Genomic DNA, 57,187 nt, shown 5'->3' on the forward strand with positions numbered 1-57,187 from the left:
CCACAGATGAAATCGTCGTGTACATGAACCAGTGCCTGCATCGCGGTGTGGAAGTCGCGAGCGGCTGCGGGAATCTGGAAGAATTCAGCTGCCCGTACCACGCATGGCTGTATGGCATCGATGGAAAGCTCATTTCTGCGCCTGGCATGAAGGCGTGCGATGTCGATCTTTCGCAAGCATCGTTGCGGCGCGTGACGAGCCATGTCTGGCGTGGATGGGTGTTTGTCAATTTCGCCGAGGAGCCGGTGCCGTTCGAAGAATTTATCGAGCCGTATGAGCGCAGCCTATGGTGGTTCCGGACCGACGAGTGCAAGCTTGCCGATCGCGTGGTCATCGACGTCAAGTGCAACTGGAAGTTTTTGACCGAGAACCTGATCGACATCTACCACGTGGGCGTTATCCACCGGAATACGTTCGGCGGTTTCGTCAAGGGCGAACAACTCAAGTTTCATCTCGAGAAAGATGGCGGCTGGCACACCAGCTATGAAGCACGGCCACATTCGAAGAGCGGCGAGCAGGTATTCCCGACGCTACCGTGGGCTACGGACAAGCCTTCCGGCATTGCCTGCAAGGCTGGCATTTACCCGAACCTCAATCTGTCGATGCGCTCAGATAGTATCCGCGCGTGGCATGTGTGGCCGGTTACGCCCGACACCACACGGATCATCTGCTATCTGATGTTCCCGCCGGAAGCGTTCGATATTCCGAATTATGAGCAGGAGCTCGCAAAATATCGCGAGTTCGTCAGGCAGATCATTGCGGAAGACGCAGTCATGGTCGAGTCGTTGCAGAATTCGGCCGGCTCAAAATTCTTCACGCCCGGCCCGATGTCGCCTCTCGAAGAAGCCCTGTATCACATGGAAAATCACTACCTCGAGTTGATGTCGGCCTGAGACAGTACGGATGCCCGCCCTTCATGATGGCGGGCGTTGGAGACTTGTATGACTGAACAGTGGAAACAGGTTGCAACTGTCGACGAGATCACTGAGGGCGACACACTGCGTGTCGAAGTCGGGGACCAGGCGTTGTGTCTCTATCGTCTCGACGGCACCGTCTATGCCACCCAGGACCTCTGCACACACGGCCAGGCGAGTCTGGCTGATGGACTGATTGTCGACGGTGGCCTGATTGAATGTCCGCTTCACGAGGGCACGTTCGATATCCGCACGGGTGCTCCGGTAGGCGCACCGTGCAAGGTTGCACTGTCGTGCTTCAAGGTTCGCGTGGAAGGCCAGGACGTGCTGGTGGCACTGTGAGCGGTGGGTGCAGCGCAATGGCGCTTCATGCCGGCGGGCAAGCCAACGGTGAGACTGTCGAAAGCGGTGCCGGATGGGAGAGAGAGGGCGCATGAGCACGAACATTGTGGTTGTGGGAGCCGGTCAGGCTGGCGCGTGGGTGGCGCGGTCTGCACGCGAAGCCGGATTCGCCGGGACGATAACGCTGCTTGGCGACGAGTCGCATCTGCCCTACGAGCGTCCGCCGTTGTCAAAGGCCGGTCTGCTCGGTACCGGTGAGGCTTATTCGCCGGTCTTCGAGCGCGAAGACTATGAGAAGCTGGATATCCGCGTCGAGTTGGGAAAGCGAGTGAACGCCATCGACCGCGCCGCAAGGCAGGTCGTTTGCGCTGACGGTAGCCGTTATCCGTACGACCGGCTTGCCCTAGCAACGGGGGGGCAGGCGCGCCGACCGGTGTTTCCGGGCAACGATCTTCCCGGCGTGCTGACGTTGCGTAGGCTGGCGGACGCCGCAGCGATTGCGGCAAGAATGCGTGAAGGCGGCCACGCGCTGGTCGTGGGCGGTGGCTGGATCGGGCTCGAGGTGGCTGCGGCGGCACGCACGCGCGGGATGTCCGTCACGTTGCTGGAGTACGCCGAACGGGTTTGTGCGCGATCGCTGCCACCGTTTATGTCGGACTACCTGTTGCGCACCCACGTCGGGCATGGCGTACAGGTGCGGACGCAGACTTCGCTGGCTGGCGTTCACACTACGGATGATGGCCGGCTGATTGCGACGCTGGCAGCCAGTGATGAACGCATCGAGCCCGCCGACCTGATTGTGCTGGGTGTCGGGTTAGCTCCCGACATCGAACTCGCCGCGGCCGCGGGGCTTCATGTCGAGAATGGCATCGTCGTCGATGAAACCGGGGCGACGTCTGACCCGACTATCTTTGCCGCGGGGGATGTGGCTTGCATGCCGCTTTCGTGGCGGCAGGGCAGACTTCGGCTCGAGTCGTGGGCGAACGCGCAGAACCAGGCAATCGCGGTGGGTCGAACAATGGCGGGCGATCCCGTCAGTTACGACGATCTGCCTTGGTTCTGGTCGGATCAGTACGATCTGAACATCCAGATGGTGGGGTTGTTCTCGCCGGGGAGGGAACAGGTAGTTCGAGGCGACCCATCCGCGCACAGTTTTTCGCTGTTTCAGCTGGAAGGTGGGCGCATTGTGGCTGCTGCGTCCGTGAATGCCCCGCGCGATCTCAAGCACGCAAAGCAACTGATCAAGAAGGCAAAGCCGGTCGACGCCGTTTCACTTGCCGACGTGGCAATTCCATTGGATCGACTGCCTGCCGTAGCTGCGTGAGGTTTGCCTGGCCACTTCAGGATTGCCTCGAACGCAAAACATGCGTTCGAGGCAATTCGTATTGTTCTGGCCAATTACTGGGTTAGCAGGAAACGACTACGCTCACTCCGCATCTGGTTGGCTGCCCGGCGACGCGCGCATGAACGCTTCCAGCTTCAGCGCAGCATCGTAGATGCGCTGGATGGTTGGATACTGGCGGGTATCGATCTCGAAGCGCTGCGCATTGAATACCTGCGGGATCAGGAACAGGTCGGCCACGGTTGGATTGTCGCGATAACAGAACCGGCCGGTGCGGGTATCGCCTGCCAGTCGTTCTTCCAGTGTCGAGGACCCAGCTTCCACCCAGTGCCGGTACCAAGCGGTCTTCGCCTCATCACTCACGCCCATTTCGTTTTTCAGGTACTTCAGCACGCGCGGGTTGTCGAGCGGGTGGATTTCGCACGCGATCTGCAGCGCGATTGAGCGGACATAAGCACGCGCTAGCGGATCGCGCGGCGGCAGCGGTGGCTCGGGATGCGTTTCCTCAAGATACTCGATGATGGCGAGCGACTGCAGGAGCACATCGCTCCCGTCGACAAGTGCCGGCACCAGCGCATCCTGATTGATTTTGCGGTAGGCGGGCATTAGTTGCTCGCCGCCGTTGCGCACCAGATGCACAGGTACATACTGGTAGGAAAGCCCCTTGAAGTGCAGGGCGATCCGCACGCGATAGGATGCCGAGCTGCGGAAATAGCTGTACAGCTTCATGCCTCGCTCCGTGCTGGTAGCACCGTGGCGCGGCACTCTCCGAAACCGATTCTCGCCGCGCCCGGCTTCTCCGCCCATGCACGGATCACGACTGCGTCGCCGTCCTCGATGAACGTGCGCGTCTCCCCATTGCCAAGCGCGAGCGGCTTCTTGCCGCCACTGGTCGTCTCGAGGAGCGCGCCTGCCTGATCGGGAGTCGGCCCGGACAGCGTCCCCATCCCAAGCAAATCCCCTGGTTGCAGGTTGCAGCCGTTGACGGTGTGATGTGCGATCATCTGCGCGACTGTCCAGTAGGCGTGCCGGTAGTTCGTGCGGGTCACCTGCGCTGCTGGCAGGCCAGCTTCGCGCATGCGGGCGCTTTCGATTTCGAGGTCTAGCACGATGTCGAGCGAGCCTTCTGCACGTTGTCGCGCCGAGTCGAGGTAGGGAAGCGGTTGCGGGTCGTCGGTCGGTCGCCCGAACGGCACGCGATACGGCGCCAGCGCCTCCAGCGTGATGATCCATGGTGAAACGGTCTAAAATCGCGTGGGTTCGCAAGACCGTTGGAGCCGATCGGTCCGAGGTCGGGTAGCCTGAACAATGCGCCGTAATTCTCGCAGATATAGCCACGCGCACGTCCGTCCGGCAGTTCGACCGCAAAGCGCACGCCACGCGGAATCACAACAATCTCATGAGGCTCGACATCGAGTGCCCCGAATTCGGTCCTGATGAAGAGTCGCCCCTCCTGCGGCACGATCAGCAGTTCGCCATCGACGTTGTAGAAGAATCGGTCATGCATTGAACGATTCGCCGTGTACAGATGGATGCCGGCGCCCGTGCCCACTGCTGGACCGCCGTTACCCGCAATCGTGACGATGCCGTCGATGAAGTCGGTTGGCGCATCAGGGTATGGCTGCGGGCTCCAGCGAAGCTGGTTGGGCGGGGTCGGCACTTCGTCGAAGCGGCTCAGCCACCGTGTGTTCGCGAACGGCTCGAACGGCGGGTGAACGGCAGTGGGCCGGATGCGGTACAACCACGAGCGGCGGTTGCTGTGGCGCGGTGCGGTGAATGCCGTGCCGGAGATCTGTTCGGCGTAAAGACCGTAGGCAACACGCTGCGGCGAGTTGCGTCCTGCCGGCAGCGCGCCAGGCAGTGCTTCGGTCGCGCATTCATTTGCAAAGCCGGTCAGATATTGAAGCGCTGATGTTTGATGATCCACTGGATGTCTCCTCTTGATTGGCTGGCGGACATGGCACGGCTGCGGCCATGCCATCCGCGCCGATGTCGCCGGGATATTCGACGTGGAAACATTGTCGGCTTAGCTGGATATCATCGCAACGACATAGCGCAAATGGTGTTCATTCACGATGTGAATGACAGATGAATGCGTCGAAGCTGCGCAAAATCGGTCTGAGCTGGCCGGTCCTCTCCAGTCGACCAGACAGAACGCGTTCGAAGCCGGCCGTGGCATGCTCAACCGCTAGCTGCGTGAGGCAAAAAGACACGTTCACTCCCCGACATCGCTTCTCATCGACTCACGATCGCTGTCATGTACGCCGGTGAGCCCCGTTTTCTACCGACACTATGCGGATGTTGTGCGGAGCATGCGCCTCATGGTATCGCCGAGACGCGATATAGAAACGCCCGCGTGTTGGGACGTTGTGCAGGGAAGATGACTCGAGCTGGTGCGTGGTCCACACGGCGACCCTGCGGGACGTGTACTGCCTGTTCGATTGTTCGAACAGTATTGCGTGAGGCTGTTTTGCGGTTTGCCGTTTCACGCGTCAAAACCGCCTGTCTTTCTCGATGACTACGTGAGGCGCGCCATGAACAGGTAAGTCCTGCGGCAATACGGCGCCGAGATAGGATTGACGCTTGTGCTCATTTGCGCTTCAGAGTAATCGAGGAGGTTTCCAGGCAGAATTTCACGCGTAATCAAATCGATCGTCTAAACACGACAGGCTTACCACCCACGATCTGCTTCGTCATCCATGCCGCCAGAGCTGAGTCGAGGTAGTCCACGTGACCGGGAAACCACTCAAAAAGCCACGGGGCCAAGATCTCGCACCTGTTCCGCGCCGGCCCGGCCTTCTCCGAGCGCAGCCTCACGTCACCTGGCGAGCTGTTTCAGAGTGCCGCCCCACTTTGAGCGAAGCGTAAGTGTTTGCTCCGCGATACTTAAAGGTCGAGAACCAGCTCTGCGGACTTCGCACGCGACACGCAGACCATGATCTGTGTTCCTTTCTCGTCGTCGCGCAGCACCAGGTCTCGATGATCCGCCTCCCCTGAGCACAACGCTGTCTTGCACGAGCCGCAGGTACCGCTCTCGCACGAACTCGGTACGCGCACATCCGCGTCGCGCAGCACCTCGAGGATCGAGCGATTGGCGGGAATTTCGAACGACGTGCCGCTGCGCGAGAGCCGCACTGTGAACGGCGTGTTTTCGCGCGCATTCGTATTGGTTGCACCGAAGCTTTCGAAGTGGACCGTGCCCGACGGCCAATGGCCGGTCATGTCCCGAACCGTATCCATCAGCGCCTGCGGACCGCAGCAGTACACATGTTGCGCCGGCTTCGACTTCTCGAATACGGACCAGAAGTCGAACGCTTTCGACGGGTCGCCGTGATCGTGATGAATCTTCACGTCCGAACGCCATTCGTCGCTTGTCAGTTCATCGAAGAACGCTGTGCCTTCCGGATCGCGGGTGAGGTAGTACAGCCTGAACGAACGCAGGCCTTCCGCTCGCAACTGCCGCGCCATCGACAGCATCGGCGTGATACCGATGCCGCCCGCGACGAGGATGAATGACTTTGCGCGCTCATCGAGGGGAAACTCGTTGCGGGGCAAAGAGACTTCCACGGCGTCACCCTCGGACGTATCGTCGATGAAGCTTATCGAGCCGCCGCGTCCGTTGCTGTCACGCTTCACCGCGATGACGTAGCGATTGCGCTCCTGCGAGTCATTGCAAAGTGAATACGTGCGTCGTGAACCGTTGGGCACCGCCACGGTCAAGTTGGCGCCTGCCTCGAATGGCGGCAGCGGCGCGCCCTGCGGATCAGTCAGCTCAAAGCTCCAGATGTCACGGGCGATCTTCTCCTTACTTGCAATCTTCAGACGAAGAAAACCGTCTTCTTGTGGGGTAGTCATGCCTGTCTCCTTCTAACTGACCTGGTTTTGTGTTGCGTCAACATGGCTGGTATCATATTACTAGATATCTAATTATGCAAGTCAAAAAAATCGATTCTTTGCAATCCCGCTCTCGGTATAAACCCTCGCTTGCCAGCGACATGAAGTCACCGTAACCTGAATATTAGATCTCTAGTTATGCGGTGAGAGGAAAGTGATTCCTGCCGGTATCCAGAGCGAAATTCGGAGACATTCAGTCATGGCGCATTCAACGTTGCACTCCGGGGACATATCCCTGTCTGCCGTAGCCGACACGGCGGCGGAGGAGGCGACATACCGCAAGATCACGTTAAGGCTCATGAGCTTTCTGTTCCTGTGCTGGGTCCTCAACTACCTCGATCGCGTCAATGTCAGCTTTGCGCAGTTGCAGCTGAAACACGATCTCGGGTTGAGCGACGCAGCGTACGGGCTCGGCGTGAGTCTGTTTTTTATCGGCTACATCCTGCTCGAAGTGCCAAGCACGCTGTTGTTGCGGCGCATTGGCGCCCGCAAGACCGTCACGCGGATCATGCTGCTGTGGGGCGCCATCTCCACTGCCATGGCGTTCATGACGGCTCCATGGCAGTTCTATCTCGCCCGGACGCTCCTTGGCGCGGCCGAAGCGGGCTTCTGGCCCGGCATCATCCTCTATCTCTCGTACTGGTACCCGTCGAAGCGTCGCGCTCGTATCACGTCGCGGTTCCTGCTGGCGATCGCGGTTGCGGGGATTGTCGGCGGTCCGCTTTCCGGGTTCATCCTGCAAAACTTCATGGACGTCTGGGGTTTTCGCAACTGGCAGTGGCTGTTCTTCCTTGAAGGCGTGCCTGCCGTGATTGCGGGTGTCGTTGCTTACTTCTACCTGATCGACCGGCCGCAAGATGCGAGGTGGCTGACCGAGGATCAAAAGCGAATCGTGATTGGCGCGCTCGACGAGGAAGGTCGCAGCAAGCCGCATAACTCGCCAAGCACGCTCCTCGCCGCACTGCGCGACCCGCGCGTGTACGTGATCGCTGCGGGCTGGGCTACGGTGCCCATCTGCGGAACCATCCTCAACTACTGGACGCCTACGATCATCAAACAGTCGGGCGTTTCCAACCTGTTGCAGATCGGCTTCCTGTCGACGCTGCCTTACATCGTCGGCGCGGTTGCCATGCTGCTGATCGCACGCAGTTCCGACCTGCGGCTCGAGCGCCGCTGGCACTTCGTGCTGTCGACGACGGCAGGCGCCACCGGCGCGGTGCTGCTGACGATTTTGACGCACAACTCGGTTGCCGCCATCGTGTGCCTGAGTCTCGTTGCGGTGAGCTATTTCGCGGCGGCGGCCATTATCTGGACCATCCCGCCGAACTACCTGACGGGCGAGGCAGCCGCCGGCGGGATCGGCGTGATCAGCAGTCTCGGTCAAGTGGGCGCTTTCTTCGCACCAATCGTCCTCGGCTGGGTGAAGAGCGTGACCGGCAGCTTCTCGGCCGGCATCCTGCTGGTTGCGGCGCTCGTTTTCATCGGCGGCATTGCCGTCTTCTTCGGCGTGCCGCGCGAGCGGCAGGCACAGCGATCCGGCGCGTGACATTGCACGCGACGGACCGCATTTTGACAGTCAGACAGGAGCAGGAATGAGCAAGCTTCAACTTTCCATCGCCGTAGGCAACTACGACCGCATGCGGCCGCTGATCGATGGCGACGTCCAGATCGACGGTGTCGATCCCGTGTTCATGCTTCAGGACCCGGAGGAAATTTTCTTTCGTGCGTTCCGGCACGCGGACTACGACATTTGCGAACTTTCGCTCAGCAGCTATTCGGTCAAGACGGCCGCGGGGACATCGCCCTATATCGCGGTGCCGGTCTTTCCGTCGCGCGCGTTCCGGCACAGCTCGATCTACGTGCGTTCCGACCGCGGGATCGACCGCCCCGAGGACCTGAAGGGCAAGCGCATCGGCGTGCCGGAATACCAGCTCACCGCCAACGTATGGGTGCGGCTCTTTCTCGAAGAGGAATATGGCGTGAAGGCGTCGGATATCCACTGGGTGCGCGGCGGCTACGAGGATCCGACGCGCGTAGAGAAGATTGCGCTCAAGCTGCCTGAAGGGGTCGTGCTCGAAAGCGCCCCCGAGGGGCAGACGATCTCGAATCTGCTGGCCGACGGTGAGATTGACGGCGTGATTGGACCGCGCGCGCCGTCGTGCTTCGACCGTGGGCACCCGAAGGTCAAGTACCTTTTCGATGATCCGCAGAAAAGCGCCGCCGAATGGTACGAGCGCAGAAAGCTCTTCCCGATCATGCACACGCTGGGCATTCGAAAGACGCTCGCGGATCAGCACCCGTGGCTGCCCGGCGCGATTGCGAAGGCGTTCGAGCAATCGAAGGAAGTAGCGCTGGCCCGTTTGAGTGACACCTCGGCGACCAAGGTGACGCTGCCGTTTATCGAGGATCAGTTGCGCAATGCGCGGCGGCTGATGGGACACGATTTCTGGTCGTACGGATTCGCGAACAACGAACACGTGATCGACCGGTTCCTCGCGCAGCACCACGCCGAGGGACTGTCGAGCCGTCGCCTGCAGCCTGCCGAACTGTTCCACCCGGCCAGCCTCGAGCGATTCAAGATCTGATTCTCTCGCTGCGGTTGCTCGTACCGTCGCGCATCCGGCAGGCACCGGGTGCGCGACTTCGCGGCACGGTGCGGACATTGCACCAGGCGCACCTTCTGAGCGGTCCGAGCGCTGCGGTCCAGTGCCTCTCGCGCGGGCTAAAGCGCTATGATTGTCACCGGTCTGGTCACAATAACAGCGAGGAAGGCATGACAGCAGGACGTACTGCAGGCAAGGGCAAGGGCGGGGTCATGAGCGAGGACCCTATTCTGCGGCACTGGCGCGAGGCGGTTCCGGATGATCGTCTCGCTCACCTGGTGAAGGATGCGGGCCGCGCGATGATTCGCGGTCTGCAAATGCGCCTGGCGCAGCATGAAGTCTCGTTTGGCCACTGGGCGTACCTGCGCGTGCTATGGGTCACCGACGGGCTTACGCAGAAGGAGCTGAGCGACGAAACCGGGACCACCACACCCACCACGTTCAGTGCGGTGTCGGCAATGGAAAAACTGGGCTATGTCGAGCGCCGCTACGAGCCCGGCAATCGCAAGAACACGCACGTCTATCTCACGTCACGTGGCCGGAGTCTGAAAAAGAAGCTCGTCCCGCTCGCTGAAGAGGTCAACGAAATTAGCGTCAGGGGCCTGAAGACCACCGAGATCAACGTGGCGCGGAAGGTCTTGCTGACGATCATCGAGAATATGGCGCGCGACGAAGCCGAGTCGGATGACCCGGCGCTGCGCATTCCGTCGACTCGGGAAGTAGGCAATCTGATCGCAGTGCGCGGGGAAGAAATCGGTCAGGATTGAAGTGCGGCCCAGCGCTAGAGGTCATTCCCAAGTAGCAAATTTATTAAAGATCTAATAATATTGGCAGGCGTGCCAGGTCGCCGACAGGCACGACGGCAGGCCACGGCATGCTGCTCCCTCGCTAAAAAAATACGGATCTGGAATGGATGGAATGACCCGCGCGGCGATGACGCGCAACGTCCGCGATGCGCTCGCGGAAGATATCGGCGAGGCCGACCGGACGTCGCTACTGATCAACCCTGACACGTCAGCCGAAGCTGTCTTGACCGTGCGCGAACCCGCCCTGTTGTGCGGCAGACCGTGGTTTGACGAGACGCTCCAACAGGTCGACCCGCGCATCACGATTGAATGGTTGAGCGGCGAGGGCGAACAGATGCACGAAGGGCAGGCCGTCTGTCGGATCGCTGGTCCGGCGCGCGGCATGCTCACCGCCGAGCGCACTGCGCTCAACTTCATTCAGTTGCTTTCTGGGGTGGCCACCGAGACTAGCTTGATGGCGCGGATCGTCGAAGGCACGTCTGCGCGGATTCTCGACACGCGAAAAACGCTTCCCGGATTGCGCCTGGCGCAAAAATACGCGGTTCGTGTGGGCGGCGGCGAAAACCATCGCCGGGGGCTGTACGACGGCATTTTAATCAAGGAAAACCACATCGCGGCGGGCGGCGGCATTGCTTCGACGCTGCGCGCCGCTGAAGCATTGGGTGCAGGTGTGCCGGTGCAGGTCGAGGTGGAGACGCTCGATGAGTTAAAGGAAGCGTTGGCTGGAGGCGCTGCGGCGATTCTACTCGACAATTTCTCGATTGAGGCGATGCGCGAGGCTGTGCGTGTCACCGCAGGGCGCGCCGAGCTTGAAGTCTCGGGCGGTGTGACCGAGCAGACGCTGCGAACCATTGCCGAGACCGGCGTGGACCGTATTTCGCTAGGTAAGTTGACGAAGAACGTCAGGGCGATTGATTTTTCACTTCGCTTCGCGGAGTTTGCCGGGTGACGGGGTGGCCGCGCACGTGTGCCCCCTAAAGTGGGGGTCGGCGCCGATTGCCGGATTTCCGCCGGTCCAGAGGGCCGGAAGCGCAGACAAAAAAGTCCCTCGTTTTAACTGTAGACGGCTCAGTTCAAAACGAGGGCTTGTGCGCTTACCCAGGACTATCAAAGCGTTACATCTGTGCCTGTATCACTCGACTTCAGAATCGCTATACAGATTTCCAGCGTGCCCTTCGCCCACTCGCCATTGTGTAGTGGCCCACGTCCGTCGACGACCGCGCCATATAACTCGTCGATGACCTCGGCGCGCGGCACGGCGGGTGCAGCCAGCGGAAGCGTTTCCCGACGCTCATCGCCGTAGACGACGATCGAGTCGGGCAGCGGTCGCAGGTCCGCGCGTTCGCACGAGACGATGACCGGACCGAAATGCTGATGAAATCGCTGCGGCTCGTCAGCGGCGGCTGTCGGCGGTTTGTATGCCGATCCGCCGTAGGTGCCGGCGGCCTTGAGCCTGGCCTCGTCGCCAGAGGATGCGAGCGTTTCCAAGCGGCGGCGCGCGCTTCCGTACGTGTCAGGGCTCGTACGATCGCCCATTTCGCCGATCCAGCCGCTCCACTCGTCGGTGTTGAAGCGTCCATAGCCGTTGTACGAGAGCGACGCATAAGCACCATTTTCGAACCAGATCAGCGCCGAATAAGCACCTTCGGTCGGGCGTGACGGATCCCACCGTCCCACACTGGCCCGAAGCCGCGTCGCGCGCGAGCCGGCGAGCATTCGCACGATGTCGACCTGGTGAGCTGCCTGGCTGAAGACGGCGCCCCCGCCTTCGGCTGTCGCCAGCTCTTCGGGCCGGCGGGGACGGTAAAGGTAGTCAGTATAGTTGACGGCCTGGATCATTTTCACTGCCCCGAAATCGCCGAGACTGATCAATTCCCGCGTACGCAGGTACGGCGTGTCGAAACTGTGGCAATGGCCGACAATCAGATGCACGTTCGCTGCGTGGCATGCAGCAATCATCCGGTCGCAGTCCGCGGCGGCGAGCGCCATCGGCTTTTCGACCAGCACGTGTTTGCCTTTTGCCGCGGCAATTTCAGTGTGCTGCGCGTGGAACTGGTGCGGACTTGCAACGTAGATGATCTCGACGTTGGGATCATTCGCCAGCTCCGCCACGTCCGCGTAGGTGGGCGCAGCGAAGTCGGCGGCGAACTGCCGCCGCGCTTCGTCACGCGGATCGCACGCAGCGACGAGCTGGACTCTGGAGTCGCGCAGGAAGGTCGGCAGCATCAGCGAGAATGCCCGTCCCAGTCCCGCGACCCCGATGCGCAAACGGCGCTGCTTCATGGCCGTGTGCCTCCCGTTATTGCTTGACCTGATAGTCCGTTGCGAGCGCCGACGGCTGGTCGGCCGGTTCCGGATTCTTCTTGCTGACGTAACGCGCGGCGTACGTGCGCCAATCAATTTCCTTCGGCACGACAGCCTGGTACGAGCAGACCTCCTTGGGAATTGCCTTCGCACCCGTGCCGATGGCGCCGTCGCCCTGCTGGAACTCGGTGATTGCATCGAGCATGCGGCGACGGAATTCGACGATGGCAAGATCGCTTCCGCCGAGGCGCTCGTCCGAGCGGTTCGCAATCGGACCCATCGTGACCCACATCGCGATGTCCTGGTTCGGGAAGCCCGAAATACCCGTGAAATTGCCAGCCTTCATCGCCTGGCGGTCCTGCCAGAAGCGGTTGTCGTGATTGCGCAACGGGCGATAGTACTGATCGAGGTCAATACCGACCTGCTGACGCAGGAACTTGCGCCACGTTTCGTTTTCCGGCGTCGTCTCCGGATCGCCCCAGGCGATGAAATAGAACGCGGTGTTCGTGTCGTCCATCGGCACGTTGATGTTCGCAACGTTGTACAGATTGTTCGGCGGAATCAGCACCGTCCCCGGCGCCACGAACACCGTGGAGCGCACGTAGTCGTGTGTGTTGGCGTTGAAGATCGGGCGGCGCAGCGCGGCGTAACGGAAGCCGTAGTCGGTGCGCTCGACCTGCAGACGTGGGGCCTTGTCGGTGGAGGGGCGCAGCCAGTTCTTGTCGGTCGCTTCTGCGCCGCCGACGCGTGCCGGCACGAAGTCGGACGAATGCAGGCTCGAGCTGTGCGCGGAATCGATCGCGCCTTCGAGGATTTGCGCCCAGTTACACGGCAGGAGTGCTTTCGCGATGCTCACGCGGGTGTCGGCAGTCGGCGCCCAGGCCGGCGGCACGAATTCAGGGATGGCGTCTTGCAGGCCCATGTACGCCCAGACCATGCCTCCCCATTCCTGCACGGGGTAGGCCTTGTGCTTGACCTTGTCGGTCATGCAGCTGGCTGCAGGCTCGGACACCATTTCAAGCACGTTGCCCGCGACGTCGAACTTCCAGCCGTGATACAGGCAGCGCAAGCCGGAGTCTTCGTTGCGACCGTAGACGAGCGATGCACGGCGGTGCGGACAATACTCGTCCAGCACACCAACGTTGCCTTCCGAGTCGCGGAACACGACGAGGTCTTCGCCAAATACGCGCGCTTTCACCGGCGCGCCGTCCGGCTCGCTAACCTCTTCGATGAGGCAAACCGGCGTCCAGTGTCGGCGCATCAGTTGGCCCATCGGGGCATCGCCCTCGACGCGGCACAGCAATTCGTTTTCTTGGTGGGTCAGCATGTAATGTCTCCCGGCGAGAGATCGCCTTATCAACAGGTGTTGCTCAACTATATTAGAGATCTAGTTAAATTAGCAAGAACCTTTTTGTGGCATCCGGGAAAGTACGTAGGTCGGAAGTTTGGCTGAATGACGACTATCGATCCCTAATATAAATAAACATGCTGAGTTCCTCTTCGATGCGTTCTCTGTGGTGCTCCCCAGGCAGGCGATGACGGTCGTACGCCCAACGGCAAGCGGCGACTGGTCCACAGGATCGCGGTGACGGGCTATGATATAGCCGTTGATAAAGCCGGATTGATCGAACATGACAGACTCTGTATTGAAAGACGTCGAAGCCCCTGTGCGGGAGAGTGACAACAGCCTTGTGTGGTCAGACGCACGGCTACTCGGTTTCACGCCGATGGATGACGTGCACAAGGAATTCTACGAAGTCGCGCTACGGCTCGTGACCTGCACCGATGCGAGCGCCCTTGCCGCGATCGAGGAATTCGAAAAACACGCCGTCAGCCATTTCGAACAGGAAGACGAATGGATGCGCACGACAAACTTTCCCCCGCGCGATTGTCACATCGACGAGCACGAAGCCGTGCTGAAGTCGGTCCGGGACGTTAAAGCAGCGGTCGAAGCAGGGCAGGCCGGTTGTGGGCTGGTGCATGACATTGGCATGCATCTGTACAACTGGTTTCCGGGACACGCTGACTACCTGGATTCGGCGCTTGCCGCGTGGATGACGAAACAGACGATGGGGGGAAAGCCGGTTGTCTTAAGGCGGGCGATTTGAGCTTTAAAACTGTGATGTCGTCAGCTTTTGAGTTGTTGTTCAAAGGCCGGCGACAGCTTACGTTTAACAACGTGTACCAGATAGTCGACACGGCACTCCGCGGCATCGGTCTCGCGTATGTGCCCAAGGACCTCGTCGAGGGTCAGGTCTGTGCGGAGCAGTTGTGCTGGGTGCTTGAAGACTGGTATCCGACGTTCGTCGGACACCACGTTTATTACCCGAGTCGCCGTAAATCGTCGCGGGCGGTCGAACTTGTAGTCGAAGCGCTGAAGACGGGTTATCAACGCAAAGCCTAGGCTCGGCAATCATGGAGAAGTTGGGGTTGCCCCGTTGGACGGCAACGGCGCGGGACGCACGCCTGGCTATTGAGAGGTTTGGGGCGGCGGCCATCTCCGATGGATGGCCGTTATAGTCCACGATGCGACGTAAGGATAAGCGCAGCGCTGGACAACCAAGTTGGATCAAGTTAAGACGCTCACCCCCGGCCTACGCGGATTCTACGGTGCAGCATTCGTGGACACACCAACCCAGCAAATGGCGAAGAACGTTCCCCCATCTTCCGGGAAGCGCATCTCGCGTGGAACACACGCGCGCGATCTTCTTTTGCTAACGCGTTCACGGCGCGTCCGATGTGCCGGAGCGACTGCTCGGCTAGCCAAAGTCTGACGAGTCCGGATGTGTCGGAGCTGGGCCGAGCGACGGACGTTGCCGCGCGAAGCAGGTTATCTCGGGGGGCGCAGTGTTGTATCGATAGTGCGTCCCTCGCGTCCTTGCCGATGGTCTCGAATTGCGTCGTAAAGCCAGGATACCTGTCGGCATCGTCTGAGGCTGCAGTGGTGTTATGAATTATCGCCGCAGAGCGCGGACTCGGACGCCGGGCCATCCGGGCTTCCCTCGAACGGTACGGAGAAGGCTAGTGACCTGTTTGGGTGTGGTTGCGAAGGAGTTGCTCGGCCATGCTTACGCGAGCCGTCGCTTTCGTGTTGCGATTTGCTGTCTTTCACGATGGTTTTCGGAAATTTCGAGTTAGAGGCCGGTCTGCGCCGGCTAGGCATTGGCGCCCCAGAACCTGGATGCAGCATCGGAAATCTGTGCCTCGAATGAGTCCTACGCGAATCCCGCGTTGCGGACGATGAGGCCTATAAGCTCAATGATTCTCTGCATTCGGGCTATGGTGGATCTCAGATCGCCCCACTTGATCCCCAAGGTCGCGATATCCACGAGTTGGTACTTGTCGGCGACGTACCGAACCTCCGTGTGCGCTGAAATCTTGTCCCGAACTGTGCGAAAGCCGTGCATGGCCTGACAGGCCGAGAGCTCAAGCCACAAGCGTTGAAGCTCCCGATAGTGCTCCAGGAACTGATCTCGCCGTTCGAGCCGCTCGTGTTCTTCTAGCCGTCTCAATGCGTGAACGATCTACGGGTCCGCTTCGTCCTCGATCGGAGGAAGCACCCAGCGCGCGTACCGGTCCTCAAGTTCGCGTCGCAGTGATTCGTCTTCCAGAGCGTTAATGATCTTGAGGATGCTCGGCGTACGTTCGTCCGCATCGAGGCTCAGCTTGGCAATGTCCTGTGCACACGACAAAAACAGTGAACGGCGCAGGATTCCAAATCCTCGGGACTGCTCCCCTGAGCCACGGGCGCCGATTGTCCCTTGGTCGAAGAGCATTGGGTGGAGCAGTGCATACCTCTCGCGCAATCCGATGAATACGTCGAGTAAATGACCGGCATGCGCTTCCATTTTCTCTATCTGTGTTGGCATTGGAATACGCTCATGCGCGATGGCATATGTTTCGGTGGAGTGGAGCGCCTGGACGCGCGAAACACTTTTTCGCGTCCCCATGGTGTGGTATCTAACCCGCCCAACAGAAGGCTGCCATGGTGGTGATGCCACCAAAGTTTTGGCGGTCCGGGAAAAATTTGATCCGATTGTGTGGCGCCAGCCACCTCGGCGCTACGCGACGTTGACGGACGCGGAGACGGGCTGCGTCCCCGGTCGTTGTGACCATGCCACGATCCTCACTGATGCTGCGAAGATAAATCTGCCTCTCTCTCATCGAGCGTGTCGGTGGAAATCAGCATCAGTCACCGCCGATGCGGATACAAGGGTCCTTCGATTCGCTCTACAAGCGACCGTGCTCCGCTCTTGAGAATTTCTACGTGGTATTCACGATCATCGACTGAGACCATGCTGGTTGGGAACGCGTTACCGATCGCTGCTGCCACCTGGCCCGAGTGGGTAATGACAGGAACGGCAAGTGCGCCCATACCCGGTACCCGTTCGCCGTCCGACGATGCATAACCGCGTCTGAACACCTCTTCGACTTCATGCCGAAGCTGTTCCCGATTAGTGATGGTCCGGCTCGTTATCCGCTCGAGTGTCGTTTCCTGCAACATTCGCTCACGTACGTCAGGGGGTGCGAATGCGGCAAGTACTTTCCCAGCAGCCGTTGCGTGAAACGGAAAATACGAACCGAACGCTGAAGACAGGTCAACGGGGACCGGGCCCGCAATGCCGAGCAGATATAGAGGCTTCAGATGATCGAGAATCGAAAGGGTGGTATTGAAACCGCTTCGATCGACGATACCGCGCAAAAGCGGAATGGCATGCTTCGTGAGCGGATGAGACTGAACAAATCTGGACCCGACCACATAGGCGGGCAGTCCCACGGAGTACCGCCGGGTCTTGGGATCCTGGTCCAGCCATCCTGCCCGTCCAAACGTGCTCAGGATGCGGGACACCTGGCTTCGTGGAAGCTGGCAATGGTCCGCAATTTCGCTTACCGATCGCTGTCCCGCGCCGTCGGCGAACAGATCCAGGATGCGTAATGCTGTGGCTACCGTTTTCATGTCGAGTTGCAAATAGTGCAATGATTGTCCGTGTACAGTCAATAATCTCGCAGAAAGTCATGTTACCTGGGCGTCATATACGGGAAAACACCGACAAAATCCCGCCACACTGATTGCAAATACAGCAACTTTTGGAAATTTCTCGCGCCGATTGCGGTTGCGATGCCAGAATCAACGCACCTCGTTTGACCTGAATCAAACATAGGATGGCTCGAACCGCATGGATTCGGCAGGCAATAGTCCAGCCCTGAAAATTAGATAGCTAGTAATAAATATTCACTTAATGATATGCGGCACCATCGAGCCGGTAGCCAATCATATAAGTTCTGCTAACAGGAGACGATTGTGCAGATCACTACATCTTCAGCTGCGGCACTTCCACCGCCCGAAACGCTGCGATCCATTGGTCGTCGCCATCAGCATGTTGCCCTTGGGTTGACGGTTCTGATGCTCACTGCCTACTTCCTTTTTATCCTTTCAATCGCTTTTTTCAAGGAAGCACTGTCCGTACAGATTGTGCCTGGACTTTCGCTTGCCATTCTCGCTGGTGTAGCCGCGGTCACGTTCGCTCTCGTTCTCACATTCGGATATGTCACATGGGTTAACCGTGTACACGACGCGGCGGTGCGCCGGTTGGCAAAAGGAGGCCGTTGAGATGGAAGCGAACTTTGCAGGCGGTCGCGCTAACGCTGTATCGGTTGTTTTCTTCGTTCTCTTTCTTTCCTCTACTCTCGTCATCACCTGGTGGGCATCGAGGCGAACCAGGACCGCGGAACAGTTCTTTACCGCAGGTCGAAGTATTGGAGCGTTTCAGAATGGAATCGCATTAGCTGGCGACTTCGTCGCTGCGGCAGGCTTCCTTGGTATATCCGGTCTTGTCTCCTTGGCCGGCTTTGATGGCCTCATTTATGCGATCGGTGGTGTCATGGGTTGGCCTGTCATGCTGTTCCTGTTTGGCGAGCCACTGCGCAATCTCGGTAAGTATTCGTTCGGAGACGTTCTCGCGTACCGCCTCGACTCGCCCAGGATCCGCATCATTACGGGCATTACCACACTGGGAATTACCATTTGCTATCTGGTGATGCAGATGGTCGGCGCTGGAGATCTGATCCATCTCCTTTTTGGAATGGACTATGACATCGCGATCTGGATCATTGGTGGATTCATGCTTGTCTACGTCATCTTTGGTGGCATGCTTGCGACTACCTGGGTCCAGATTATCAAGGCAGTATTGATGTCGTTGGCTGCGGTCGGGATGACCGTCATAGCCCTTTCGTATTTTGGCTTCAATCCAGTGAACCTTCTCGCCGCCGCTGGCGCACAGCACGGTGCTGCGGTCCTTTCGCCGGGGCGGTTGATTTCGAACCCACTGGATGCAGTATCGGTTGCCCTGGCACTTGCCTTGGGCGTGGCAAGTTTGCCACATGTGCTCATGCGGTTCTTCACGGTCCCGGATGGACGCGCCGCGCGCAAGTCTCTCGTCTACGCGACGACGATCATCAGTGTGTTTCTCATGTTGACGTTTATTCTCGGCTTTGCAGCAATGCAACTGGTGGGCGCAACTGCAATACGGGCCATGGATAAGGGGGGCAATATGGCGATACCGTTACTCGCCGAGAAGCTCGGTGGCGTGTCGTTCCTCGGGTTTGTCTCGGCGGTGTCGTTTGCAACGATTCTGGCGGTCGTATCGGGTTTGCTGATTACTGGAGCGACAGCAGTCGCGCATGACCTCTACGGTACGGTTATCAGGAAGGGCCGTAGCTCCCAACGGGAAACCCTGCTGGTGGCACGTCTTTCTACCGTTTTACTTGCGCTTGTCGCCATTGTGCTTGGGCTCGTACTGAGAGGCCAGAACGTGGCGTTCCTTGTCGGGCTTGCAACTGCGGTAGCAGCCGCTGCGAATTTCCCTGCGATCTTTCTGGCGATCTACTGGAAGCGCTACACGGCCGCGGGTGCAGTGTGCGGCATGCTGGCCGGCCTTTTGGCAAGCCTGTTATTTATCTATTTCTCGCCCACCATCCAGGTTGACGTACTGAAGCACGCCACCGCACCTCTGGCCATGCGCAATCCCGCACTCGTCTGCGTGCCGCTAAGTTTCCTGGTCAGTATCGTTGTTTCGCTCATGACGCAGCATCAGAACGATCACGAGCGGTACGAAGAAATCGAGGAGCGCATCCTTCTCGGTATGCGGGGGGCGTGAATGACGATTGACTCGATCGCATACGGAAAACGTGCCCGGGTGGGTGTGCTGTTGCCCTCGGGCAATATCGCGGCTGAAGCAGAACTCCGGGCAATCCTGCCGTACGACGTAGGTATCCACGTAACGCGGCTACCGCTCAAAGGTAGCAGCCGCGAAGAGTTGCTCGGGATGACTGAGGGTGTCGAACACGCAGCGGCTTTGCTGGCCGACACGGAGCCGTCACTGATTGTATTCCATTGCACAGCTGTTTCCACGTGGGATCCAGCCATGGATAGCAGCCTGTGTCAGCGTATTAGCGTTAGTACAGCAACGCAGGCGACGACTACCGCGCAGGCGATCATTAATGCGTTGCGTGCTCTGAATGCGAAAAAGGTGGTGGTGATTACGCCCTACGTGGATGAAATCAACGAGCGGGAAGTGCGGTTTCTCTCCCATTTCGGCGTCGAGACTTTATCCGTTCGGGCATTGGGTCTTTCCCATCCGCAGGAAATGTATGCCGTCGAGCCTGGCACGTGGTTGGACTTGGCGATCCACGCGAAGCACGAGGATGCGGACGCATATTTCATCAGCTGCACAGCGATTCGTACGCTACCCGTTATCGCGGAAATTGAGCGGGTGCTCGAGCGACCTGTGATCACCAGCAACCAGGTAATGGCCTGGCACGCGCTACGTCTATGTGGCATAGGCGACGGCCATGATCGCGCGGGCCAGTTGTTTTCCATATGACCGCACTCCTGCGCGATCTTTCATCGGCAGACTCAGGATATTCACCAAGCTTTTCGAGGAGGAAACATCATGTCAGCAGTAATTTCAGATGTCGAGTTTGCACCTATCGCCAATAGCGCCAAGGAATGGCGGGAGGCAATGGCAGAAATGGCGAAACGCAAGACGCCAAGCTTTTTCCATATCCGCGCAAAGCTTCCGCGACAAGGACGGACAAATCAAGTGCTGGGCGCTTCCACATACATGAACGTGGTTCTCAAGACCTATGCGAGCGGTGGCGAGAACGAAATTCACGCTCACACAAACGAGGATCACGTTTTTGTTGTGCTACAGGGCGGCGCGACGTTTTTTGGCCCCCGCGGAGAAACGAAGCGTGTTGGGCGCAACGACTGCGTGCTCGTTCCGGCGGGTGCACTCTATTCGTTTCACGCAGATGAGGAGGAGCCGCTCGTGATGCTACGTGTCGGCGCAGCTATCGATCCGGAGTCAGATGTTCTCGCGCGAATCGATGAACACGGTCAGCCGTTTGACGGCTATTCGGAAAAAAACAAAGAGGTATCCGTCGTTCTCGACGAGTCGCGAATTTTCGAGTAGCACCGAAGGACACAACCTTGTCCCTGTTGCATTCCTGTCACCCGCGGTCCGCCTGCGGGTGCATTCCATGGAGACACCGCCAATGATTGAGCTTTGCCAGCCGCCGGATCCTTCGCCGCGCACGCCGGTACTGAAATGCCCTCCGGGGGCCACGGACTGCCATGTGCATGTCTACGGTCCCGTTGCCAGCTATCCGGTGGCGAGTACACGCGCATTTGACGTACCGGATGCATTCCCGTCGACACTTGCGGGGCTTCTCGACACGCTGGGAGTTGACCGGGTGGTCCTGGTTCAGCCGAGCGGGTACGGCACGGATAACCAGCGGCATCTTGATGCCTTGGCTGAGGTCGGGCGACCGGCGCGGATGATCGCCTCGCTCAGAGCCGACGTCAGTGATACAGAGCTCGAGCGACTGAATAACGCAGGCGTCAGGGGGATACGTTACACCATCGGTCATAGGGGAGCCGCTCCGCTTGAGGAAATGCCCGAAATGGCCAGGCGGATCGCGGAGCTGGGGTGGCATGTTCAGTTGCATGTCATGAGTGATGGCGGACGCGCGCCCCTGGTGGAGATGCAGAACGTGCTCAGCTCCCTGCCAGTAGACGTGGTACTCGACCATGTCGGATCGGTTCGACCTTCCGGGGGAGTCAATCAGCCGTCTTTCAAGACGCTGCTTGGATTGCTTGAGACCGGCCGCTGCTGGGTAAAGCTCTCCGCAGCATATCGGGTAGTGGAGGCGCCTCCGTACGCGGAAATGAAGCCGTTTGTCGATGCCATGCTCGCGGTCAATCCGGAACGTCTGCTTTGGGGAAGTGACTGGCCTCACGTGTCGTTCAAGGGCACGATGCCCAATACCACCGACCTTCTTGATCAGATGTTGACGTGGGTGCCAGATGAATCAGCGCGTACGCGGATTCTTGTCGATAACCCGGCGCGCCTCTACGGGTTCGAAGAGACTGCACGATAATCCGCTTAGTCCGACATCTGCGGACGCATACCGCCACGCGATTTGCAGACGCCAGCGGAACTCGTGACGGTGCTTACGCCGCGGCCTTGATTCGGTCGGGAGGTCGGTCCCGATAACATGAGATCGGGAGTGGCTTCGGAATCGTCGCCCCTGTAATTGGCCCAGTAGGTCCGGATAGGCCGGGCAAGGAGGCCGTTTCGAGTTGGGGCAGTGGGTACCGTCATTGCGTAGGTCTTCCTTGAGGACGGTCTCTCAAGTCGCACGCATGGGGCGTAAAGGTGAGTTCAACGACGGGAGTATCGCACCGGTATGGGACAGGGAGGACTCTGCGCGCCCGTAACGCGCCATCGGAGGTCAGCCGTTTCCGCATTCGCCACGCGAAGCGACCAGGTTGCCGAATTTTCGTGGCGACGGAATACGAAGATCTGCGTCTTCTGATTCCGCTTCGTCTTTTGTGACGCTTTCAATGGTCTAGTACCCAAAAATGAACAATTCGACACTCCGTGGAATGTCCATCGGCCCGCTGCCTTATGTCGTGGCTGCCACTTTCTTCATGGAGTACCTCGACACGACGATCATCGCGACTGCACTGCCGCAAATGGCCCGTTCCTTCGGTACCAGTCCTAATTCGCTTGGCCTCGGGATGAGTGCTTACATGATTGCACTCGCCGTCTTCATTCCGGCGAGTGGTTGGGTGGCCGACCGCTTCGGATCACGCAGCGTATTCTTCACTGCGATCGTTACATTCACGTTGGCGTCGCTGTTGTGCGGTATCGCGCGAGACGTTGCGCAATTCACGGCGGCGCGGGTGCTACAAGGTGTCGGCGGTGCGTTGATGGTGCCAGTCGGCCGCCTCACTGTTGTACGCAGCGTCGACAAGAAGCATCTGATGCAGGCGATCTCCACTATTACGTGGCCTGGCATTGTGGCGCCGGTCGTCGGGCCGCCACTCGGCGGATTTATCATCACGTATGCGTCATGGCGTTGGATCTTTTTGTTGAATCTGCCTGTTTGCATTGCCGTATTGGTGGCGGTGATCAGATGGGTGCCGAACCTGCGTAGCGAGGACCGCCGCCCGTTCGACGTCGGCGGGCTCATCTTGAGCGGAGTGGCACTCACGGCAATCCTGTATGGCGCCGGCATAGCGAGCCAGTCCGACACCAATCCATGGAGCGGCATTGCCGTGATCGGAGTGGGCGTTATGGTTGGTGCCATCGCTTACCGACATTTGCTCGCACGGCCGTATCCGTTGGTCGACGTGACGACACTGCGCATCCCGACCTTTTCAGTGACAGTCGTGACAGGCACCATCACACGAATCGGCATCGGTGCCGTACCCTATCTAATGCCGCTGTTGTTCCAGATAGGTTTTGGCTTATCCGCATTTCAGGCCGGCTTGTTGTTGCTTGCCAGCGCGCTCGGTAACCTCGGCATGAAAACGCTGACGACAACCGTTCTCAAACGGTGCGGATTCAGGAATGTAGCGATTGTCAACTGCCTCATTTGCGGCATATTCACAATCACGTGCGGGCTGCTCACGCCCGCATCTCCGCTCGCACTCACGCTACTCATAGTGTTCGTGTACGGGGCGACTCGCTCGATGCAGTTCACTTCGCTTGCGACGCTCGCGTACGCGGATGTTCCCGTGCCACAGATTAGCGGTGCCAACACGATGTGGAACGCGGCACAACAGATGAGCATCGGACTCGGTATCGCGTTTGGTGCTCTCGCCTTGCGTGTGGCCTCGTCCTTTCATGAGAGGAGTATGGCGCTAGCTGATTCGTTCACGCTTCACGATTTTCGTTTTGCCTTCCAATGCGCTGGCGCGCTCACGCTCGTGTCGATCTACGGCTATGCGAAGCTCACGTACGATGCCGGACGCAAGCTGAGTGGCTCCTCGCGATAAGATCCACTTTGCCATCGAATTGTTCAAACGCTTCGCGCGACGTCGCGCTATCTATTGCGGAGCAGCTCGGATAGGATGGGTTGTCAGATGATCTGAGCGTCAGTTACGACGCGGAGTCGCAGTTTGAGCTCAACGCGGACGTTGAATGTCTTTGGGTACTTGCAACGGGCTATATGCTGAAGGAGCACAGTCGTCATGATGCGATCCATTCAGACACTTCTGCCTGAACGAAAGCTTCGTGCGATAACGACGCGAATGGTTCAGCGATACCAGAACCTGGCGAAGGCCGCGCAGTATTTCAGGAGGCTTGCACAGTACCTCAGTCTGTTCCCCAAGGGCCGGACCAAAACCCGACTAGAAATGGTATCAGCGAGAACGAATATCGAGCTGCTCGGACGTCATTCAATACGATTCGGTCTCTGGTAGATAATGTTTGGCGCGGTTTTGTTCTTTCTGATTTCGGCTGCTGCCTGTCTTCGCTCCCCGAAGGCATGCTTCAAAAAGTTGCCGCCAACGCTTCTTGCGCCGAGTTGCGTACGCGGCGCTTTCCTCCGGGCGCCGCCGACCCCATGTGCGGCATTGCGAATGCCGACGTCGGCATCTTCGATGCGCCGCTCAAGATGGTTGAGTACGCCCCGTCCTGCCTTCAGGTGATCCTTGGCAAGGCTCCGATCGCGCGATTCCGCTGAAGGCAGGCATTGCCGTACTGGTCGTGAGTTAAAAAGAGCAAATGATGCAAGACGGTCTTACTGTTGCACGTTCGAGCGTATGTCGATCACTCGATCACGGCATTGACTTGGCGGGGTGATCCCCACGCGAAACTTGAGCAAGTCGTGGCTGCGCAAGACATAGCCCAGTGGCCATGGATCCCTAAAAGAAGCGGCCCGCCTGAAGTTGTCTGGGCCGAAGGCGGGCCGGATAAAGTACCACATCCTTGGAGTAAAACATGTGGTATTTTGAAGCGCGTCTGAGGGGGGCCTCACGGGACCCAAAGTCGCATCTTGTTACTGCTGTCGAGAAAAACGACTCATATCCTAGAATTTGTGTCGAATTCCGAGAACTGTCGCCACTTGATTCGACGTTGACGAGGGCGAAAGGGAGCTGATATTGGCGACCGCAGCGTGTCCAGTTGAGTCTGTTCCGGATGCATGTTGATACACGCCCGCGATATAGAGATCCGTTCTCTTGGACAGGAAATAGTCCACACCGGCCACGAACTGATTATATTTGGCATCGTTCACACCGTAGCCCTTGGTGTAATCGTATGCAACACCGGCAAGTAAGGTCGGTGTGATCTGATACTTAAAATTGATCTCTGCGTTGTGGAATTTGGCGGTGCCTCCTGCGCCGACCGCCGGGAGGCCGGCAAGCGCCCCGATGTTCTTGAATTGCGTGTTGCTGTACGTCGCTCCAAGCGTCGCTGACCCGAGTACATACGACATCCCGGCAGAGATAATTTGCTGCGTACGTGCGGAAGCGTAGCCCGAATAGACCGTGCTGCCTCCCATGTTAGAGCCGGTAGTGCTTGACGACGAGTTGTTGCCGAAGAATGAAAAGTTGGGGTCTCGGACATTCAAATAGGCGACCCCCGCCTGCAACTGTGCTCCGGAGTAACCAGCGCCCACTGACCAAATCTGATTCCGGGAGACGTCACCTGCGACGCCGCCGAGACTATACAAACCACCGAACTTGAAGCCTGCGTACGAATTACTCGTGTACTTGATGGCGTTGTTCACGCGCAGCGTATTAAGCATGTTATCGAGATCGCCAGGATGGGAGCCATAGTATGATCCCCATTGCGCTCCAACCTCGAAGAAACCTGTGTAGTCGACGACCGAGTCATACTGCCGGCCTAAGGTCAACATTCCGAACTTCTGCGAGGAGAGACCGACGAATGCCTGGCGGCCGAAAAGGTCTCCGCCTTGAGCGAGCTTGCCGTTGTTCGTGGTAAAGCCGTTCTCCAGGACAAACAGGGCGCTCAGGCCACCGCCAAGGTCTTCCGTACCGCGGAGACCAAAGCGGCTTCCCTGAAGGTTAGAGCTCGCTAGCGACCATTGTTGGCCGCCTTTGCCTCCTGAGACGGCATTGTTCACATAAAGCACCCCGACATCCACGATACCATACAAGGTAACGGAGCTTTGGGCATAGGCTGCAGAAGATAGGACTCCAAATGAAGCGAGAAGTATTGCCTGCTTTTTCATTGCTTTTCGTCTCCAAACGTAATTTTGGTTAATGTTCAGGAACTACAGGTTACAACTGAAATCACCGCTGGCTTTAGCGAGCACGGCATGTCTCAATAACCGAACTCGTCATTCTTTTTCGTGAGTGGCTCGTCCGACATCCCGCCAGGTTGCTGGGTATGAAAGCTATGCGTCACAATCTTCGGGCGAGTGCGGAGTTCACCAACATCGCTGAGATGTCCGGCCTCGTGGACGGCGCACACGCAAATTCAAGTCCGACGATAAAAATATGACTGCATTGAGGGTATCATTAGAGGTCTAGTTATAGCATCGGTGAAAACCCGTGGTTGTTGCTCGCCCAACACATGTCGCAGTTGTGTTTAAGTCGCCGGCCTTAAAAGTTGTAAATGTCATGCAAGGGCCCGGTGAGTAATGTCGCCTCGTTACTGGTGGGGGATTCGTTGGTATGCAAGGATTTGACTATTTGCGCGCAGCGGATCTATGGCTTGCCGCTGTGCGGTCGCGTTACCGCCGAAAACACCGGGTGCATGTCTAGGTACGCTATAAGTCTAGGGCAGAGGTCGCTTATTCTGTTGTTCCAGAGTGGAACAGATGCTGTTCCGGCTAGTGGCTTGTGGTCCCATTAATTCGACGCAAGACTGATATGCGGACCAGTTCGGCGCACGGTTCGGTTTTTGCGACGGGAGCGTGTCTCGTGATTGGATTTGAGACAGCCGGATTAGCGGAGCGTCCTACTGAGCCCGCACAAGGGTACCGGCATTGCGTCAATGTCTTGACGCCCACCTTTGAGCGTTTCTCACAGTGGTTCGACCTCAATAAGTGTGAGGAATGAGCTAATCCCGTTGACAATGACGCTTTATAGAAACCTGAAAACGAATAAAGAGGATGTTTCATGCGTGATGGAACCGTAGTCGTCGTCGGTGCTGGACAGGCAGGGGCGTGGGCAGCGCGCACATTGCGTTCGGAGGGGTTTCGTGGGTGTATCGTGCTGGTGGGCGATGAGGCGTGGCCTCCTTATGAGCGGCCGCCGCTTTCTAAGGAGCAGCTGGAGCGGATTCCCGCGCCTCCGCAATATCTGATAAGTCTGGAGGAATTCTCAACGCTGAACATCGAATTGAGAAGATCCTCGTTCTGCGATTTTATCGATCGCGTCGGGTCCCGGGTACGACTTGCGGAAGGCGACTGGATTGAATATGACAAACTAATTCTTTGTACCGGTGGTCGTTCGCGCCTCCCGACAATTCCTGGCATCGACGCACCGTGCGTGCATACGCTTCGAACAATCGAAGATTCGGCGAACCTTCGTGAAGCAATCCACCGAGGTGGCAGGGTACTAATCGTCGGTGGAGGGTGGATAGGGCTAGAGGTTGCGGCGGCGGCGCGCGCGGCGGGCTGCCATGTGACTCTTGTTGAGGCTACGCGCCGGCTTTGCAGCCGCACGGGATCGGCCCAGCTGTCTGAGTTTCTCGCACGGCTGCATCGCGCCAACGGTGTGGATGTACGACTTGGCACGGGTGTCACAGCACTTGAGGATGGAACTCAGGACGGCTGTCGTGCGGTTTTTTCCGACGGCACCGTCATGGAGGCTGACGTTGTTGTGGTGGGCGTCGGACTAGTACCAAATGACCGGCTCGCCAGAGATGCGGGTCTGGCGTGCGACGGTGGAATTTTGGTGGATCAACAGTGCCGGACGTCCGACGCATTGATCTTTGCTGCTGGTGACGTGACTGCTATCCGACGGCCAGAGCAAGCGCCATTGCGGCTCGAATCCTGGCAGAACGCGCAGGACCAGGCCATTGCTGCGGCGCGTGCAGTTCTTGGACAGGAGATCAACTATCGTCCCTTGCCTTATTTCTGGTCGCAGCAATATGGTTCGCTTGTCCACATTGCCGGCACCACCAGATTAGGCACCGAAGCGGTTGTCCGGGTTGTGGACGATAGCCGATTCGTAGCCGTTGAGATTCGGGCGGATGGGCAAATTGAGTCGGCGGTCAGCGTAAATTTGCCGCGCGAATTCCGGCAATTGCGGAAACTTGTCGCGGAAGGCACGCGCGTCGACGTCGGGCGCTTGCGTGACGCCAATGTGCCGCTGGTAAAGGCGGTCGCATAACCCATCGGCGTGAACAAAAACAGGAGATAGATGCAAATGCGAGCCAGCGACGTTGATTTACTCTCGGAAGTGGTTTTCCGCTTCTTTTCGGGACTCGATCAACACGATCATCGGAGCGTTGCGAAGTTAATGGCCCGCAAGGGTACGTGGCATCGGCAGGGCGTCGAACTCGTGGGACCGGAAGCTGTCTTGACCGCGCTCGAACAACGCGATCCGAAGCGGCACACTGCTCATCTGGTTAGCAACTTGCGCGTTGAGACGGTTGGCGAGAATAGTGCGCGTCTACGCTATTACATGACGGCTTTTGAATCCGTCGCGGACGCTGACCAGACCTTGGGTCCGCCAAAAATGGCCGGTGTGCGCGACTGCACGGATGACCTGATACTTGAAGACGGGCATTGGCGCATAGACTGCAAGAGAAGCAAATTGCTCTTGCCGGCCATGTGAGCGGCGCTCGCAGTTCATCCCTAATAAATTACCGGATCGCTCATGCTAGACAAGTTCGTCATCGAGTCGCTTGCTTGCGAGCTTCTCGAAGCAGAAAGAAGTCGCACGCCAATAAAGCAGATCTCCCTACGCTATCCCGACATTACCATCGCTGATGCATATGCTATTCAGCGCGGTTGGGTCGGCATGAAGATCGCCGCAGGTAACGCCTTGCGCGGCCACAAAATTGGACTGACATCCCGGGCAATGCAGATGGCAGTCGGTATCAACGAGCCAGACTACGGCGCGCTGCTTGACGACATGTTCTTTGAGGATGGAGCGACGATTCCGACGGAGCGATTCATCGCGCCACGGGTCGAAGTCGAACTGGCGTTCATCATGGAGCGCGATTTGGAAGGCCCACGCGTCACACTCTTCGACGTGCTCGACGCAGTGCGCTACGTGACTCCAGCTCTCGAGATCATCGATTCGCGGACGCAAATGGTAGATCCAGAAACAAAACGTACGCGGAAGGTTTTCGATACCATTGCAGATAACGCTGCCAACGCGGGCATAGTTATTGGCGGCCGCCCGGTGCGCGTGACCGACGTCGATCTTCGTTGGGTCAGCGCGGTCCTCTCGCAAAACTCGGTTATCGAGGAAACGGGCGTCGCGGCGGGTGTTCTCAACCACCCGGCGAATGGCGTGGTCTGGCTCGCAAACAAACTCTCGGAACATGGTGTCGCTCTGGAAAAAGGTCAGGTAATCCTGAGTGGCTCGTTCACGCGACCGGTGTTCGCCAGGAAAGGGGACACGCTTACGGTCGACTATGGCCCGCTCGGCGCGGTTTCCTGCTACTTTGGTTGATGCAATCACGGTGAGGAAATGAATCAAAACCGCTTCAAGCGCGCGTTGGCGCAACGGCAATCGCAGATTGGCCTTTGGCTAGGCTTGCCGAACGCTTACACCGCCGAAATGCTCGCAGGCGCCGGTTTTGACTGGCTTCTGATCGATGGCGAACATGCACCTAATACGCTCGACTCCATTCTTGCGCAATTGCAGGCGATCGCCGCCTTCGATGTTCAGCCCGTTGTTCGCGCGTCCTGGAACGATCCCGTCGAGATTAAGCGGCTTTTGGACATCGGCGCGCGTAATCTTCTCGTCCCAATGGTGCAAAGTGCCGCGGATGCCATTGCGGCGGTAGCGGCCACCCGTTACCCACCTGGCGGGATACGCGGGGTCGGGTCGGCGCTTGCCCGCGCGTCACAATGGAATCGCACCTCGGACTATCTCGCGAGTGCCCAAGAGACCCTTTGCGTGCTCGTCCAGGTAGAGACTCGCGTTGCGCTCGACGAATTGGACGCGATCTGCGCGGTAGATGGCGTCGATGGTGTGTTCATCGGGCCTTCCGATCTTGCCGCTGATTTGGGACATCTCGGCAATCCGGGGCATCCTGAGGTGCAACTCGCTGTGGAAGACGCCATCGCTGGAATTTGCCGGTCTGGCAAGGCTGCTGGCATCCTGATCGGTGACGAGACGCTTGCCCACCGCTATATCGATCTGGGGACGACATTCACCGCTGTCGGCGTGGACACGACAATTCTCGCCCGGGGCGCAGAGGCCCTCGCGCGGCGATTCAAGATGGAGACTGCGTCTGTGACCACAATGGCTCGAGGGCCAAGCGTTTACTGAGCCGAACGATGTTCCTCCCACTGGATATCCCGAATATTCATAAGATCTCTAATATACGATGATGTGAGGTCTTCAAACGTCGGTGACCAGTTTTGCAGGGGCAGAAGTCAGGGTTTTGGAGTGGTTCACACACGCTTTCAATGATCCAATGCATTTGGCCCGCCAGCGTCACCGCCTAACGGGATGCACCGTGTTTGCGGGAGAGAGCGATGGATAGCGTAGTGGCGCAGTTCATGGAGGCACGGACGCATGTTGCGGAAGGATTCGAGGACCTCACCACGCTGCGTATCTTCGTGCGCACCGTCGAGATCGGCAATTTTTCGGAGGTCGCACGACGTATCGGTGCCAACCCTGCGATGGTCAGCAAGCGTATCGCAGCGCTTGAAAATAAGGTCGGACAGCGCCTATTGAACCGCAACACGCGGCGGCTCGTCGTCACGGAGATTGGGCAACTGCTTTACGATCATGCGATGCGTGCCCTGCAGGAACTCGATCAAGCCGCCGAAGAGATGTCCTGTATGCAAGACCGGGCGAGCGGTCACCTGCGCCTTACTGCACCCTCCATGTTGGGTCAGGCGATTATCACTCCTCGCCTGGGTGAATTCATAATGCAAAATCCATTACTTTCCATCGACGTTAACTTCTCAATGGAGAAACTGGATCTCTATAAGGCCGGCATTGACGTCGCCGTGCGAATCGCCGACGTGCTGGATCCTGGCCTCATGGCGATCCGACTCGCCCCTTACAGCCGTGTGATCTGTGCGGCGCCCGAATATCTGTCGATGCACGGCACACCCACCGAGCCGGAAGATTTGATGGACCATAACTGTCTTATAACCCGCGGTTATGCGTTCAGCACGCGCTGGCAGGTGCAGAGGGGCGGGGAGGTTGGGCACGTTCACGTGAAGGGCAACTTCGTGACCGATAGCGGACAGACCGTGCGAATGGTCTGTCTGGCGGGAATAGGCATCATGATGGCGCCACGTTGGGTCGTCGAGCCAGATCTAGCCGCGGGACGCCTCGTCGAAGTGCTCAGTAACTACATTCCTAACAATCGCGCGGTGTACGCGGTACTTATCCAGCGCAGCAAAACTTCGAGGAAACTGGAGGCGGCGGTTGAGTTCCTTCGGAGTTGTTTCTCTGGTATGCAATAAATGGCGCATCTGCGTGCGGTTTAAGTGCCGATATTGAATCGTAGTAGTGCTAACCCTTCGCGACACACCTCATCGAAATTGCCTTTACTTATCTCCGACGTGGAACAGCTGTTGTTCCTCTGCGCGCCTTGTTGTCGAACAGATCATCCTCCACAGTTAATGCACGGGCGCATGAAGCGCCGTCTGTAAAGATATAAATAGGGGATAGCCTGTGACAGAAAACTGGATCGACGTGTGTGCAACCGAGGAAATCGATGAGGATATCCCCTTGGCCAGGACCGTCGGCAATCACGAGATAGCGCTGTACCGGGTCGAGGACAAAGTCTACGCGACCGACAACCTCTGCACACATGGCAATGCGCGTTTGTGCGACGGCTACCTCGAAGGACATGAAATTGAATGTCCGCTGCATCAAGGCCGCTTCGACATTCGCAATGGCCGCGCGCTCTGCGCCCCCCTTACCAAAAATATCGCTGTTTACCCGGTGAAAGCGGAAGGAAAGCGTGTGTTCGTCGGCATCGAGGCGTCAACCTGATCTCACCAGGAACAGCAGCTGTTCCTGGTGCGGCGTTGTCCGTCGCTGAGTCTCAAAGCAAACTAAAGCCGTTGTCAGGTAAGGAACATGGGTCTCGAAAACCAGGGGGATACATGAAGCTGGTGAGCTATCTCGACAGTACGAACGCGTCATCTGTGCCGTCGTGGGGTGCGCTGATTGAAGAGTCGGTTGTCGACCTCGCGACGCCCGAGTTGAGAACGTTACGCGAGGCGATCTTACGGGAGCGAATCGAAGGCATCGCGCGGCGCCTTTCGGACACGCAGGCATCGAAGATTATGCCGCTCTCACGCGCAACGCTGCTTCCGCCGATCGTCGACGCGGAAAAGATTCTGTGCGTTGGACTCAATTATCTTCGGCATGCCGAAGAGGCGAAGCAGGTCGTGCCGCAGCGACCGTCGGTGTTCGTGCGCTTCAGCTCGTCGTTTGTCGGGCACGGGCAGCCCGTGATACGTCCGCGAGAATCTGAGCAGTTCGATTACGAAGCCGAAATTGCGGTAGTCATCGGCCGTCGTGCGCGGCGCGTGAGTGAGGCGGACGCGCTCGAAGTAGTGGCAGGGTATACGTGCATCGCTGAAAATTCGGTGCGTGACTGGCAGCGTCACTCGAATCAGGCGACGCCTGGGAAAAACTTCGTCAACAGCGGCGGCTTTGGCCCGTGGCTTGTGACACAGGACGAGGCACCGGCGCCGACCGACATGGTGGTAACGGGCAGGCTCAACGGAGAGGTCGTGCAGCACGACAGCGCCGCGAACATGATCTTCTCCATCCCGCAAATCATCGCCTACGTTTCGACTTTCACGGAGCTCATGCCAGGCGATGTGATTGCCACTGGAACGCCGGCCGGAGTCGGCATGTCGCGGAAGCCACCGCGTTTTCTGCGCGAAGGTGACACCTTCGAAGTTGCAATTAGCGGCATTGGCGAGCTACGCAATCCCGTACACAACGATTTCTGAAACCAGGGAGTATCGATGAAAGAGGCGGCGATTTGGCTGAGCGAAGAAGCAGTAACTTCACTCGTCAGTCTCGGGGACACAATCTCGGCGCTAGAAGACAGCGTTCGACAACTCGGCCACGGATCGGCATTCAATATTCCGAAGGCGCTGGGCAGCTACAGCGACGCGTCATCGATGCATTCGCTTGGGTCTGCCATGGTGACAGCCGGGTACTGCGGCTACAAAAACTGGGTTAATACCCCTAACGGTGCGAAGGCGGTATTTATCCTTTTCGACGCGAACGAAGGGAAACTGCTCGCGGTGATGGAAGCCAATTGCCTTGGCAAAATGCGTACCTCCGCGATCACGGGTTTAGGCACGAAATGGGTCGCCCCCGAAGTTGCGAGCGATATGGCGCTGATCGGCTCCGGTCGACAAGCGTTCGCGCAAGTCGCGGCAATTAATCTCGTTAGGCCGCTAGAACGTATCCGCATCTGGAGCCCGACGCCCGAGAGGCGGCAGGCATTCTGCCGCTCGCTGGCCGAGCAGTTCGACTTTGAAGTACGCGAGGCCAACACGATTGACGAGGCGACAGAAGGGGCACCTATCGTGACGACAGTCACTCGTGCCCGCGAACCCTTCCTGAGGTCGCGCATGCTGGCGCGTGGTGCACATCTGAACGCTGTCGGCTCCATCCTGCCGAGCAGCGCGGAGATCAATCAGGACGTGTTCGAGCGCGTGGGCTTCATCGCCGTGGACGACGTGCCGAATGCGCGCAAGGCGTCGCGAGAACTAATTGACTATTTCGACAAAGGTGCGGGCGGTGGCGACTGGGAGCGGGTACGCCCGCTTGGAACCGTAGTCGCCGAAGGCATCACGCCGCCAGCCGACTGCGATATCACGCTTTTCAAGGCGATGGGTATGGGTATCTCGGACCTGACCGTAGCCATGCTCGCCTATCAACGGGCGGTGCAGCATGGCATCGGCTCGCCCTTCTCTCTAACCGCCAGCGCCGCTATCCAGTGGAAGGGCTAACCGACCTCGAGACCGGCGACTGCTTACCCCGCACAATAGAAAAGGAGACACATATGCAAGGCGAAATCACCCTGGTTGATGTGAGTGGCGCACCACCGCGCGAGCAGACTGTATGGCCGACGGTGGTGCTGCCGAAGTCTGCGATCGATGCGGAAGTGGAGCGACTCGCGAGCATCGCGCGCCCCGCCAATGGGGTACGTGCGTCGGCTGTCAATCACCCGATGAATACGGGGCCGACGCCCGCATATGCGCCGGGGATCGATGTGCATATCGTCGTTCTCAAGCCGGGTGAGACGAGCGAGCCGATTATGCGCAACTCGAGCCGCGTTGACATGTGCATTCGCGGATCGGGTGTGGTAACGACCGGCAAGAAGTGCTTTGAAGTCGAGAAATTCGATGTATGGAATACACCATCCATGCAGGCGCAGGTCATCACTAACAATGGCAGTGATCTTCTGGTCCGCCTTTCGTATAGCAACGCGCCGCTGCTCGAACGCCTTGAAGTGCATTACGTGAACGAGAATGCAGCTAGTCTTCCGCATAGGGACGAGGCGCATGAGAAGAGTGCGGGCCAGCGCCGTGCGCGGGACGCGTCGACGCCTATCGAGATTGGTGCCGACGGTGCGCAGATGCTCGGGTATGAATGGCTCGTCGACATCGACACCATCCACTCGAAGGCGTTGCATTGGCCGTGGAAAGAGGTCTCGCCCCATTTGCAGAAAGTGTACGGAATGGATCTCAAGTACACCGGGCGGCATCTGTATGTGCTTTACAACCCCGCAACGGAACGCCGCATCGGCACTTCGCCGAGCTTTTTCGCGACGATTGCGAAGCTGCCGCCCGGCAAGGTGGACCAGCCGCATCGCCACACCTCCGCCGCGATCAACTACATTATGTGGGGGCATGGAAAGAGCGTCGTGAATGGCGAGAAGATCCAGTGGTCCGAAGGGGATCTACATTTTTCCGCACCTGGCTGGTCGGTCCACAACCATGCGTCGCGCGAACAAGGATTCATGGCCCTGACCATTCAGGATCATCCACTGCACATCGCGAACGAGTCGCTATTGTGGCAAGAGACGCTGAAGGCGCCGATCGTGAAACTCGGAACCGACTATGGAGTGCAGACCAATCTGTCGGCGATAGCGGAGTGATGCATATGAAACAGCGCATTACTCCTCTGGTCGCACCTGTTCCGCGCGACAGCAAACTCGTCTCGTTGGAGCAGGAAATCAGATTCCTCTTCGAGGAAGTGGCGGACTCGCTCGATCAGGACGAGGTGGAGCGATTTCCCGGTTACTTCATCGACGACTGCATCTATCAAGTCGTCTCGCGTGAGAACTATGCGGAAGGACTGCCGCAGGCGGCTATCTACTGCGAAGGCATCAACATGGTAAGGGATCGTGTGATCGCGTTGCGTGAAACACAGGTATACGTCGCGCGCATATGGCGCCACTTCCTCAGTGGTATCCGCGTCACTGCCATCGACCAAGGCAATGTTCACGTGCGCTCGAACTTTCTTGTGACAGAAGCGATGTCCGACAGCGAGCCTACCATGTTTCTCGTGGGCCAATACCTCGATGTGCTGGTGCGCGTGGGAAACGGCCTGCGATTCAGGCAGCGTCTCGCCGTCTACGACAATCACCATATCAGACGTTCGCTGATCTTACCCGTATAGAGTTTACGAGGAGACGTACATGGAACAAGCAATGGCAGAGGAGGTGACGGCACGAGCCGCCGCTCGCCATTGGCCCGACGAGGGCTGGAGCCGTATTCCGTACTGGGTTTATACCGACGAAGCGCTTTATCAGCGAGAACTCGACACGTTCTTCTATGGACCGACATGGAATTATGTCGCGCTGGAATGCGAGGTGATGGAGCGCGGTTCCTACAAACGAAGCTGGATCGGCGAACGGCAAGTGGTCGTTGTCCGTGGAAATGACGATGCAATTCACGTCTGGGAGAACCGCTGCGCCCATCGAGGAGCACGCGTGTGCTGGAAGAACAAGGGACGGGAGGACTCATTTACCTGCCCGTATCACCAGTGGAATTACGCATTGGATGGCAGCCTGCAGGGGGTCCCACTCAAGCGCGGTGTGCTGAAAAAGGGCGGCATGCCGGCTGACTTCGACAACACCCAGCATGGTTTGCGGCCGCTTTCGGTGCATGTTGAAGGTGGCTCAATATGGGCGAGCTTTTCCGGAAGTCCCATTCCGTTTGATGAGTATTGCGGCGAGGAAGTCCTGGCATGTATGCGTCGTCAATTTCCCGGAAAGAAGCTCAGGCTGCTCGGCTATAGCCGGCAGCTGATCCCGAGCAACTGGAAGCTGTATTTCGAGAACCTCAAGGATCCTTACCACGCAACGCTTCTTCATTCGTTCCTCATCACATTCGGTTTGTGGCGAGCCGACACCCAGTCCGAATCGATCCCGTGTGACGAGGGTCACAGTGTGATGGTGTCGCGCAACGTCGGCAAGAAAAAGACGGACGCCGCAGCCGAAATCGCGCGCTTCAAGGAGGCGCTAGAGCTGCACGATGCCGATACCGTGACGCCACGTCCCGAGTTCGACGATGGCAAGGTCATCGCGATTACGCATTTCCCGAGCGTGGTGATTCATCAGCAGGCGAACACATTCGGGATGCGCCACGTGATACCGAAAGGGACCGGGTCATTCGAGCTGGCGTGGACCTTCTTCGGTTATGAAGACGACGACGAGGCAATGACGCGCCTGCGGGTGCGTCACGCGAATCTCTACGGACCTGCGGGTTTTGTCGCGATGGAGGACGGCGAAGTGCTATCGGAGTCGCAACTCGGCGTCCATCACTACGGACATCACAATGCGGTGGTCGAAATGGGGGGGCGCGAAACGGAAAGGCAAGACCACATGGTGACCGAGGTGCTGATCCGCGCATTCTATAAATACTACCGGCGGGCGCTCGGTTTATGAATCGATGCCAGGCGCGGGCGCGATGTGCGGCCGCTGAAACACTCGAGCGTTATTCTATTTCGCAAAGAAGATAATGTCTAAATGCGATCTAGGCGCCCGGCTCGATCTTCTGACCGCTTCTTATCCACTGCTGTTCACTCCGTTTCATGACGGCAAGGGTGACTTTGCGACCCACAGGAAGCTGATGGAATTTCAAGTCCAGAACGACACATTCGGGATGTTGTTCAGCGGTACAAAATCCGAGCCTTCGACGCTTACAATCGCGGGCGCAATGCGTTCGTCAAATGCGCAGTCGAAAGGCACGGCTTGACGGCCTGCCCACGCAAGCTAGGTCAATCGATTAGGTCTAGCGGCCAGATGTTACTGGTTGAGGTGGATAGGTCAGAGAACTTACGAAAACTAGGAGACGACATGGACAAAAACAATCCGCACGACAGCGCACAGGGGTCGCGTCGAAAATTTCTCATGACATCGGGCGCGATCGGCATGGGCGCGGCGCTTTCGGGCATATCTCCCGCCGTGCTGGCGCAGAGTAAAGCACCATTGAAAATCGGCGTGCTCAATTCGTTTTCCAAGGTGTTCGCGGCGCTTGGCGAAGGAAATCTGCGCGGCATGAATCTCTACTTCGAGCAGATCGGCGGGAAGATCGCCGGCCGGCAAATCCAGGTGATTCGCGAAGATGACGAAGTGAGCCCGCAAGTGGGTCTCGAAAAGATAAAAAAGCTGGTTGAAAGCGATAAGTGCGACATCATCACAGGCATCCAGGCTAGTAACGTGGCCATGGCGCTGGTACCATACATTCGCCAGAGCAAGACTTTCACTGTGCTCAGCGGGGCGGGCGTCAGTGATCTGTCGTATATCCATGTGCCGTACTTTTTCCGTAGTTCGGTTTCAACGATTCCTTTGCACCAAGGCATGGGGACGTGGCTATACGACAGTGGCATAAAGGAAGTGGTTTGCACCGCATCCGATTTCTCGGGTGGCCGTAACACCATCTTGGAGTTCAAGAGCGGATTCGTAAAGATGCGAGGTGGCAAGGTCATCAAGGAAATCTATCCACCGCTTGGCAATAACGATTTCAGCGCCTATCTAGCCGATATCAAGAGCATTGCGCCGCGAGCGACATTTAGCTTCTATGCGGGTACCGATGCGGTGCGCTTCGTCAAGCAATACGACGAGTATGGTTTGAAGAAGACCTGCGAAATGACGGCTTCGGGTTTCATGGTCGAGAGCGATACGCTGCCGGCGCAGGATGCATCGGCGCTCGGTGCGATCAGCTCGCTGCATTATGCCGATACTCTCGATAACGCGGCAAACAAGAAGTTTGTCGCCGACTATTTTTCCAAGTACAAGAAATTTCCCAGCGTCTACTGTGAGTACGGTTACGTCGCAGCGCAAGTGATGCATCGCGCGATCGAAGCCTGTGACGGTAACACGCAGGATAAAGACAAGCTGCGCACCGCGATGTTGCAACTCAAGCTCGAGCTGCCGCGCGGGCCATTTCGCTTCAACCCAGTGACGCAAAGTCCAATCCAGAACGTGTACATCCGGAAGGTCGTCGAAATTGACGGACGATTCACGAACCAGGCGATCCAGACGATACCGAACGCAGTTGAGCCGGAAACCAAGCCGGACTTCTCCTAGCGAGAGCTCGCTCGAAGGAGTGTGAGCAATGCACTGTCACTGGGTGAGGAAGCATGGAATTTTTCGTTTCGCAGCTAATCAACAGTCTCGCTTTCGCGTTTTTGCTGTTTTTGATGTCTGCCGGGCTATCGCTGATTTTCGGGTTGATGAATGTGGTCAACCTTGCGCACGGGTCGTTTTTCATGCTGGGCGCCTTCACGGCCTTCATGGTTGAGCGTACGACGGGAAACTTCTGGCTCGCCTTGAGTGTCGCCTGGTTACCCGCAGTGGTACTTGCTGTGCTACTCGAGCGATTTTTTTTGCGGCCGATGTACGGACGAGGTCACCTCGACCAGATGCTGCTGACGTTCGGGTTCGTGTTCGTGTTCGGCGATCTGGCCAAGTTCGTATGGGGACCAGAGATCCGAAGCGTTGCACCGCCGGAGTTGCTGCGTCATGCGGTACATTTGGGCGGCACGAGCGTTCCGAGCTATCGACTCTTCATTGTCGTCGTTGGGTTTGTGATCGCGATCGCGCTGTGGCTGTTCCTAGAGCGCAGTCGCATCGGCGCAATGATCCGCGCCAGCGTCGATGATGCAGAGACGGCTTCAGGTATCGGCATTAACGTGCGCCTGCTGTTCGGTGGCGCGTTTGCGCTAGGCGCCGCACTGGCTGCTTTTGGCGGCATCATTGCGAGTCCGGTAATGGGCGCCTATCTGGGGCTCGACATTGAAATCCTCGTGCCGGCGTTCATTGTTGTAGTGATCGGTGGGATGGGCAACCTTAAGGGTGCGCTCATCGCCAGCATCTTCGTCGCGCTCGTGCAGACTTTCGGGAACGCTTATTTCCCGCAATTTTCGTTGTTCTCAATCTATCTATTGATGATTGTGGTGCTGATCGTGCGGCCGCGTGGCCTCTTCGGTGCGTTGAAGGGATGACATGAAATACACTCGCGAAGCCTGTTACTGCGTCGTTGCGGTGCTACTAATCGCCGTCGTGCCGTGGACGGGAAGCTATTTTACCGGCGTGGTTTCTGAAGTGCTTATTTACGGCATTTTTGCTATGAGCCTCGGTCTGCTGATTGGTTATACCGGCATGATGTCATTCGGCCACGCCGCATTCTTTGGCATTGCGGCCTACACGGTCGCGATTCTCGGTGTGCAGTTCGGCTGGTCGGGATGGATTGGTTTGCCCATCGCGGTGGCGGTGTCCGGTGCAGCTGCGGCATTGGTTGGGCTGTTCTGCGTACGGGTGAGTGGCATTCCGTTCCTGATGCTGACGATGGCGTTCTCGCAACTGTTCTATTCAATCTCGTTGCAGTGGCGCACCGTAACGGGGGGCTCGGATGGCTTGTCCGGGTTTGAGCGCCCGACACTCTTTGGTCTGAGTCTAGACAGCGGCAATAGCTTGTACTACCTGATCTTGGTGTCTTTCGGCATGGTTGTGCTGCTGCTGATGAAGCTGGTACGCTCGCCGCTCGGCTCGATCTTCGTCGGCATTCGCGACAACGAAAGCCGGATGCGCGCGATCGGTTACCCGGTGCGCTGGTTCAAGCTGGTGTCATTCACCATCGCAGGGATGATCGCGGGGTTCGCAGGTGGCTTGTATGCATTTTTCAATACCTACGTGTCAAGCGACATTCTGCATTGGTCCTTGTCAGGCGACGTGATCGTGATGGCCGTATTGGGCGGGGTACAGACCATCCTCGGCCCCGCGATCGGAGCGGGCATCTTTCTTATCCTGAAAAATCTGGTCAGCTCGCATACCGCTTACTGGATGTTCTGGATCGGCGTGGTGTTCATCGCCACTGTTATGTTCATGCGCGAAGGGCTTTGGGGTTTCGCGGCGCGGACGATCGAACGGCTTTCGGGGAAACAAGGATGACGCTACTTCAGATAGAACACGTCTCGAAAGCATTTGGCGAACTGGTGGTAACCAAGGACGCCTGCCTATCGGTTCCGGCAGGCGAGCGGCACGTCATCATCGGTCCCAATGGTGCGGGTAAGTCGAGCTTGGTGCATCAGATCACGGGGCAATTGCGTCCCACTTCCGGTGCGATCAAATTCAAGGGGCGAGACATCACCGGCGCGCGCCCGGATAAGATCTGCCAATGGGGCATCGGCCGCACCTTTCAAAAGAACAATCTGTTCCGTTCGCTGAGCGTGCGCGAGAACGTGCGGTTGGCCGTGCAGGCCAAATGCGGCGGATGGTACCAACCGCTGCGCAGCGCCGCCTCGCGCCATGAACAGCATCGCCGCGCCGACGAGTTGCTCGAGCAGGTCCATCTGACCGAGGGGCATAAACGCTCGGTATCGGCGCTTTCGTATGGCGAGCAGCGCCAACTGGAGATTGCGATTGCATTGGCGGCGGAGCCGGAGTTGCTACTTCTCGACGAACCGACTTCTGGCATGTCGCCAGCCGAAACCGAGCGCATGATCGAGTTGATCGAAGAGCTGCCGGGTTCGATTACCTTGCTGATGATCGAGCATGACATGAAGGTAGTGTTTTCGCTGGCACAGCGGATTACGGTGTTGTACTACGGTGCAATTCTGTTGACCGGCACGAAGCAAGAGGTCCAACAGAGCGAGCGCGTGCGCGAGGTGTACCTGGGAGGCAAGCACTGATGCTCGCGATCGATGATGTACATGCCTATTATGGTGACAGCCATGTGCTGCACGGCGTATCGCTGCAGATTGAGCCCGGCAAGGTGACCTCACTTCTGGGGCGCAATGGCGCAGGGAAGACAACGACCTTGCTTACCGTCATGGGCTTCCTGACGCCAAGAAAAGGACGCGTCAGCTTAATGGGCCAGGATATCTCCGGCATGGCACCGCATCGGATTTCGCGTCGCGGTGTTGGGTTGGTGCCTCAGGAGCGGGGGATCTTTCCAAGCCTGTCGGTGGAGGAGAATCTTCTCGTGGCGGCGCGCGGTGCACACTCGGGAAATGGATCGGGCTGGCAGCTTGACCGTATCTACAAGGTATTTCCGAGGCTTGCAGAGCGCAAGGGCAACATGGGCTTCCAATTGTCTGGCGGCGAGCAGCAACTGCTGTCGATCAGCCGTGCCCTCATGCTCAACCCGACCTATCTGCTGATGGACGAACCGTCCGAGGGTCTTGCACCACTCATCGTGCACGAGATCGTTGAGGTCGTGAAAGAGGTAAGGGCACAGGGAATGGGTGTGTTACTCATAGAGCAGAATCTTTCGGTTGCGCTCGACCTCGGCGACGTTCACTACGTACTTTCGAAGGGGCATGTCTGTTTCCGCGGCGACAGCGAGACGCTGGCGCATGACGAGGCGGTGTTGAGCACGCATCTGAGCGTGTAGCGGACTATCCCGGATGTTCAATCAGGAAAATATGCGCGGACCCCGAAAATTGTCGATGCCGAAAGACGTGCATCCTGATTCGCGTTGCCGTCTGCCCCTTCCTGTACGGGGCGAACTCGATGAAGCCTGCCAGGTCGAATATGATCGGGCGACAGGCAGAGGCACGCTTGCTGGGCTGAGGGGGCCGGCTGGCTTAGCATTGCACAGTCCGGCGACCGCCCCACTGCAGGCCGCGCTGAACAAATATCTGCGCTTCGAAGCAGGTTTCACACCGAGAGTTCGCGAGATCGCCATACTCGCCACGGCGCGGGAAATGGACAGCGCATTCGAATGGGCCGCCCACGAGCCGGAAGCGCTGAAAGTTGGTGTGAGCCAGGAGATCATCGATGCGATCGGGAATCGAGGCAGCCCTGCGTTACTCGATGAGGAAGCGAGTCTTGTGATCGAGCTTGCAAGGCAGGTCTTGCGTACGCATAGGGTGGACTCTGAGCTATTTAGAAAACTGCACATGTGCTTCGGCACACGCAAGCTGATTGATCTGTTGGGATTAATGGGTAACTATGCAAGCACCGCGATCCTGCTTGCAGCGGTTAATATGCAGGTGCCTGACGCATGGACCGCGCAGTTGCCGCTCGGTATCGAAGGCCAAACTACCGGGCGTTGCTGAATGCAATGGCCAAGCGATCCTAACCGATGACGGCCACACGACTATCATGTGCGGCTTCGGCGAAGCTGCGATGCTGCCGAGCGAGGCTCGGAAATTTGCTTATCAACAGTTCTCCATATTTCGCATTAGGCGAGACGCGGCGATGTTTGGATCATCGTGCCGCGCATTGCATCGAAAGTCGGCTACGTGTGGGTTGGTCAATGCGAGGTGCTATGTGAGCCGCTGAACGAAGCGTCTACTACGCTACACGATGGCGGCGGCCAAGCTTCACGCGAACGACATGCCGGTCCGGTGCTCGCGCCGGACAACAAGAAAGCCCGAACGGGCTGACTGTGGGGCTATGTACGGGACGATCACCGATCGAAATCGAGAGCGCCGGCTTCCGCATGGTTTGCATGCTCACCGAATCGGCAGAGCATCCATCCGCAGATCCATCTCGTCGTCTTCGCGGGAATTCTGCAAGCCGATGCTTACGCGGGCTCGACTAGCTGTTCAACGACGACAACATTCGGGAGGGCATGTCACGCTCACCCGAGGACGAAGTTCTACGACATTCATGTACGCACGCTGTCCGATACGATTCAAAAGGCGCTCGATTGCATTGGCGAGCTCTTCAACATCGAAGCTCAAATTCGTGGCAAGCCTGCGGCCGAACGGTCACGAGTTCGGCAAGAACAAGCCAAACCGTTGCTCCAAAGCTATGAGCCGCGGATCAGGGCGAAGGTCGAAACTCTGTCGTCGAAGTCTGATGCGGCCAAGGCGAGCAATTACTCGCTCAACCAGCGGATCGCGCTGACGCTGTATTGCGAAGATTCACAACTAGCTATAGAGACCGCCATCAACACCAAAGGCCTTGGCGGTCACATAGCTAGCCTCCTCCGAGGCCAGAAACACGTAAAACGGTGCAATATCCTCAGGTGTGCCTTGACGTCCGAGTGGAACGGTCGCTGCGATCACAGCACGCTGGACAGTTGATCCACCCATGAAGCTTGCAATCGGATCGTTAAACGGCGTGTCGACCCATCCCGGACAGACGGCGTTGACGCGTATGGCGTCCGGGGCGAGTTCAAGCGCTAACGCGATACTGAACGCGATGATTGCGCCCTTGGATGCGCTATAGGCCGACGCGCCAGGGCCGCCGCGCTGTCCGGCAACTGACGAGGTGTTGATGATCGAGCCGCCTTTGGCCTGCTGAAGATGCGGGACCGCGTATTTCGACATCAAGAAACAACCCCGGGCGTTGACCGCCATCACTCTGTCCCACTCGGCCACATCCATCTCAGTGACGCATCCTGCGACCTGGACGCCTGCATTGTTCACAAGGATGTCCAAACCACCAAGCCAACTGGTGGCAGCGGCGAGCGTGGCGGCAGCGTCACTCTCGCGGCTGACGTCGCACCGAAACGCGCGGACAGCTCCTGAATGCGTTTTCTCCATAGCCTGCACCGACGGCTCATGTAAGTCCGCAATGGCAACGCATGCTCCTTCTTGAATAAAGAGTCGCACTATCTCTCGGCCGATCCCAGTCGCTCCTCCCGTCACTAGGGCGCGCTTACCAATCAAACGGGCCATGGACGCACTCCAGCGGACTCGCCTAAGAATTGTTCTCTGTGCGGCTCGCTCACCGGCTTCAAATCCTGCTCCCAGCTGTCGAGTGCTGCTGTCAGATCGACCGTTCCGCCGAGCCGCTGAAGGGCAGAGTCCCAGAGGCTGTCGACGAGCTGTACCATTGGCGCATTCAGTCCCCGAGACTCTGCGAGTCTCTCGGCAATCCGCACATCTTTGGCCATCAAAGCGAGTGCAAAGCCAGTTTGGTAGTCGTCAACTGCGACCTTGTTTTTCAACATGATCTCAGCCGCGAAGCTCTGTCCTGTCGATTGATTGAAGATGCCGACGGTCTTCGCAGCGTCGAGGCCGAAATGCTTCCCAATAATCATGGCCTCGCATGCCGACGCGTAGGCGGCCGCCGCTACAAAGTTGTTCAGCGCCTTCGTCATATGACCCGACCCAAGCGGACCCGTCTCGCAGACCGTGTCTCCCATGTCCTCCACGAGGGGCCGGGCCCGCGCGAGCGCCCCCGAATCATCGCCCCCTAGCATGATGACAAGTGCGCGTCCCGTCGTGGCATTCGAATTGCCCGGTGCGGAGCCGCTGAACGCCACCACCCGCTTTGAAACAGGCGCATCCAGGAGCGCCACGCCGCTTCTAGCAAGAATGGCACCGAGCTCACGCGTTCCAAACGGTTCCGAAGACGTCATGTCGATGGCGATGGTTCCGGGAGACAACGCCTTCTGGAATGCGCCATCCTGTGCTTCTAGCAGAACTTGACGGACGATCGGCCCCGTCGGCAACATAGTGACGACAAATTCGTTCGAAGCTATGTCCGCGAGATTGATCGTGGAACGGCATCCTTGCCTGCGCGCAAAAGCCGTGGCACGGTTTGCGTCGATGTCGTAGACAGTGAGCTCGTGTCCCGCTGTTGCAACATTTTGGGCGATGGATTGTCCCATCGACCCTATACCAATGAAGCCGACACGCATCATGCACCTCCCTTGCGACTTTCGCATCCGATTGCCAATGAGCCATCAGGCCGGTAGTTCTCCACCTTGAAATGAAACACCTGCGGGTGCAGCCTTGTGGGGAGATTTGCAACGTCCTGAAGAACGGCCAAACCCTCTCGCGTAGTGAACGCCTTCTTCATAGCATCTTCGTCAGGAAAATCTGCCTCATAGACGCAGACCAGATTGGATGGCCCGGAACCAAAACCCTTCACGTCAAACTGATAACGGCAGGCCAGCATACCGGGCGTAAGCGCCGCGATCGGCATGTGGACCTCCTGGTAATACCGGCGGAAGGCACTTGGGTCATCCGGTAGAGGGTGAAGAACGATAAGACGATGCACTGTTGTCTCCTTTGCTGGCGAAAAGTCGGTAGGCGCTATTCGGCTGCTTCAGCAACTGAAAGGCCGCTGATGTGTCTGGGGTTTGACTGAGGACGCCCGCATGACGATAAGAAGAACGATCGATAGGACTGAACACATGGCCATCGTGAAGAGCGCGGCTTTAAAGTCTCCCGTCGAATCGACGACGAGCCCGAACAGATAGGGTCCCGCAAACCCGCCGAGATTGCCGACGGAAGTAATGATTGCAAAGCCGACGGCAGTTGCCGTTCCTGTGAGGACAAGTGGGGGCAGCTTCCAGAAAGACACATAGAAGGACATTTGTCCAATGGTTGCAACGCTCAGGGCAAGCAGTGACCACGCAGAGGTCTTTAGGTAAGACACCGCGATCAACCCTGCGACAATAAGCGACAGTGCAGTAACTGAGGACCGGTATGGGGTGACCTCTCGGTCAGCCCATACGCCCCAAAGGATGACTCCAACCACCGCCGGCAAGAAGATTGCGCCGGATAGTAGGCCCGGCGGCAGCCCTTTATAGGCGATCGTCTTCACGACCTGAGGAGCAAAGAAAGATATGGCGTAGGCACTAGCCGTGAAGGCGAAGAGGATCAGGCACAAGAGGAGCACTCGCCCGCTCTTGAAGGCATAGAAGATCGAATGATGTGCCGGATCGCGGTAAACGGCATCTTCGCGCTCCAACGTCGTAAGCAACCATTCGCGTTCGACCGGACGCAGCCAAGATGCCGTACGCGGCGAATCGCACAGGAAACACATCGCGAGGAGACCGGAAATAATTGAAGGAATGCCCTCCAGCAAGAACAGCCAACGCCAGCCAGAGATACCCAACGTCCCGTCCAGCTTTAAGATGAAGTCGGACACCGGCCCCCCAATGACAAAGGCGATCGGCATCGCGATGACGAATTGAGCCATGATCCGGCCGCGATAGCGTCGAGGGAACCAATAGGTCATATAGATAAACATCCCCGCAGAAAATCCGCTCTCAGCTATACCAAGCAGCAAACGCATGCCAATGAAACTCGACGGCCCGACAATAAATGCGGTGGCAGTCGAAACCACTCCCCAACTCAATACGATGCGCCCGATCCAGACTCGGGCGCCGATTTTCTGCAACATGAGATTGCTGGGAACTTCGAAGAGAAAATATCCGGCGAAGAAGATTCCGCTCGCAAATCCAAAGACCGAGGCGGTCAGGCCCAAGTCTTTCATCATGTGCGGCGCAGCGAATCCGATATTAACCCGATCGAGAAAATTCAAGAAAAGGAGAATTCCCATCTGAATTGGAAGGTGCCGAAAAACTTTCTGCATCGCTTGGCGCTCGATGTCTTTAATGTCTTCAATCATCGACTATCTCCTAAATGCCATCTGCGTGACGCTTCTTTATACGAATTAAGCTATACGGCTCCTTGATGAAGGGCAGGATATACTCCGACCGGAGCACGTGTCTTTTTCTCGAGTGCCAAAAACTTGTCACCAAGTGCCTATTTCGGTCCGGCATGTGACTGGAAGGAACGTCAGCCGATAAAGGCCACCGGGGCGAGAAGAATTTTTTTGTCTGCAAGCGCAAAGCTGAGCGCAACCTGGGTTGATTCAAACGGTACGGGACTTTCGCATGGTGAGGACTAGGGTGCTTCTTCGCATACTCGACAGATCTGGCCGCGTTTCGGAACATGCTGGATGAATGTTTCACACGATCCGCTGCCTCCGATCTTCATCCGCAATAACCCTAATTGTTCCGGTGGGTACCGCTTCCATAATAGTGGTAGCTAACAAAATGGAACAGTTGACCAAGTTCCGTCGTGCACCGGTAGAATTCCCCACTCGTTTCTTGGATCCGTCATCTTGTGTCTTCCCTATTCGCAGACGGACGATGACTAGGGGTGCTCAGTGCTTCGATCAAAAAGGATTCGGCTCAAGAATGCTGACGCAATTCTCCACAAGGTGTGTGCCTCCGTCTGACCGAGCGGAGGCGTGGTCGGAGGCGATCTCATCCATCTGCGGCCCTTTCACAACGTCGTACGGTACAGGTACCGTCGACGCAGAGATCGATTTGCACAGATTCGGTGGCTTGACCTGTGCTCGAGTGAAGCACAATTTTCCAGAACTGAACCGAACGCGGCGCGACGTGGCGCATCTTGATCCGGGCTTGGTCTACCTCGTTCTTCAAATGGTCGGCCACTGCCGGATCGAACAAGGTAGCCACGACATCAGTCTCGGGCCAGGAGAACTCACTCTCCTACAATCTGGACGACCATGCCGTCTGCTCTTTCAGGGGGGATCCTTTCAGATCCCGCTCCATATCCCCCTGCGGCTGATCGAAGCCGATACACGTGTGCGGCTCCCGATAGGCACCGTGATCAGTGGACCGCTGGCCGGATTGATTGGTGCCTACATCAGTACGATCTTGAGTGACAAGCAAGTTTGTAACACCAACGAAATCGATGCCGTCGAGCGCAGCTTGATTCTCCTTCTGGGAAGCGTTCGAATCGCCGAGCCCGCATTGAGTGCGCCGATTCAAAAACGGCCCAACGGCACCGAGCTTCGTTCATCCGTTAAAGACTACCTTGAAGCTCAGTTGTGCGATCCTAACCTTTCACCGGAGAAGATCGCGCGGGGATTGGGGATGTCCGTTCGCAATCTACACCGGCTCTTTGCCAAATCCGGGACAACGGTTATGAGTGAGGTTCTTCGTATGCGTCTTGCGCGATGCGCTAACGACCTCGTCCGAAGCGAACGCGATGCTCCAAGCATCACCGAGATCTGTTTCCGTTGGGGATTCAACGATTCGGCGAATTTCAGCCGAGCCTTCAAATGTGCATTCGGCATACCTCCTCGCGAATACCGTTTAGGGTGGCTGACGCAACCGCAGTAGTGCGCGACGCATATGACGCAGGGAGCCGAAGAAAGCGCGGCGGTACGGATGTCTCGCTCGAAAAGGCCCGCGCAGCCTGCAAGCCAGCTGGGCGTCCGTTGTGCGACACGGCGATGGTGCACCGAGCTGTCCTTCCTTTCAATGCCTCGCTGGGTAATTTCGCGGACGGCCAGCCGAGACAGTAGTAGGGATCGATGTGGTTCGCTTTGCAAGTTCAAGCCTATGCCGCATGCGACATAAGGCCGCCGCGAGGACACGGGGAGGGACTGGCGCTGGCCTGCGCACCGGCGATGGCGTCTGCAAACAGGCCGCCAGAGCGGTCAGGGGGATTTCCATAACGGAGTAATGGGCGCTTGCCTGGGTCGCTGCATGCGGGCGAACGTGCGGCTGCAATCATGAGTCTCATCCGCTCTGCGCGACTGAATGGGCACGAACGCCACGTGTGTCTGAAAGACATCCTGACACGCTTGCCGACACACGGCGTAAGCGACATTGCAGCATTGCTGCCTCAAAAATGACAACCTCTCACGTCTGCCGCGTAGCCCTCCCCTCGTCAAGGCGGGGTCGCCAGTCGCTTACTTCAGCTCTGGCAAATCGGTGACTTTAAACTGCATTTCTCGCCACCTTGGCACGCGTGACGGTTGACGATGTACCGGTAACGAAGCGCCAGCCGAACTTCACCTATCTTTTTCAGCAACCGCGACTTCTACCATGGCACGCGGTACGGGAGAACCAGCGCTTTGGGCTGGGCGCCGAGACGGGCAAGCATGCCGCATACGATGATTAGCGCATACACGATGTGCTAGAGCTTGTGAATTTGAGCGGGTACGAAGGCTTCTATCGGTACCGGATTTCAGCGGGATGCAGCATCGCCTGGGATCGCGCACTTATTCGTGGTTCGTATTTTTTCTGGTTGACGAGCCGATCGGCGTGCTCGACGAAGTGGCTGTCAGGCGGGTGCGTGCCGAGGTCGTCAAAGCATTCATCGCTGCCTGTCGTCACCGTCGTGCTTTCGACCCGTAGTTTCCTGCTCCAGACCGTCTTGAAACGAGGTGACTAGTCGGAAGAAGGTCTCTGGATCATCCCTGAATGGCAGGCTGCCACATCGATTCATGATATGAAAGTGTGAGCGCGCCTGTCCGGCGCGGGCAATATTGAATAGCGCAAGCAGGTGGTCGGCCGACACGAGCGCATCGTCCGTGGTGGCAATCACCTGGATCGGTACACTCAAGCCTGCTCCGCGCGCGCATTGATAGAAGCGTGCCTTAGCCTCGGCCACGCTAGCGAGGAACTTCCGCGCCCCTCCTGAACGTGCCCAACGCAGGGCTGACTGATGCGCGGCCCCGGCGCTCGTCTGCAGCGCGGCCGCGACCAGTGTATTGCCGATGGCAAGCGGGCTATAGGATAACCGTTCAAAGGCCCAGCGCTGCGAGTCGCTTGACCAGCGCGGCTCGGGGGGATGAAGCAGGGTCAGATTGTCGACCCCATCACCGCTTGGCGCAGCCCAAGCACTCGACACGATGGTGAGGCTGGCGACGCGCTCTGGTTGATCTATTGCTAGTAATAAGCCGACCAAACCAGCGAGATCATGCGTGACCAGATGTACGCTGCCGAGCGACTGCTCGTCGAGATGATCGATTACAGCGGCTGCCAAGTCGGTCATAGTCAATGTGTCGCCGATCCGACGACCAGTTCCGCATCCAGGAAGATCGACGGTAAGCGACGGACGCTCGGAGCGGAAGCGGCGCAGCACGTCGCCCCACACATGCGCGCCTGCGCAGTAGGGTGAGACGCCGGGCAGGTTCGCCTGAATGAACAGCGAAGCGATCGATCGTGGTAGCACCTGCGCAGTAGTCATTGTGGGCTCCGGCAACTCTCGATGAAGCGATGCAGCAGAGCGTTGAAGCGCTGGGGATGCTCGCGAAAGGTGAAATGGCCAGCGTCGTTGATGATGCTGAAGGTTGTGCGACGCTCGTGTGCCCGGATCATCTCGAATAGCGCCAGCCCGCGTTCGATCTGCACGGTCTTGTCGTTGGCACCCCAGACGATCTGAGTGGGCCGTTGCAGCCGGCCATCGGCGATCCATTGCAAGGTTTCGCGTTTCATGCGGCTCAGTTGCGGCGCGAAGAGGCTGTTGCCGAGCAGTTCGTCAGAAAATTTTTTAACGCCGACCTGGTACTGTGGCAATGCCAATACTTCCATGATTGCGTCGACCCATTCCTCGGTCACATGGTCCGGTCGCGCGCAGTAGGTTTGGTATACCCAGCGCGCCGCGTCACGCGAGCCCTTCGGGAAGGGAGGCATTGCAAGTACGACTTCGTTGAGTCCCACGCCGGGACACAACGTGCCACTGCTGCAAATGGTCAGCGAACGCACGCGCTGAGAAATTTCCAGTGCGATACGGGCAGCCGCGAAGCCGCCCCGTGAGTGGCCTACGACGTGGAACGGGGATAGATCGAGCCTCTCTATCAATGCGATCGCGTGCGCGACAACGGCTGCCATCGTGTAGTCCGCGTTCCGTATGGGGGGCGCAGTGTGGCCTTGACCAAGTTTATCGAATGCGATTACGCGATGATGCTTCGCCAGTTCCAGGATGTTTCGGCTCCAGACGAATGCGCTGGACGCCGAGTCCGCACTGCCGAAATTGCCGCCATAGATGAGCACAATCGTCTCGGGTCCCGTGCCCTGATCGTAATATCGGGTCTGCACGCCATTGACGTCGATATTGCGTGGCGGGGGCAAACCTTCAGCCCAGTCTGAAGCGCGCGCAGTTTCCTGGTTCATGTCATCTCCTGTGAAGCGGCAGCCTCACGGTGCACGGAATCGACGGTTTGCGTTCGGTGCGGCGGTAGCCTCTAGCGGCTGGAGCGGAGGCTACGTAGTCAACTGTGTTGACATAGCAGGATGGGCAGGCAGCCTACAGTGCGTGGGCGGTTTTTCCGAAGAGGGGGCGTATGGCCCGGAAGTTTCGGAAAGCGTTGACGGACACGACAGCAACCACCTACGGTTGCTGGTGTCATGATGGTCCGATTGGCCGGATGGATGCGTTATTTCGAGTCGCAATCGCCAGTACTTGCACTCGCGACCGCGCGCAGATAGGGGAGCATTCATAGCATAAATTCGATCTCTAATGATGCAGCCGCCATTCTCTGTCCAAAGCACGCGTTAGGTGATTGGGGGAATCACTTACGGTGTACCTGTCCGAATACATTACTATTTATTTTTTTGAGGCCAGTGCAGGGCATCGCAGTAAATCGCATAATGTTTGCGCTGCGAAACATGATTCTGTCCGGCTAACTCGAACGCAGCAATTGATCGTCAAGAGGAAGGTGACATATACAATCAAAGGCCCTTCGTCGGCCCAGACACAGTGATATTGCCCGCCAGCCAACCCCGATAGAAAACCGCCTGGATGATCCGGGCGCAGCAGGAACGTCAGGCCGTGTCCCACGCGCTGCGTCGGCGCAAATTCAGCCGTGCCGACGCGCTCTCGGTCGAACACTTGCGCTATAACCGGCAAACCGAGTAGCACTTTCCGGGACGCTCAAGGAGATGGATTCCCTTCGCTCAACGGCCAGCATTCCATTTCCGTGACGATAGTTGTCGAAGTTAGTATGGCATAGAAAGCGCTCGGGGCTTTCATAACCATCCAAAGCTTAAAGCAATACTGACAGGAGGCGGCAGATGAACGAGAAGGGCGTGGTCAGACTGGTGCCCCGGTGGCAATCGTTTACCGCAATCGACGGACGGACGCAGCCTCGGTCGTGCAGGAAGTGGAGCAAACAGGCAGACGTGCGCTTGCCATTTGCGCTGATGTTTCTATCGAAGCAGAGGTACTCCGCGCGTTCGAAGTAGTCGATCGCACGTTCGGGCGACTCGCAGGGCTTGTCAACAATGCCGCGACGAACGGTGGCCCCGCGCGCGTGGCGGATGTTTCTCGCGAGCAACTCGAAGTGACCATGGCGACTAACTTGATTGGGCCCTTTCTCTGTTGTCGCGAGGCTGTGCGCCGGATGTCGACCGCGCTTCAAGGGCGAGTGGGGCGATCGTCAATATATCCTGTATTGCAGCGCGTATAGGTAGTTCGAACGTTTGGGTACACTATGCCGCATCAACAGGCGCGCTTGAGACGATGTCGCTTGGGCTCGAAACTGAAGTTGCGAGCAAGGGTATCCGCGTTAACGTCGTGCGCTGCGGCGTGATCGACACTGAGATACACGCAGGGCACGGCGAGGACCGCCTCGAGGCTCTGCTGTCGAAAGTCCCTATGCGTCGTATGGGGACGCCAGACGAGGCCGCCGACGCTGTTGCCTATCTATTGGCCCTCGGCGCTTCTTATGTCACGGGCTCGATGATCGACGTGGGGGGCGGACTATAACTTAAGGTCATCGTCGGACAGGACTGGTTCGGCGTCCGACGCTAGCCCACCTTGAAAGGTGCACGAGCCAGACGATATTTAGTTTCTCGATCGAGAGGAAGGGCGCCTCCTCCGTGCAGCAAGTATTTTCTGTTCCTTGCCCGCGGACCTCTTGGATCTTCGACAGGGGCTGCGAATTGCGCGACGGACGGATCGCGAAACCTGCGCATGGCCGCATGAGTAACGCGAACAAGTGCGGCAACTTCAATTCGATGCTGCGTGAGTGGCACATTTTTGTAGCGCAATATCGATCGGGTGTATTGGAGAACCGGACGGTTCAGTTTCAATATGACCGCATGCTGGGCATCTACCCTCACGGAAATCCCCGTAATACCCTGCTTTTCTTGATTGCGTTATCCAGGCGATGCCGTTGCCGATCTAGCGTATCCAGGCGGATCGACGTGGCGAATTCTTTGCCGAGTCGGTCCAGCGAAGACTGGCGGCCGAGTGCATTTAATTCTGACCAATCCCGCCACGCTTACCGCACCTCAATGGCAAGGTCGAGCGCTCGCAACTTACTGATCTGAACGAGTTCTGCGCTCACTATTCTCCGGTTGAGGACTCGATCGAACAGCAACTAGAGGAACGGTGGTTCGGCGACAACCGGCATCCCCCGCATGGCTCACCCGGTTCCGGAGCACCGATGGATCGCGTGACGGAATTGCACCGACGCCTCTAGCGGAACAGGTGGCAAGCGCTTACGACCAACTAAATGAGCGGATCCGGCACGGCGAATCGCGAATTGACAGGACCCTCGTCGACCTTCACCGGCGCTTGTTGGGAGTAGGGGCTGCTACCCCCAACAAGCCAGCAAAAGCGTTTCCCAGAAAACGAAACAATCTTTGTAAATCGCACAATTTAAACGTGTCATGCTCTGGTAGATCCAAGCCTGCAGGGTTCATGTAGCCTGTTCTTGCGTCGACAAAGGGACGTACTCCGTGGTCCGCGTTTTGTATCCTTGAATTTCCTCGATGAGTCGTATCTTATTCTTCTTGCTGCGATAGGCATGCTCGAGGATCAGCGCTTCCGCTCGGGAATGCTCCTGCCGGACAATGGCGGCAAATATATCCTCATGGTCCTCCTGGGCGCGCACTACTCGCGAGGTTTGAATGCTCGTTGGAACTGCGGGCAGAATCACCGAATTAGGGCCGACAAACGGCGCCCGGTTATTGCGCTCGATGGCTTGCGTTAAGGCCCGATTCGCTGCGCCTTCGAACAGTGCCGCGTGGAAGCGGCCGTTAACTTCCGCCCACGCTGCTGCGTCGATTTCAGCGGACGGGTTGAGAGCGGCAGGCACGACCAATCGGCGCCCCGCATCTATTGTGCCTTCAAGTTGACTAATAAACGACGCTGTCATGCCTTTCTGCAACAGGAGCCTGATCGCCAGTGCTTCCAGAGCTCCGCGCACCTCGAGCGCGTCAGCGATATCGGTTATCGAAAAGCGTCGCACCTTAAACCCTCGCGATGGCAGTCGTTCGAGAATGCCCTCTCTCTCCAGTTCGACCAATGCGAGTCGTATTGGCGTGCGTGATGCTCCGAGGCGCTCCGTGAATTGGAGTTCAACGATTCGCTCACCCGGTGATAGCTCGCCGGAAAGGATCATGTCGCGAAGCTGCGCGACAACCCGGTCGATCTGAGTGGCCATTTAGCCCCCTGTCGCAAAAATCATAGTGTAATGCATGCATTAGGGTTTTCCTATGCGTGATTGACCTTGTTATGCGTGACAAATGCATGCAATATTGGATGACGTTGAACAATTTAGTGAGCAACGAAGACCTGTCTGCATGCATGTGGCGAAGTTGGTTGCGGGTCATGGTTCCAATTGCATGCATTGAAGCTTGACCTGCTCTCTGGCGAGGCCACACGGGCCAATGGCGTAGGTGTCGATGCCGCGGCGATGGTTCCGGGTCAGCAGGTCGCTGCCGCGAAGAATGAATGATTCAGCGGCCTTTGACTCGGAGTTTGCGCATTCCTGAAGATCAACGGCTGTCGGCAACACGGCGCCCGCCAGTTCCTAACCGAAGAACGCAAGAGATCATGACAGACCTCATTCATCAATTCGTCGACGTGAGCGGCTCCGGGCCGCGCGAACAAAGCAAATGGCGTTCGATCGTCGTTCCGAAGAAATCTATCGACCGGGAAATCGAGCGATTGATCGATCTGCAACGGCCGGACAATGGTCGCCGCGCGTCGATGATTGTTCATCCAGCGGCAACGCGAATCGGCCAAGGTTTTGCGCCATCAACTGATGTCACGATTAACGTGGTGAATCCGGGGGAGACGACATTCAACCGGCGCAAGAATTCAAACATGCTGGAGATTTGTTTGTCGGGCGAAGGCGTAGCTGCGGTAGGCAACCGCGAGATCGCGGTCTCCAGGTGGGACGTCTGGAACACGCCGGCGATGCAAATCCATTCGTATCGGAATACCGGTCAGCAACCTTGGGTGCGTCTGTCGTATTCGAATGCACCGGTGCTGGAGATGCTTGAAGTGCACTTCGTTGAGGAGTTTGACGGCGACATTCCGCCGTCCGATAAAAAAACGACGCCGGCCGCGCCACGTCCCGGCGCCGCTCGCGCCCGTGATCTGGCGCTGCGCGAGCAGATCGGCGAAGACGGCGCACATCTGCTGGGCTACGAATGGCTCATTGATATCGATGTTGTGGAGTCGAAACCGCTGCACTGGCCTTACGCGAAGGTAGCCGAATATCTACCGAGCGTCGAAGATCTGGCGAGGGGCTATAACGGTCGGCGCCTGTTCGTGCTGTACAACCCGGCAACCGAGCGGCGCAACGGTACGACTCATAGCTTCTTTGCGACCATCTCGTCGTCGCCGCCCAACAATAGCCATTTTGCGCACCGGCATAGCTCGTCGGCGATTAATTATTACCTGCGCGGCAATGGTCACAGCATGGTCGACGGCCAGCGTTACGACTGGAAGGCTGGCGACTTACTTCTTTCTGCACCGGGGTGGGCGATGCATGCGCACCATTCCGGCAGCGAGGCCGTATCCGCGCTGACCGTGCAGGATCATCCGTTTCATATCGGTATAGAGTCGCTGATCTGGCAGGAGCGCTCCTCGGAGCCAATCATGGCGTTGGGAAGCCAGCCCGGCTTCCAGAGCAACCGCGCATTTCTGTAGCTGCTGCCGTTTCCGATTTATACGAGCGACCGACCATGAGTTACTCCCGCGAACACGCCATGCTGCGCAATGAACTGCGCGACTTCTATGAACAATACGCGGTATGTCTGGACGAAGAAGAACTGGAACGCTGGCCAGACTTTTTTGTCGAGGACTGTCGTTACCGCGTGACAGCCCGCGAAAACTATGACCAGAAGCTGCCATATGGCCTGATTTACTGCATCAACAAGAACATGCTGAAAGATAGGGTGTTGGCGCTGCGTCAGACCACGATGTATGAGCCCCGGTCACTGCGCCACTTCGTCAGTGGCATACGCGTGAGAAGGGTTGAGGGAGACACGATCCAGGCTCAAGCTAACTTCGCTATTTTCGAGTCCCTGTCGGATCGTGAACCGACAGTCAACATGGTCGGTCGCTACATCGACACCGTGGCGCGTACTCCGGACGGTTTTCTGTTCAAGGACCGGGACTGTATCTGCGATAACTATCGTGTCCGCACCTCGCTCATCATCCCCGTCTAACAGCCGAGCCGGAGAAAGAACTATGACTGACCTCTGCAATCATCTTCACGCCACTTCGGCGGCAGAAAGCCCAATCCAGATCCAGCGCCGATGGCCGAAGGAGGGGTTCACCCGTATTCCCCACTGGATCTACACCGACGAGGGGATTTTCCAGAAAGAAATGGAAGTGTTCTTTGCCGGGAAGGCGTGGAACTACATCGGGCTGGAGTGCGAGATTCCCGAGTCCGGTAATTTCAAGCGACAGTGGATCGGCACGCGACCGGTGATCATGGTGCGCAAGGAAAACGGCGACATCAATGTACTCGAGAACCGTTGCGCGCACCGGGGCGCGCAGATCTGCTGGAAAAATACCGGCACGGTCCAGGATTTTACCTGCCCCTATCACCAGTGGAACTACGACCTCGACGGCAACCTGCAAGGTATACCGTTCAGGCGTGGTGTATTGGGAAAAGGTGGCATGCCAAAAGACTTCAGCAACAAGGATCATGGCTTGAAGAAACTTCGATGTGCAAACCGAGGCGGATCGATCTGGGCGACCTTCGCCGACGACGCGCCGGATTTCGAGGATTACTGCGGCCCGGAAGTGCTCGCCGAGGTCGACCAAATGTTCCCGGGGAAAAAGCTCACGCTGCTGGGTTACAGCCGCCAGCTGATACCGAGTAACTGGAAGATGTACCTCGAGAACCTGAAGGATCCGTATCATGCGACGCTGCTGCATACGTTCTACATCACGTTTGGTCTGTGGCGAGCCGATTCGAAGTCGGAGAACATGCCGACGGGCGGTGGCAAGCACAGCGTGATGATCTCGCACAACGAGGGCAAGAAAATCACGGAAGCTACACCAGAGATGAGCCGGTTCCGTGGCGACCTCGAATTGCTGGACAAGGAATCCGTGACGCCACGTCGGGAATTCAACAGAGGGCGCGTGGGGGGCGCATGGCTTTTCCCTGCAGCCGCGTTCGGCATCCAGGCGAACTCGCTGAAGATGCGCCATGTCATCCCGCGTAGCCCGACTGAACACGAACTTGTATTCACATATTACGGGTTCGAGGACGACGACGAGGAAATGCAGCGGTTGCGCCTGAAACATGCGAACCT

Annotated in this window: 49 protein-coding genes and 8 pseudogenes (1 of these 57 cut by a window edge); 40 read left to right on the forward strand and 17 right to left on the reverse strand. The window is 57.8% G+C overall.

The window, feature by feature from the left end:
• Positions 1-17 precede the first annotated feature (17 nt).
• The 3 genes from BFE01S_RS06765 to BFE01S_RS06775 all read left to right on the forward strand — a co-directional run bounded on the left by BFE01S_RS06765 (position 18) and on the right by BFE01S_RS06775 (position 2,580).
• Positions 18-893, forward strand: coding sequence for an aromatic ring-hydroxylating oxygenase subunit alpha (locus BFE01S_RS06765; protein WP_281177394.1), 876 nt, complete (start codon positions 18-20; stop codon positions 891-893).
• A 48-nt stretch (positions 894-941) separates the two neighbouring features.
• Entirely contained in the window at positions 942-1,256 is a 315-nt protein-coding gene (locus BFE01S_RS06770) for a non-heme iron oxygenase ferredoxin subunit (protein ID WP_028224827.1), read from the forward strand.
• Positions 1,257-1,347: 91 nt separating this feature from the next.
• Entirely contained in the window at positions 1,348-2,580 is a 1,233-nt protein-coding gene (locus BFE01S_RS06775; RefSeq protein ID WP_028224828.1) for an NAD(P)/FAD-dependent oxidoreductase, read from the forward strand.
• A gap of 102 nt (positions 2,581-2,682) precedes the next feature.
• Here BFE01S_RS06775 and maiA read toward each other — a convergent pair whose 3' ends face one another.
• From maiA to BFE01S_RS06795, 5 genes and pseudogenes are all read right to left on the reverse strand, one after another.
• The gene (gene maiA / locus BFE01S_RS06780) at positions 2,683-3,327 is read right to left on the reverse strand and encodes a maleylacetoacetate isomerase (RefSeq protein ID WP_028224829.1); all 645 of its coding nucleotides are present in this window, start codon (positions 3,325-3,327) and stop codon (positions 2,683-2,685) included.
• Positions 3,324-3,842, reverse strand: a pseudogene (locus BFE01S_RS37680) (fumarylacetoacetate hydrolase family protein); the annotation flags it as partial. The pseudogene BFE01S_RS37680 and the gene maiA, both read right to left, overlap by 4 nt.
• 2 nt (positions 3,843-3,844) lie before the next feature.
• Positions 3,845-4,579: pseudogene (locus tag BFE01S_RS37685) on the reverse strand (homogentisate 1,2-dioxygenase); the annotation flags it as partial.
• Positions 4,580-5,241: 662 nt separating this feature from the next.
• Positions 5,242-5,413: pseudogene (locus tag BFE01S_RS45695) on the reverse strand (hemerythrin); the annotation flags it as partial.
• Positions 5,414-5,484: 71 nt separating this feature from the next.
• Entirely contained in the window at positions 5,485-6,453 is a 969-nt protein-coding gene (locus BFE01S_RS06795) for a PDR/VanB family oxidoreductase (protein WP_028224831.1), read from the reverse strand.
• A gap of 238 nt (positions 6,454-6,691) precedes the next feature.
• Here BFE01S_RS06795 and BFE01S_RS06800 point away from each other — a divergent pair, with 238 nt between their 5' ends.
• The 4 genes from BFE01S_RS06800 (at position 6,692) to nadC (ending at position 10,850) form a co-directional block, all read left to right on the forward strand.
• Entirely contained in the window at positions 6,692-8,038 is a 1,347-nt protein-coding gene (locus BFE01S_RS06800) for an MFS transporter (protein ID WP_028224832.1), read from the forward strand.
• Between the two features lie 46 nt (positions 8,039-8,084).
• A complete protein-coding gene (locus BFE01S_RS06805; protein WP_028224833.1) occupies positions 8,085-9,077 on the forward strand; it encodes an ABC transporter substrate-binding protein in 993 nt (330 codons plus the stop codon).
• 188 nt (positions 9,078-9,265) lie between these two features.
• Positions 9,266-9,862, forward strand: a complete 597-nt coding sequence (locus BFE01S_RS06810) for a MarR family winged helix-turn-helix transcriptional regulator (protein ID WP_028224834.1) — start codon at positions 9,266-9,268, stop codon at positions 9,860-9,862.
• 142 nt (positions 9,863-10,004) lie between these two features.
• The gene (gene nadC / locus BFE01S_RS06815) at positions 10,005-10,850 is read left to right on the forward strand and encodes a carboxylating nicotinate-nucleotide diphosphorylase (RefSeq protein ID WP_028224835.1); all 846 of its coding nucleotides are present in this window, start codon (positions 10,005-10,007) and stop codon (positions 10,848-10,850) included.
• 158 nt (positions 10,851-11,008) lie between these two features.
• Here the strand turns inward: nadC and BFE01S_RS06820 are convergent, their stop codons facing one another.
• Together BFE01S_RS06820 and BFE01S_RS06825 are read right to left on the reverse strand one after the other, a co-directional pair.
• Positions 11,009-12,184 carry a Gfo/Idh/MocA family protein gene (locus tag BFE01S_RS06820; RefSeq protein ID WP_028224836.1) on the reverse strand — a complete coding sequence of 392 codons (1,176 nt, stop codon included), beginning with the start codon at positions 12,182-12,184 and terminating at the stop codon, positions 11,009-11,011.
• Positions 12,185-12,200: 16 nt separating this feature from the next.
• Positions 12,201-13,532, reverse strand: coding sequence for a Rieske 2Fe-2S domain-containing protein (locus BFE01S_RS06825; RefSeq protein ID WP_028224837.1), 1,332 nt, complete (start codon positions 13,530-13,532; stop codon positions 12,201-12,203).
• Between the two features lie 304 nt (positions 13,533-13,836).
• On the opposite strand from BFE01S_RS06825, the gene BFE01S_RS06830 reads away from it, so the two are divergent.
• Positions 13,837-14,313, forward strand: a complete 477-nt coding sequence (locus BFE01S_RS06830; protein ID WP_028224838.1) for a bacteriohemerythrin — start codon at positions 13,837-13,839, stop codon at positions 14,311-14,313.
• Positions 14,314-14,348: 35 nt separating this feature from the next.
• Positions 14,349-14,609 (forward strand): annotated as a pseudogene (locus BFE01S_RS06835) (LysR substrate-binding domain-containing protein); the annotation flags it as partial.
• 811 nt (positions 14,610-15,420) lie between these two features.
• Here the strand turns inward: BFE01S_RS06835 and BFE01S_RS45700 are convergent.
• Together BFE01S_RS45700 and BFE01S_RS42770 are read right to left on the reverse strand one after the other, a co-directional pair.
• Positions 15,421-16,155: pseudogene (locus BFE01S_RS45700) on the reverse strand (AbiU2 domain-containing protein).
• Positions 16,156-16,397: 242 nt separating this feature from the next.
• On the reverse strand, positions 16,398-17,162 hold the full coding sequence (locus BFE01S_RS42770; protein WP_146123805.1) for an IclR family transcriptional regulator: 765 nt from the start codon (positions 17,160-17,162) through the stop codon (positions 16,398-16,400).
• Positions 17,163-17,507: 345 nt separating this feature from the next.
• Between BFE01S_RS42770 and BFE01S_RS42775 the strand changes: the two genes are divergently transcribed.
• From BFE01S_RS42775 to BFE01S_RS06870, 6 genes are all read left to right on the forward strand, one after another.
• The gene (locus BFE01S_RS42775; protein ID WP_161795619.1) at positions 17,508-17,816 is read left to right on the forward strand and encodes a DUF485 domain-containing protein; all 309 of its coding nucleotides are present in this window, start codon (positions 17,508-17,510) and stop codon (positions 17,814-17,816) included.
• A gap of 1 nt (position 17,817) precedes the next feature.
• A complete protein-coding gene (locus BFE01S_RS06850; protein ID WP_028224840.1) occupies positions 17,818-19,362 on the forward strand; it encodes a solute symporter family protein in 1,545 nt (514 codons plus the stop codon).
• Positions 19,363-20,088: a maleate cis-trans isomerase family protein gene (locus tag BFE01S_RS06855; RefSeq protein ID WP_028224841.1), complete on the forward strand. Its 726-nt coding sequence runs from the start codon at positions 19,363-19,365 to the stop codon at positions 20,086-20,088.
• A gap of 69 nt (positions 20,089-20,157) precedes the next feature.
• Complete coding sequence (locus BFE01S_RS06860; protein WP_028224842.1) at positions 20,158-20,679, forward strand: cupin domain-containing protein; 522 nt, start codon at positions 20,158-20,160, stop codon at positions 20,677-20,679.
• Positions 20,680-20,761: 82 nt separating this feature from the next.
• On the forward strand, positions 20,762-21,646 hold the full coding sequence (locus BFE01S_RS06865; RefSeq protein WP_245621049.1) for an amidohydrolase family protein: 885 nt from the start codon (positions 20,762-20,764) through the stop codon (positions 21,644-21,646).
• 484 nt (positions 21,647-22,130) lie between these two features.
• Entirely contained in the window at positions 22,131-23,552 is a 1,422-nt protein-coding gene (locus tag BFE01S_RS06870) for an MFS transporter (protein ID WP_028224844.1), read from the forward strand.
• A 1,034-nt stretch (positions 23,553-24,586) separates the two neighbouring features.
• Here BFE01S_RS06870 and BFE01S_RS06885 read toward each other — a convergent pair.
• Entirely contained in the window at positions 24,587-25,753 is a 1,167-nt protein-coding gene (locus BFE01S_RS06885; RefSeq protein WP_028224846.1) for a porin, read from the reverse strand.
• Between the two features lie 892 nt (positions 25,754-26,645).
• On the opposite strand from BFE01S_RS06885, the gene BFE01S_RS06890 reads away from it, so the two are divergent.
• From BFE01S_RS06890 to BFE01S_RS44060, 18 genes and pseudogenes are all read left to right on the forward strand, one after another.
• The gene (locus BFE01S_RS06890; RefSeq protein WP_028224847.1) at positions 26,646-27,863 is read left to right on the forward strand and encodes an NAD(P)/FAD-dependent oxidoreductase; all 1,218 of its coding nucleotides are present in this window, start codon (positions 26,646-26,648) and stop codon (positions 27,861-27,863) included.
• Positions 27,864-27,899: 36 nt separating this feature from the next.
• A complete protein-coding gene (locus tag BFE01S_RS06895; RefSeq protein ID WP_028224848.1) occupies positions 27,900-28,310 on the forward strand; it encodes a nuclear transport factor 2 family protein in 411 nt (136 codons plus the stop codon).
• 42 nt (positions 28,311-28,352) lie between these two features.
• Entirely contained in the window at positions 28,353-29,156 is an 804-nt protein-coding gene (gene hpaH / locus BFE01S_RS06900) for a 2-oxo-hept-4-ene-1,7-dioate hydratase (RefSeq protein WP_028224849.1), read from the forward strand.
• An 18-nt stretch (positions 29,157-29,174) separates the two neighbouring features.
• Positions 29,175-29,981 carry a 4-hydroxy-2-oxoheptanedioate aldolase gene (gene hpaI / locus BFE01S_RS06905; protein WP_028224850.1) on the forward strand — a complete coding sequence of 269 codons (807 nt, stop codon included), beginning with the start codon at positions 29,175-29,177 and terminating at the stop codon, positions 29,979-29,981.
• Positions 29,982-30,190: 209 nt separating this feature from the next.
• Positions 30,191-31,135 carry a LysR family transcriptional regulator gene (locus tag BFE01S_RS06910; RefSeq protein WP_042337298.1) on the forward strand — a complete coding sequence of 315 codons (945 nt, stop codon included), beginning with the start codon at positions 30,191-30,193 and terminating at the stop codon, positions 31,133-31,135.
• Between the two features lie 211 nt (positions 31,136-31,346).
• Positions 31,347-31,670, forward strand: coding sequence for a non-heme iron oxygenase ferredoxin subunit (locus BFE01S_RS06915; protein WP_028224852.1), 324 nt, complete (start codon positions 31,347-31,349; stop codon positions 31,668-31,670).
• Positions 31,671-31,783: 113 nt separating this feature from the next.
• Positions 31,784-32,644, forward strand: a complete 861-nt coding sequence (locus tag BFE01S_RS06920) for a fumarylacetoacetate hydrolase family protein (protein ID WP_028224853.1) — start codon at positions 31,784-31,786, stop codon at positions 32,642-32,644.
• 15 nt (positions 32,645-32,659) lie between these two features.
• Positions 32,660-33,658 carry an ornithine cyclodeaminase family protein gene (locus BFE01S_RS06925; RefSeq protein WP_028224854.1) on the forward strand — a complete coding sequence of 333 codons (999 nt, stop codon included), beginning with the start codon at positions 32,660-32,662 and terminating at the stop codon, positions 33,656-33,658.
• 53 nt (positions 33,659-33,711) lie between these two features.
• Positions 33,712-34,809, forward strand: a complete 1,098-nt coding sequence (locus tag BFE01S_RS06930; protein ID WP_028224855.1) for a cupin domain-containing protein — start codon at positions 33,712-33,714, stop codon at positions 34,807-34,809.
• A 5-nt stretch (positions 34,810-34,814) separates the two neighbouring features.
• Complete coding sequence (locus BFE01S_RS06935; protein WP_042337351.1) at positions 34,815-35,333, forward strand: aromatic-ring-hydroxylating dioxygenase subunit beta; 519 nt, start codon at positions 34,815-34,817, stop codon at positions 35,331-35,333.
• A 19-nt stretch (positions 35,334-35,352) separates the two neighbouring features.
• The gene (locus BFE01S_RS06940) at positions 35,353-36,603 is read left to right on the forward strand and encodes an aromatic ring-hydroxylating dioxygenase subunit alpha (protein WP_039334682.1); all 1,251 of its coding nucleotides are present in this window, start codon (positions 35,353-35,355) and stop codon (positions 36,601-36,603) included.
• A gap of 411 nt (positions 36,604-37,014) precedes the next feature.
• The gene (locus tag BFE01S_RS06950; protein ID WP_028224859.1) at positions 37,015-38,247 is read left to right on the forward strand and encodes an ABC transporter substrate-binding protein; all 1,233 of its coding nucleotides are present in this window, start codon (positions 37,015-37,017) and stop codon (positions 38,245-38,247) included.
• A gap of 53 nt (positions 38,248-38,300) precedes the next feature.
• On the forward strand, positions 38,301-39,164 hold the full coding sequence (locus BFE01S_RS06955; protein WP_028224860.1) for a branched-chain amino acid ABC transporter permease: 864 nt from the start codon (positions 38,301-38,303) through the stop codon (positions 39,162-39,164).
• A gap of 1 nt (position 39,165) precedes the next feature.
• Complete coding sequence (locus tag BFE01S_RS37700) at positions 39,166-40,110, forward strand: branched-chain amino acid ABC transporter permease (protein ID WP_042337299.1); 945 nt, start codon at positions 39,166-39,168, stop codon at positions 40,108-40,110.
• Positions 40,107-40,850 (forward strand): ABC transporter ATP-binding protein, encoded by a 744-nt coding sequence (locus tag BFE01S_RS06965; RefSeq protein WP_028224861.1) that lies wholly within the window; start codon positions 40,107-40,109, stop codon positions 40,848-40,850. The genes BFE01S_RS37700 and BFE01S_RS06965 overlap by 4 nt, the downstream gene beginning before the upstream one ends.
• Complete coding sequence (locus BFE01S_RS06970) at positions 40,850-41,554, forward strand: ABC transporter ATP-binding protein (RefSeq protein WP_028224862.1); 705 nt, start codon at positions 40,850-40,852, stop codon at positions 41,552-41,554. The genes BFE01S_RS06965 and BFE01S_RS06970 overlap by 1 nt, the downstream gene beginning before the upstream one ends.
• A gap of 13 nt (positions 41,555-41,567) precedes the next feature.
• A complete protein-coding gene (locus tag BFE01S_RS41795) occupies positions 41,568-42,221 on the forward strand; it encodes a carboxymuconolactone decarboxylase family protein (RefSeq protein WP_080763838.1) in 654 nt (217 codons plus the stop codon).
• Between the two features lie 330 nt (positions 42,222-42,551).
• Positions 42,552-42,995 (forward strand): annotated as a pseudogene (locus tag BFE01S_RS44060) (IS66 family transposase); the annotation flags it as partial.
• Positions 42,996-43,040: 45 nt separating this feature from the next.
• On the opposite strand, the gene BFE01S_RS06980 reads toward BFE01S_RS44060, so the two are convergent.
• From BFE01S_RS06980 to BFE01S_RS06995, 4 genes are read right to left on the reverse strand one after another with little or no spacing between them, the layout of a single operon-like run.
• A complete protein-coding gene (locus tag BFE01S_RS06980; protein ID WP_039334699.1) occupies positions 43,041-43,793 on the reverse strand; it encodes an SDR family NAD(P)-dependent oxidoreductase in 753 nt (250 codons plus the stop codon).
• Positions 43,781-44,788: an NAD(P)-dependent oxidoreductase gene (locus tag BFE01S_RS37710; protein WP_310684759.1), complete on the reverse strand. Its 1,008-nt coding sequence runs from the start codon at positions 44,786-44,788 to the stop codon at positions 43,781-43,783. The genes BFE01S_RS06980 and BFE01S_RS37710 overlap by 13 nt, the downstream gene beginning before the upstream one ends.
• On the reverse strand, positions 44,761-45,123 hold the full coding sequence (locus tag BFE01S_RS37715) for an EthD family reductase (RefSeq protein ID WP_042337301.1): 363 nt from the start codon (positions 45,121-45,123) through the stop codon (positions 44,761-44,763). The genes BFE01S_RS37710 and BFE01S_RS37715 overlap by 28 nt, the downstream gene beginning before the upstream one ends.
• A gap of 48 nt (positions 45,124-45,171) precedes the next feature.
• A complete protein-coding gene (locus BFE01S_RS06995; protein WP_028224865.1) occupies positions 45,172-46,482 on the reverse strand; it encodes an MFS transporter in 1,311 nt (436 codons plus the stop codon).
• Between the two features lie 574 nt (positions 46,483-47,056).
• Between BFE01S_RS06995 and feaR the strand changes: the two genes are divergently transcribed.
• Together feaR and BFE01S_RS42790 are read left to right on the forward strand one after the other, a co-directional pair.
• A complete protein-coding gene (gene feaR, locus BFE01S_RS42785; RefSeq protein ID WP_169742601.1) occupies positions 47,057-48,010 on the forward strand; it encodes a transcriptional regulator FeaR in 954 nt (317 codons plus the stop codon).
• A gap of 338 nt (positions 48,011-48,348) precedes the next feature.
• Positions 48,349-48,528 (forward strand): annotated as a pseudogene (locus BFE01S_RS42790) (transposase domain-containing protein); the annotation flags it as partial.
• A gap of 464 nt (positions 48,529-48,992) precedes the next feature.
• Here BFE01S_RS42790 and BFE01S_RS07000 read toward each other — a convergent pair.
• On the reverse strand, positions 48,993-49,868 hold the full coding sequence (locus BFE01S_RS07000) for an alpha/beta fold hydrolase (RefSeq protein ID WP_028224866.1): 876 nt from the start codon (positions 49,866-49,868) through the stop codon (positions 48,993-48,995).
• On the reverse strand, positions 49,865-50,794 hold the full coding sequence (locus tag BFE01S_RS07005) for an alpha/beta fold hydrolase (RefSeq protein WP_028224867.1): 930 nt from the start codon (positions 50,792-50,794) through the stop codon (positions 49,865-49,867). Before BFE01S_RS07005 ends, BFE01S_RS07000 begins: the two co-directional genes overlap by 4 nt.
• A 932-nt stretch (positions 50,795-51,726) precedes the next feature.
• Between BFE01S_RS07005 and BFE01S_RS46500 the strand changes: the two are divergent.
• Both BFE01S_RS46500 and BFE01S_RS46225 read left to right on the forward strand, forming a co-directional pair.
• Positions 51,727-52,089 (forward strand): annotated as a pseudogene (locus BFE01S_RS46500) (SDR family NAD(P)-dependent oxidoreductase); the annotation flags it as partial.
• Positions 52,002-52,388 carry an SDR family oxidoreductase gene (locus tag BFE01S_RS46225; RefSeq protein ID WP_169742602.1) on the forward strand — a complete coding sequence of 129 codons (387 nt, stop codon included), beginning with the start codon at positions 52,002-52,004 and terminating at the stop codon, positions 52,386-52,388. The pseudogene BFE01S_RS46500 and the gene BFE01S_RS46225, both read left to right, overlap by 88 nt.
• Before the next feature lie 937 nt (positions 52,389-53,325).
• Here the strand turns inward: BFE01S_RS46225 and BFE01S_RS07025 are convergent.
• The gene (locus BFE01S_RS07025; protein ID WP_028224869.1) at positions 53,326-54,072 is read right to left on the reverse strand and encodes a GntR family transcriptional regulator; all 747 of its coding nucleotides are present in this window, start codon (positions 54,070-54,072) and stop codon (positions 53,326-53,328) included.
• A gap of 392 nt (positions 54,073-54,464) precedes the next feature.
• Here BFE01S_RS07025 and BFE01S_RS07030 point away from each other — a divergent pair, with 392 nt between their 5' ends.
• The 3 genes in view from BFE01S_RS07030 to BFE01S_RS07040 are tightly spaced (at most 35 nt apart) and all read left to right on the forward strand, a layout consistent with a single transcriptional unit that may run on beyond the window.
• A complete protein-coding gene (locus BFE01S_RS07030; RefSeq protein WP_028224870.1) occupies positions 54,465-55,568 on the forward strand; it encodes a cupin domain-containing protein in 1,104 nt (367 codons plus the stop codon).
• 35 nt (positions 55,569-55,603) lie between these two features.
• Positions 55,604-56,089: an aromatic-ring-hydroxylating dioxygenase subunit beta gene (locus BFE01S_RS07035; RefSeq protein ID WP_028224871.1), complete on the forward strand. Its 486-nt coding sequence runs from the start codon at positions 55,604-55,606 to the stop codon at positions 56,087-56,089.
• A 22-nt stretch (positions 56,090-56,111) separates the two neighbouring features.
• On the forward strand, positions 56,112-57,187 hold the 5' portion of the coding sequence (locus BFE01S_RS07040; protein ID WP_028224872.1) for an aromatic ring-hydroxylating dioxygenase subunit alpha. 196 nt of this gene lie beyond the right edge of the window; only the first 1,076 of its 1,272 coding nucleotides appear in the window; its start codon is at positions 56,112-56,114; the stop codon falls past the right edge of the window.

Source organism: Paraburkholderia ferrariae NBRC 106233 (assembly GCF_000685035.1).
Taxonomy (GTDB): domain Bacteria; phylum Pseudomonadota; class Gammaproteobacteria; order Burkholderiales; family Burkholderiaceae; genus Paraburkholderia; species Paraburkholderia ferrariae.

What these genes read in the sequence shown, in the direction of transcription:
- BFE01S_RS06770 (WP_028224827.1), top strand. Translation starts at nt 942, where the DNA reads ATGACTGAACAGTGGAAACAGGTTGCAACTGTCGACGAGATCACTGAG.
- BFE01S_RS06775 (WP_028224828.1), top strand. Translation starts at nt 1,348, where the DNA reads ATGAGCACGAACATTGTGGTTGTGGGAGCCGGTCAGGCTGGCGCGTGG.
- maiA (WP_028224829.1), bottom strand. Translation starts at nt 3,327, where the DNA reads ATGAAGCTGTACAGCTATTTCCGCAGCTCGGCATCCTATCGCGTGCGG.
- BFE01S_RS06795 (WP_028224831.1), bottom strand. Translation starts at nt 6,453, where the DNA reads ATGACTACCCCACAAGAAGACGGTTTTCTTCGTCTGAAGATTGCAAGT.
- BFE01S_RS06800 (WP_028224832.1), top strand. Translation starts at nt 6,692, where the DNA reads ATGGCGCATTCAACGTTGCACTCCGGGGACATATCCCTGTCTGCCGTA.
- BFE01S_RS06805 (WP_028224833.1), top strand. Translation starts at nt 8,085, where the DNA reads ATGAGCAAGCTTCAACTTTCCATCGCCGTAGGCAACTACGACCGCATG.
- BFE01S_RS06810 (WP_028224834.1), top strand. Translation starts at nt 9,266, where the DNA reads ATGACAGCAGGACGTACTGCAGGCAAGGGCAAGGGCGGGGTCATGAGC.
- nadC (WP_028224835.1), top strand. Translation starts at nt 10,005, where the DNA reads ATGGATGGAATGACCCGCGCGGCGATGACGCGCAACGTCCGCGATGCG.
- BFE01S_RS06820 (WP_028224836.1), bottom strand. Translation starts at nt 12,184, where the DNA reads ATGAAGCAGCGCCGTTTGCGCATCGGGGTCGCGGGACTGGGACGGGCA.
- BFE01S_RS06825 (WP_028224837.1), bottom strand. Translation starts at nt 13,532, where the DNA reads ATGCTGACCCACCAAGAAAACGAATTGCTGTGCCGCGTCGAGGGCGAT.
- BFE01S_RS06830 (WP_028224838.1), top strand. Translation starts at nt 13,837, where the DNA reads ATGACAGACTCTGTATTGAAAGACGTCGAAGCCCCTGTGCGGGAGAGT.
- BFE01S_RS42770 (WP_146123805.1), bottom strand. Translation starts at nt 17,162, where the DNA reads ATGAAAACGGTAGCCACAGCATTACGCATCCTGGATCTGTTCGCCGAC.
- BFE01S_RS06850 (WP_028224840.1), top strand. Translation starts at nt 17,818, where the DNA reads ATGGAAGCGAACTTTGCAGGCGGTCGCGCTAACGCTGTATCGGTTGTT.
- BFE01S_RS06855 (WP_028224841.1), top strand. Translation starts at nt 19,363, where the DNA reads ATGACGATTGACTCGATCGCATACGGAAAACGTGCCCGGGTGGGTGTG.
- BFE01S_RS06860 (WP_028224842.1), top strand. Translation starts at nt 20,158, where the DNA reads ATGTCAGCAGTAATTTCAGATGTCGAGTTTGCACCTATCGCCAATAGC.
- BFE01S_RS06865 (WP_245621049.1), top strand. Translation starts at nt 20,762, where the DNA reads ATGATTGAGCTTTGCCAGCCGCCGGATCCTTCGCCGCGCACGCCGGTA.
- BFE01S_RS06870 (WP_028224844.1), top strand. Translation starts at nt 22,131, where the DNA reads ATGAACAATTCGACACTCCGTGGAATGTCCATCGGCCCGCTGCCTTAT.
- BFE01S_RS06885 (WP_028224846.1), bottom strand. Translation starts at nt 25,753, where the DNA reads ATGAAAAAGCAGGCAATACTTCTCGCTTCATTTGGAGTCCTATCTTCT.
- BFE01S_RS06890 (WP_028224847.1), top strand. Translation starts at nt 26,646, where the DNA reads ATGCGTGATGGAACCGTAGTCGTCGTCGGTGCTGGACAGGCAGGGGCG.
- BFE01S_RS06895 (WP_028224848.1), top strand. Translation starts at nt 27,900, where the DNA reads ATGCGAGCCAGCGACGTTGATTTACTCTCGGAAGTGGTTTTCCGCTTC.
- hpaH (WP_028224849.1), top strand. Translation starts at nt 28,353, where the DNA reads ATGCTAGACAAGTTCGTCATCGAGTCGCTTGCTTGCGAGCTTCTCGAA.
- hpaI (WP_028224850.1), top strand. Translation starts at nt 29,175, where the DNA reads ATGAATCAAAACCGCTTCAAGCGCGCGTTGGCGCAACGGCAATCGCAG.
- BFE01S_RS06910 (WP_042337298.1), top strand. Translation starts at nt 30,191, where the DNA reads ATGGATAGCGTAGTGGCGCAGTTCATGGAGGCACGGACGCATGTTGCG.
- BFE01S_RS06920 (WP_028224853.1), top strand. Translation starts at nt 31,784, where the DNA reads ATGAAGCTGGTGAGCTATCTCGACAGTACGAACGCGTCATCTGTGCCG.
- BFE01S_RS06925 (WP_028224854.1), top strand. Translation starts at nt 32,660, where the DNA reads ATGAAAGAGGCGGCGATTTGGCTGAGCGAAGAAGCAGTAACTTCACTC.
- BFE01S_RS06930 (WP_028224855.1), top strand. Translation starts at nt 33,712, where the DNA reads ATGCAAGGCGAAATCACCCTGGTTGATGTGAGTGGCGCACCACCGCGC.
- BFE01S_RS06935 (WP_042337351.1), top strand. Translation starts at nt 34,815, where the DNA reads ATGAAACAGCGCATTACTCCTCTGGTCGCACCTGTTCCGCGCGACAGC.
- BFE01S_RS06940 (WP_039334682.1), top strand. Translation starts at nt 35,353, where the DNA reads ATGGAACAAGCAATGGCAGAGGAGGTGACGGCACGAGCCGCCGCTCGC.
- BFE01S_RS06950 (WP_028224859.1), top strand. Translation starts at nt 37,015, where the DNA reads ATGGACAAAAACAATCCGCACGACAGCGCACAGGGGTCGCGTCGAAAA.
- BFE01S_RS06955 (WP_028224860.1), top strand. Translation starts at nt 38,301, where the DNA reads ATGGAATTTTTCGTTTCGCAGCTAATCAACAGTCTCGCTTTCGCGTTT.
- BFE01S_RS37700 (WP_042337299.1), top strand. Translation starts at nt 39,166, where the DNA reads ATGAAATACACTCGCGAAGCCTGTTACTGCGTCGTTGCGGTGCTACTA.
- BFE01S_RS06965 (WP_028224861.1), top strand. Translation starts at nt 40,107, where the DNA reads ATGACGCTACTTCAGATAGAACACGTCTCGAAAGCATTTGGCGAACTG.
- BFE01S_RS06970 (WP_028224862.1), top strand. Translation starts at nt 40,850, where the DNA reads ATGCTCGCGATCGATGATGTACATGCCTATTATGGTGACAGCCATGTG.
- BFE01S_RS41795 (WP_080763838.1), top strand. Translation starts at nt 41,568, where the DNA reads ATGTTCAATCAGGAAAATATGCGCGGACCCCGAAAATTGTCGATGCCG.
- BFE01S_RS06980 (WP_039334699.1), bottom strand. Translation starts at nt 43,793, where the DNA reads ATGGCCCGTTTGATTGGTAAGCGCGCCCTAGTGACGGGAGGAGCGACT.
- BFE01S_RS37710 (WP_310684759.1), bottom strand. Translation starts at nt 44,788, where the DNA reads ATGCGAAAGTCGCAAGGGAGGTGCATGATGCGTGTCGGCTTCATTGGT.
- BFE01S_RS06995 (WP_028224865.1), bottom strand. Translation starts at nt 46,482, where the DNA reads ATGATTGAAGACATTAAAGACATCGAGCGCCAAGCGATGCAGAAAGTT.
- feaR (WP_169742601.1), top strand. Translation starts at nt 47,057, where the DNA reads ATGCTGACGCAATTCTCCACAAGGTGTGTGCCTCCGTCTGACCGAGCG.
- BFE01S_RS07000 (WP_028224866.1), bottom strand. Translation starts at nt 49,868, where the DNA reads ATGACTACTGCGCAGGTGCTACCACGATCGATCGCTTCGCTGTTCATT.
- BFE01S_RS07005 (WP_028224867.1), bottom strand. Translation starts at nt 50,794, where the DNA reads ATGAACCAGGAAACTGCGCGCGCTTCAGACTGGGCTGAAGGTTTGCCC.
- BFE01S_RS07025 (WP_028224869.1), bottom strand. Translation starts at nt 54,072, where the DNA reads ATGGCCACTCAGATCGACCGGGTTGTCGCGCAGCTTCGCGACATGATC.
- BFE01S_RS07030 (WP_028224870.1), top strand. Translation starts at nt 54,465, where the DNA reads ATGACAGACCTCATTCATCAATTCGTCGACGTGAGCGGCTCCGGGCCG.
- BFE01S_RS07035 (WP_028224871.1), top strand. Translation starts at nt 55,604, where the DNA reads ATGAGTTACTCCCGCGAACACGCCATGCTGCGCAATGAACTGCGCGAC.